Here is a 56,312-nt window from a genome sequence, read left to right on the forward strand (position 1 = left end):
CGACTGACACACCGCTTTCGCGAGCAAGCCCGCTCCCACCGTGGATCGAGTGAGCTTCGAATATCTGTTACACGGAGTTTTTGCCCCTATGAAGCACAACGTCATCCTTGTGGTGCTTGACGGCCTCAACTACGAGGTCGCCCGTCACGCCATGGGGCACCTGCAGGCGTACGTCGGTGCAGGACGTGCGGCACTCTACAAGCTGGAGTGCGAGTTGCCGGCCCTGTCCCGCCCGCTGTACGAATGCATCCTGACCGGCGTTGCGCCCATCGACAGCGGTATCGTCCACAACAACGTTTCGCGCCTGTCCAACCAGCGCAGCATCTATCACTACGCCACCGACGCAGGTCTTGTCACCGCCGCGGCGGCCTATCACTGGGTCAGCGAGCTGTACAACCGTTCGCCCTTCGTCGCGGCACGGGACCGCCACACCGATGACCCGCAACTGCCGATCCAGCATGGGCATTTCTACTGGAACGATCACTACCCCGATTCGCACCTGTTCGCCGACGCCGAAAACCTGCGCCAACGCCATGCGCCGCACTTCCTGCTGATCCACCCGATGAACATCGACGACGCCGGGCACAAGCACGGCCTCGACACCCCGCAGTACCGCAACAGCGCGCGCTCGGCCGACATCATCCTGGCCGACTACCTGCAAGGCTGGCTCGATGCCGGCTATCAGGTGCTGGTCACCGCCGACCACGGCATGAACAACGACCGCTCCCACAACGGCCTGTTGCCGGAAGAACGTGAGGTGCCGTTGTTCGTTCTCGGCGATGCGTTCAGCTTCGACGCCGGCGCAACGCCGAAACAGACCGAGATCTGCGGCACCGTCTGCGAGTTGCTGGGCGCGCCCCACGACAAACCGGTCTGCCGGGAGCTGCTCAAGTGAATGCCATGACCCGCAGTAAATGGCTGGCCGCCTTATGCCTGGTCCCGTTCGCACTGTTCTTCATCGTGTTCGAGATCGCACCGCTGACCTGGGTGATGATCAACAGCCTGCAATCGGAAGAATTCGGCTGGGGCCTGGCCAACTTCAGCAAAATCTTCAGTTCGAAGTTTTACCTGCAGGCGATCCAGTACAGCCTCGAGATCAGCTTCTGGTCCAGCGTGTTCGGGATCGTCATCGCGATACTGGGCGCCTACTCCCTACGCCGGGTCGATTCAAAACTACGCAACTTCGTCAACGCCTTCGCCAACATGACCAGCAACTTCGCCGGCGTGCCACTGGCCTTTGCATTCATCATTTTGCTCGGCTTCAACGGCAGCTTCACCATCATGCTCAAGCAGGCCGGCATCATTCAGGATTTCAACCTGTACTCGAAAACCGGGCTGATCATTCTCTACACCTATTTCCAGATCCCCCTCGGCGTGCTGCTGCTGTACCCGGCCTTCGATGCGCTGCGCGAAGACTGGCGAGAGTCCGCTGCGCTACTCGGCGCCGACGGTTGGCAGTACTGGCGGCACATCGGATTGCCGGTGTTGACGCCGGCACTGCTGGGCACCTTCGTGATCCTGCTGGCCAACGCCCTCGGCGCCTACGCCACGGTGTACGCCCTGACCACCGGCAACTTCAACGTACTGCCGATCCGCATTGCGGCGATGGTGTCCGGTGACATTTCCCTGGACCCGAACCTGGCCAGCGCCCTGGCCGTGGTACTGGTGGCCTTGATGACCCTGGTGACCATCGTGCATCAGTTGCTGTTGAAGAGGAGCTACCATGTCTCGCGCTGAACTGGGGCCCGCCGGTGTCTACCACCGCGTCGTGGTTTACCTGTTGTTTGCCATCCTGCTGTTGCCGCTGGCCGGCACGCTGGTCTACTCGATCGCCAGCAGTTGGTCGGCAACCATTCTGCCCAGCGGTTTCACCCTCAAGTGGTACATCCAGCTGTGGAGCGATCCGCGCTTCCTGCATGCGTTCGGGCAATCGCTGCTGGTTTGCGTGGGTTCACTGATTCTTTCCGTGGTGCTGATCCTGCCGTTGCTGTTCGTGGTGCATTACCACTTCCCGAAACTCGATGCGCTGATGAACATCCTGATCCTGCTGCCCTTCGCCGTGCCACCGGTGGTGTCGTCGGTGGGGCTGCTGCAGCTCTATGGTTCCGGGCCGTTCGCCATGGTCGGTACACCCTGGATCCTGATCGGTTGCTACTTCACCGTGGCGCTGCCGTTCATGTACCGGGCGATCACCAACAACCTGCAAGCGATCAACCTGCGCGACCTGATGGACGCCGCCCAGTTGCTCGGCGCCAGCACCTGGCAAGCCGCCTTCCTGGTGGTGCTGCCAAACCTGCGCAAGGGCCTGATGGTGGCGCTGCTGCTGTCGTTCTCGTTCCTGTTCGGTGAGTTCGTGTTCGCCAACATCCTCGTCGGCACCCGCTACGAAACCCTGCAGGTCTACCTCAACAACATGCGCAACAGCAGCGGTCATTTCACCAGTGCGCTGGTGATTTCCTACTTCTTCTTTGTGCTGGTTCTGACCTGGATTGCCAATATCTTGAACAGGGACAAAAGCGAATGAGCTATGTCAGCGTCCAACATCTTCAGAAAAGCTTCGCCGGCACCACGGTGTTCAGCGACATCAATTGCGAAATCCAGAAAGGTGAGTTCGTCACCCTGCTCGGCCCCTCCGGTTGCGGCAAATCCACCCTGCTGCGCTGCATCGCCGGTCTGACTTCGGTGGATGGCGGCAAAATCCTGCTCGATGGTGCCGATATCGTGCCGGTGAGCCCGCAGAAACGCGGAATCGGCATGGTGTTCCAGAGCTATGCGCTGTTCCCCAACATGACCGTGGAGCAAAACGTCGCCTTCGGTCTGCGCATGCAAAAGGTCAATGCCGATGACAGCCAGAAACGTGTCGCCGACGTACTGAAACTGGTGGAGTTGCAGGACTTCGCCGCACGCTATCCACATCAGCTGTCCGGGGGCCAATGCCAGCGCGTCGCCCTCGCCCGCTCGCTGGTGACCCGGCCACGCCTGTTGCTGCTGGACGAACCGCTGTCGGCGCTGGATGCGCGCATTCGCAAGCACCTGCGCGAACAGATCCGTCAGATCCAGCGCGAACTGGGCCTGACCACGATTTTCGTCACACACGATCAGGAAGAAGCCCTGACCATGTCTGACCGGATTTTCCTGATGAATCAGGGAAAAATCGTACAAAGCGGCGACGCCGAAACCCTCTACACTGCGCCGGTGGATGTGTTCGCTGCCGGTTTCATCGGCAACTACAACCTGCTGGACGCCGACAGCGCCTCGAAGCTGCTGCAGCGGCCAATCAACAAGCGCATCGCCATTCGCCCGGAAGCCATCGAACTGAGCCTCAACGGTGAACTGGACGCGCAGGTACGCAGCCACAGCCTGTTGGGCAACGTCATCCGCTACCGGGTCGAAGCCCGGGGCGTGGAACTGGTGGTGGATGTGCTGAACCGCTCGGCGGCCGACCTGCATCCCGATGGTCAGCGCCTGGCGCTTTCCATCGATCCGACGGCCTTGTGTGAGGTAGCCTGATGCCTTTGCTTATGCTGAAGAGAGAACTGCACTGATGGCCCTGGCAATTTTTGATCTGGACGAAACCCTGATCCACGGCGACTGCGCCACCCTTTGGAGCGAGCAGATGGGCCGCCTGGGCTGGGTCGACCCCGAATCGTTCATGCGACAGAACAACGAGCTGATGGACGCCTACAGCCACGGCAAATTGCGCATGGAAGACTTCATGACCTTCAGCCTGGAGCCGATGATCGGCCGCACGCCACAAGAGGTCGAGCATCTGGTTGGCCCCTGGGTGGAAGACTACATCGAGCCGATCATTTTCAGCGACGCCACCAAGGCGATCGCGGCGCATCGCAAGGCCGGCGACCGAATTCTGGTGATCTCGGCCTCGGGCACTCACCTGGTCGGCCCCATCGCCGAACGCCTGGGGATCGACGAGATTCTGGGCATCGAACTGGAAGTGGCTCAGGGCGTTTACACCGGCAATACCGTGGGCACCCTGACCTACCGCGAAGGCAAGATCACCCGCTTGCTGGAGTGGCTGGATGCGGAAGAGGAAAACCTCGAAGGCGCGAGTTTCTATTCCGACTCACGCAATGACCTGCCGTTGTTGCTGAAGGTGGATTTCCCCCACGTGGTCAATCCGGATCCAGTGTTGCGCGAGCAGGCCGAAAAGGCCGGGTGGCCCATCCACCTCTGGAAATAAAGCAAAAGATCGCAGCCTGTGGCAGCTCCTACAGGGATACGCGCTCCCCTGTAGGAGCTGCCGCAGGCTGCGATCTTTTCAAAGCCATCCGAGATCAGGCCAGGCTCTCGTCAATCACCAACACCACCTTCCCCGCCACGTTATTGCTCGCCAGTTCTGCAAACGCTGCTTCGGCATCCTTGATCGCAAAGGTCCTGGCAAGCTGCGCACTCAAACGCCCCTCGGCGAACAACGGCCACACGTGCAGGCCCAGATCGCTGAACAGATCCGCCTTGAACTGATCATCCCGGCTGCGCAGGGTCGAGCCCAGCAACTGCACGCGCTTGGCCAGCACCTGGGCCAGATCCAGCTTGGCCTCGCGCCCGCCCATCAGTCCAATCAACACCCAGCGACCATCCTGAGCCAGCAACTTCAGGTTCAAGGCCGCGTAACTGCCACCCACCGGGTCGAGAATCACGTCGAACGGCCCCAGATCGCGCAAGCTCTCCAGATCACCGTTACGCACCACGCCGCCCTGGGCACCCAGCGCTTCGCAGTACGCCAGTCGCTCGGCAGAGCCGACGCTGACCCAGCACGGGTTACCGAAGGCCTTGCACAGCTGAATGGCCGCTGAACCAATGCCACTTGCTCCGGCGTGCAGCAGAACTTTCTGTCCCGGCTTGAGCGCAGCCAGTTGAAACAAATTCAGCCAGACTGTTGCATAAACTTCGGGCAATGCAGCCGCTTCGACCAGTGACATTCCGTCGGGAACCGGCAACACATGCCGCCCGTCGACAACCACCTCTTCGGCCATCCCGCCCCCGGCCAGCAAGGCGCAAACCCGATCGCCCACCTGCCACGAGGAGCCCGCGCCAACCTCGCTGATGACCCCCGAGCACTCTAGACCGAGCACCTGGCTGGCCCCTGGCGGTGGCGGATATAGACCGGCCTTCTGCAACAAATCGGCGCGATTTAGGCCCGCTGCCGCCACTCGAATACGAACTTGCCCTACATCGCATGCAGGACTGGGCTCATCAACCCATACCACTTGACCGTCAACGCCTTGCAATGCTTTCACAGTGCCTCCATAGTGAGTCTGGACTGAGCCCGAAGCTATAGCGCCGGGCTTTTTGCATTATGCGACCGGCTCCCAAAGAGCCGGCGACTTCAAAGACGGCCTAATATGCGTTATCAATTGTCCCCGCGTCGAATCAGCATGAAGCATCTGTTCCCCAGCACTGCCCTCGCCTTATTCATCGGTATCGGCTTGCTGCCGATGTCGAGCAATACATTCGCAGCCAATAGCTGGGACAAGCTTCAACCCGATCGTGACGAAGTGATCGCCAGTCTGAACGTCGTGGAATTGCTCAAACGCCACCACTACAGCAAGCCGCCACTCGATGACGCGCGCTCGGTGATCATCTACGACAGCTACCTCAAGCTGCTGGATCCATCGCGCAGCTATTTCATGGCCAGCGACATTGCCGAATTCGACAAGTGGAAGACGCAGTTCGACGACTTCCTCAAGAGCGGCGACCTGAACGCCGGGTTCACCATCTACAAGCGCTACCTGGACCGCGTGAAGGCGCGTCTGGACTTTGCCCTTGCCGAGCTGAACAAGGGCGTCGACAAGATCGACTTCAACACCAAGGAAACCTTGCTGATCGACCGCAAGGACGCCCCTTGGCTCAAATCCACCGCGGAACTCGACGACCTGTGGCGCAAACGCGTCAAGGACGAGGTCCTGCGCCAGAAGATCGCCGGCAAGGATTCCAAACAGATCCAGGAAACCCTGACCAAGCGCTACAAGAACCAGCTGGCGCGCCTGGACCAGACCCGCGCGGAAGACATCTTCCAGGCGTACATCAATACCTTCGCCATGTCCTACGACCCGCATACCAACTATCTGTCGCCGGATAACGCGGAGAACTTCGACATCAACATGAGCCTGTCCCTCGAGGGCATCGGCGCCGTGTTGCAGAGCGATAACGACCAGGTGAAAGTCGTGCGCCTGGTGCCGGCAGGTCCGGCAGACAAGACCAAGCAGGTTGCACCGGCCGACAAGATCATCGGCGTTGCCCAGGGCAACAAGGAAATGGTCGACGTGGTGGGCTGGCGCCTGGACGAAGTGGTCAAGCTGATCCGTGGTCCGAAAGGCACCGTGGTGCGCCTGGAAGTCATCCCGGCCAGCAATGCGCCGAACGACCAGACCACCAAGATCGTGCCGATCACCCGCGAAGCGGTGAAGCTCGAAGACCAGGCCGTGAAGAAGTCGGTCTTGAACCTCAAGCAGGACGGCAAGGACTACAAGCTCGGCGTCATCGAGATCCCGGCGTTCTATCTGGACTTCAAGGCCTTCCGTGCCGGCGACCCGGATTACAAGAGCACCACCCGCGACGTAAAGAAACTGCTGACTGAACTGCAGAAAGACAAAGTCGACGGCGTGGTCATCGACCTGCGCAACAACGGCGGCGGCTCCTTGCAGGAAGCCACCGAGCTGACCAGCCTGTTCATCGACAAAGGCCCGACCGTGCTCGTGCGTAACGCCGATGGCCGTGTAGACGTGCTGGAAGATGAAAACCCGGGCGCGTTCTACAAAGGCCCGATGGCGTTGCTGGTCAACCGCCTGTCCGCCTCGGCTTCGGAGATTTTTGCCGGCGCCATGCAGGACTACCACCGCGCACTGATCATCGGCGGCCAGACCTTCGGCAAAGGTACCGTGCAGACCATCCAGCCACTCAACCATGGCGAGCTGAAACTGACCCTGGCCAAGTTCTACCGGGTTTCCGGACAGAGCACCCAGCATCAGGGCGTCTTGCCGGACATCGATTACCCGTCGATCATCGACACCAAGGAAATCGGCGAAAGCGCCCTGCCCGAAGCCATGCCGTGGGACACCATCAAGGCGGCGATCAAGCCGGCGGTCGACCCATTCAAGCCGTACCTTTCGCAGCTCAAGTCCGAGCACGACATTCGTACCGCCAAGGATGCGGAGTTCGTGTTCATCCGCGACAAGCTGGCCCTGGCGCAGAAACTGATGGCCGAAAAGACCGTCAGCCTCAATGAAGCCGAGCGTCGTGCCCAGCACGCCGACATCGAAGCCAAGCAGCTGACCATGGAAAACATCCGTCGCAAGGCCAAGGGCGAAGAACCGCTCAAAGAGCTGAAGAAAGAAGACGAGGATGCCATCGCGGCCGAGGACGACAAGACCAAACCGGAAGACGATGCCTACCTGAGCGAAACCGGGCGGATTCTGCTGGACTACCTGAAACTCAACACGACAGTGGCAAAGCACTGAGTGTTGATAAACAGCTGATGGCAATTTAATGCTAACGCCCTCCGGGGCGTCATCAAACAGTCATCATTCTGTCGTGAAATACGGGACTGGCGTGCTCCTTGTCGAAAGGGACCACGCCAGTCCTTTTTTTATCGCCAGAGATCGCCATGACCACAACCGAACAGCTGAGTGCATTGAGCTCGATCCTGACTCAAGGCGGTTTGCACAGTTTGTTCCAACCGATCATCAGCCTCTCTGAGCGGCGCATTCTCGGCTACGAAGCCCTCAGTCGCGGGCCGTCCAACAGCCCTCTGCACTCCCCTGTCGCCCTGTTCGCCGTCGCCCGTCAGGCCGGTCGTTTGAGCGAGCTGGAAATTGCCTGCCGCGAAAGCGCTTGCCGACGCTTCAATGAACAACAACTGCCTGGCCTGCTGTTCCTCAACGTATCCCCGGAATCCCTGCTCGAAGCAGCCCATCAACCGGGACGCACCCTGCAATTGCTGCAGGACTTCGGCATTGCGCCGAGTCAGGTGGTCATCGAGCTCACGGAACAGACGCCGACGGATGATTTCCAGCTGCTGCAAACCGCCCTGCATCACTATCGGGCGATGGGATTTTCGATTGCGCTGGATGATCTGGGGGCGGGTTATTCGAGTTTGCGTTTGTGGTCTGAGTTGCGGCCGGATTACGTGAAAATCGACCGGCATTTCATTGATGGCATTCATCAGGATGCGCTCAAGCGCGAGTTCGTCGGCTCGATCCTGCAAATCGCCAAGGCCTCGCGGGCGCAAGTCATTGCCGAAGGCATCGAGTTACCGGAAGAACTCACGGTACTGACCGAGATGGGCGTCGATCTGGTCCAGGGCTATCTGCTCTGCCGTCCCCAGGAACACGCGCCACGGGATGCCCGGGCATTGATGCCCCGCCAGGACAGCACCAGCGTTGTACTGAGCGAAGACGGCAGCGACCTCAGCGCACTGCTCAACGAGCAACCCGCCGTGAACCGGGACACCCCGACCGCCACGGTGCTCGAAGCCTTTCGCCGCCAGGCCAACCTGAACTCGCTGGCGGTCCTGGATGCACAGGGACAGCCTTGCGGTATCGTCCATCGGCATTCGCTCTCCGATGCCCTGCTCAAGCCCTTTGCCACCGATCTGTTCGCCCGCAAACCCATCAGCCGCTTGATGAACGATGACTTCCTGGCCGTCGAGCTGAGTCAGTCGCTGCAACAAGTCAGCCGCCTGATCACCGGCCGTGCCCGCCAGCGCATCGAAGAAGACTTCATCATCACCCTCAATGGCGGCTATCTCGGGCTCGGCCGCGTAATAGACGTACTCAAACTGATCACCGAACTGAAGATCCAGCAAGCCCGCTACGCCAACCCGCTGACCTTGCTCCCGGGCAACGTGCCGATCCAGCAATGCCTGACGCGGTTACTGCAACAGCAACGGGAATCGGTGATCTGCTACGTGGACATCGACAGCTTCAAACCTTTCAACGACATCTACGGCTACGGCCGCGGCGACGAAGTCCTGTTGTGCCTGGCGCAATGCCTGAACGACCGCGTCGACCCGTCCCGCGACTTCGTCGGCCACATCGGCGGTGATGATTTCCTGCTGGTGCTCGGCCCGGAAGACTGGCGCAAACGCTTGAACCAGTTGCTCGACGACTTCCAGAGCCAATGTCGACGCTTCTACCGCAGCGAGCACCTGGAAGCCGGCTGCTTCATCGCACCGAATCGTCAGGGCGTGCGACAAGAGTTTGCGCTGTTGTCGCTGTCGATCGGCGTGGTGCATCTTCATCCACAGGCCTGTGGACAACTCGATGCGAGCCAGCTGGCGGAAATGGCGTCACAAGCCAAGCACCATGCGAAGAATGTGCAGGGCTATAGCGTGCATGTGATTGATAGCCGGGTGGTGCAGGAACGTGAAGGTGCTTGCCTGATGGGGCAGCGGTGATTGGCAGGCCGCCTTCGCGGGCAAGTCGGATCGCCGCACCGCCGCTCCCACAGAAGAGCAGAGCAAAGGCAGATCGAGGTACACAGTCGCTTTTCACCACTCAACAGGCCGAGCGTTAGCTCGCCTGCCGCTCTTGATCTTGATCCACCCGCCCCCTCGGCAGGCTGAGTGGAGGTGTTCATCCGGGGACGGGCGCGCAGCGCCGTTCGACGCAGTCGAACTCATTGCATGTAGGTCGAAGCGAAGCCGACCGGAGGGCAATGCCCCCGGATGAATACCGCAGCGAAGGAACCCCGAGCCTCAGCGAGGGGCCGTACGTTCGGGGCGAGCGTTTTTTGCTTCCTTTTTTAGGCGCTTGTAAAAAAGGGAGTCGCCGTAAGGGCGAAACCATAAGCCGCCGTTACCGAAGAAACGGATATGTACCCAGTCAACAAAAGACAGGTCGCCTTGCAAACCGGCGCAGGACAACTCCCCAAATAGCCATCCCCCCGACAGCCCAGGGTTATCGGTCAGACTCGCGAGACGCCAGCTCTTGCAACTTGATCGGCGCCAACGGATGCCCGGCCTTGGCAGCAATCCCCCAGAACCGCGCCGCTTCAAGCGGATCCGGCGCCTTGCTCGCCGTCCCGGCCAAACAGATCACGCCCACTTGATACGCCGCCTTGCCATCGCCCGCCAATGCCGCCAGGCGCAACAAACGCACGCCCTCCTCACGAGCACCGAGGCCGACACCACGAAACGTCAGGATGTGCCCATAGAAGCTCTGGGCACCGACGTCGCCCAGGTTGGCCATGCGTGCGAACTGGCCTTCGAGCCAGCGCCAGCCCTGCGGCTGGCGAACAAACCACGACCAGTGAAACAACCGGCGCGCGAGCCAGTACCCCGCTCGCGCCTTGAGTTGCAAAAACATTCAGGCCTCGGCCGATTCCGGGTATTCGTACTCGAACACCCGCACCACTTCCGAAGCGTGCCAGGACGCGGCGGCAACGCCGTCCGACGGCCCGGAAAAACGCCCAAGGCGCTCGACACACTCAAAGAATCCGGTGCGCGGCAAACGGCTGGCGCCCTGGCTGATCACCAGCGAACTGCGCAATGGCTGCTCCGCCTTGGCGTCCAGAGCCGCCAGATGCTCAAGGGCCGCCGTCAGGGTCTGCATGGCCGGGGTCGGCAACTGCAAACGCTCCAGCAATGCCCTATACGTCAACAGATGGCGCTGGCGCCGCGCCTGATCCAGTTCGCCCAACAATCCGTCCCAGTGTTGACGACTGATGCGTACACTCACGATTCATCCCTCCACCCTGGCACCGTCAATTCCCAAGCCAGGCTGCGGCGAATCGCGGCGTCGGGCAGACGCTCGCCACTTTCGATCATGGCCAGGTAAGACGGGCTGATGCCTACCGTGCGGGCCAGCGCCTCGATGGCGATGCCCTTCCCCTCGCGCAAACTGCGTAGTTGATCCAGACCCGGAAGAATCGCGTCTGGTGTCGCCGCCTGAGACTTCGTGGCTTGAGGCGACGCTTGCTCCTTGATACCCGCTGCTTTCAATAACGCCTGATATTGAGCCCATGGCAGAACCGCATACTCGGGCTCGCCTTCGCGTGTAATTATCTGAATATCCATCACTACCCCGTAGGACAACAACACTTAGCGAGTCGGCACTTTTCCCTAGAAGTGTAATCCTAACAGCGGCCAAGGTCGCGGGGGGCATCAATCTATGAAGTCGTCAAAATCGACTCAGCGTTTTTTCGGGCCTTGCAGTTGAAGTTGCTCGGGGGTATCGGGCAGGCGCTCAACCACCGCGAGCTTCTCCGGGACCTGCCGTTTGCGCCAGGCGCGGAAGGCATTGAGCTCGTCGTCGAGCACTTTCATCAACCACGCCAGGACTGCGATGTCATCGAACATGCCGAACACCGGAATGAAATCCGGGATCGCATCCACCGGGCTGAGGAAGTACATCAGGCCCGCGACAACCGACACCAGCGCCTTGGGGCTGATGGCGCGATACTCGCCACGCCAGTAGGCCAGGCAGAGTGCCTGCAACAGCTTCAGGTCGTCCTTGATCTTGCCCAGTCGATTGCCCTGGCTTGCGCCTTTACTGGCAACCGCGAACAATAGGGTCGGCAATCGACCGCGTGCCAGCAGACGTCCGGCCAGTGGCAGGAAACGAGCGAAATTCCAGGGTGCTTTCATCATTCCTCCCGTTGAAATGTTATCCACACAAATTGTGGATAACCTTGTGAACAGAGCTGCTTTTCATCGCTGTAAGCCCCGTTTTACAAGGCCTGCGTTCAGATCGGGCGTTTTTTACTCATCAAAAAAAACCCATAATTTCATTGACTTGGCGGCCTTGTGCGTCTACCGCCGACACTACTATGCCTAAGACTCCGGCCTAGAGCGTCTGTTCGTTTTGTTTACCCCTGCCGAACGCCAGATGCAACAACGCCCCGCATGAGCGAGGCGTTGTTGTCGAAGCAGGCGCTGGTTACTTGGCAGCGGCGTCTTCTTTTGCCGGGTCCTTGATGGCCAGCAGTTCCAGGTCGAATACCAGCACCGAGTTGGCCGGAATCGCCGGGCTCGGGCTTTGGGCGCCGTAAGCCAGGTCAGCAGGGATGTACAGCTTGTATTTCTCGCCAACGTGCATCAGTTGCAGGCCTTCGACCCAACCCGGGATCACACCGCTGACCGGCAGATCGATCGGGCTGCCGCGCTCGACAGAACTGTCGAAGACGGTGCCGTTGGTCAGCTTGCCGGTGTAGTGAACGGTCACTACGTCAGTCGGCTTAGGCTGAGGGCCATCGGCTTTCTGCACGACTTCGTACTGCAAGCCCGAAGCGGTGGTGGTCACGCCAGGCTTCTTGCCGTTTTCTTCGAGGAATTTCTTGCCGGCAGCGGCCGACTCTTCGCTCATCTTGGCCATGCGCTCTTCGGCACGCTTTTGCAGTGCGGCGAACGCCTCGACCAGTTCTTCATCCTTGAGCTTCTGCTCTTTCTTGCCGACGGCGTCTTCGATGCCCTGGGCTACAGCTTTGGAATCCAGGTCATCCATGCCTTCCTGAGCCAGGCTCTTGCCCATGTTCAGGCCAATGCCGTAGGAAGCTTTTTGCGCCGGAGTTTTCAGCTCTACGCTGGTCTGCGAATCACAACCCGCAAGTACCAGGCCAACCAGGGCCACCGCCGCCGCCAACCGATGCTGTTTCATGCTATTTCCTTGTTCATGCGCCTAAAGGGCAATCGAGTAAAGCCGCGAGCTTATCAGGCCGCCACGACCAATGGCTACCGGCATGAGAGCCAGAATCAATTGATAAGTTCAGGTGTTTAAACGCTTTTCACAATTCGAGTGATGAAGCTTCTTTCATCTTGCTCCGACAGAGGCTGATTCCTGAACCTGCAATCTGGCGTAATGGCCCCTTGCCGCACCTTGGGCACTCGGGCATAACGGCATGATAATTCGACAAGGATGTTTATCTTGCGCCTCTTCCTACGCTTGCTGGTTCTCATCACAGTACTGCTCGGGCTGGCCCTGGCCGTGGTTCTTTATTACGTCGCCAACCCGAAACTGCCGGCCTGGTCGCCTGCACAACAGGTGCATTACCTGGAGCAATGGAGCGCCGTCGACCGAGAGACTTATTACTTCACACCCCAGGGCACCGAGGTCAAAGGCTTGCGCTACGACTGGTTCACCGCCCTCGAACTGCCCTTCTCGCAGCAACGCTTCGCCGCCCCCGAGTACCTCGCGCGCTTCGGCTTTCTGGTGGACCCCGGCCAGAAACCCACACCGAACAACCCCGGCAACCTCCCCGCAGGCTTTACCCGGCATCAGAATGCCGACAGCCCGGATGTGTTTCTGGATATCACCTGTGCGGCCTGCCACACCGGTGAACTGCGCTTCAAGGGGCAAGCCGTGCGTATCGACGGCGGTTCGGCGCAGCATGTCCTGCCGTCCAGCGTTCCTACGCTCAAAGGGGGCAGTTTCGGACAAGCGCTGGTCGCCAGCCTGGTCTCGACCTACTACAACCCGTGGAAATTCGAACGTTTCGCACGCAACGTACTGGGCCAGGACTACGAGACGCGCCACAAGCAACTGCGCAAAGAATTCAAGACTTCACTCGATACATTCCTCAAAGTGGCCTGGAACGACACCCATCGCGGGCTCTATCCAACCGAGGAAGGCCCGGGGCGCACCGATGCCTTCGGGCGCATTGCCAACGCCAGCTTCGGTGACGCGATTTCCCCCGACAACTACCGCGTGGCCAACGCTCCGGTCGATTATCCACAGTTGTGGGATATGTGGACGTTCGAATGGGTGCAGTGGAACGGCTCGGCGAAACAACCGATGGCCCGCAACATCGGCGAGGCGTTGGGCGTCGGTGCCACGCTGAACTTCTTCGACCAGAACGGCCAGCCGCTGATGGGCGATGCCCGCTATCCCTCCAGTGTCCGTGTGCGCGACCTGCACCTGATCGAAGAAACCCTGCAACGACTCTCGCCGCCGGCCTGGCCGGAAGACCTGCTGGGCGCAATCGACAAGCCGCTGGCCGCCAAGGGACGCACCCTGTTCGCGGAAAACTGCGCGGGCTGTCATGTACCGCGTACCACCCAGGGCGAGGGACGATACGTTCAGCACCTGAAAATGCTCCCGGTGGATGACATCGGCACAGACCCGGGCGCGGCCAACAACATCGCCGACCATCGCTTCGACCTGACAGCGCTGCAATGGAAGCAGGCGGAACTGGAAAAACTCGATGTAGAGCCAAAACCCGACGAACCACTGGACCTGAGCAAGATGTCCGTGGCCACGGGGCTGGCCTATGTCACGGCATTTGTCCGCGACCGCGCCTATCAGGACGCCAGTGTCACCCCCGCCGAGCGTCCGGAAATGGACGGCTTCGGCCTGCCAATCGGCGTACGCGAATTACGTTCGTATAAAGCCCGGCCATTGGCGGGTGTATGGGCGACAGCGCCGTTTCTGCACAACGGCTCTGTACCGAGCATTTATCAATTGCTGTCGCCTCAGGATGAGCGAGCGACCACGTTCTACAAAGGCACTTTCGAATATGACCCGGGACACCTGGGTTACCGCACCGAAGCCTTTACCAATGGTTTTCTGTTCGACACGCGAATCACCGGCAACCACAACAGTGGTCATGAATTTCGTGCCGGCAAACTCGGCAATGGCGTGATCGGCCGCTGGCTGCAGCCGCAGGAGCGTTGGGCACTGCTGGAATATCTGAAAGTGCTGGGCGGCCCGCTGGAAGCGCAATTGCCATGACCACGGACTCAGCCAAAAGGACGCTCTCATGCTGATTACACTCTGGCTGCGCCTGGGCGCCTTTCTCGGCAAGCTGTTGCTGTGGCTGCTGGTTCTCGGCGTGCTTGGCTGGGCATTGGCCACCGCCTGGCTTGCCTGGCAGCAGCGCGGACCGGTCTCGGCGCAGGAGTCGATTGCGGACGATGAAGCCGCGATGACCCGGGACATCATCCAGACCGCCGTGCGCATCGTCGATCAGCACCGCGAAAGCACCCGCTACCTGCGCGATGCTCACGCCAAGGCCCACGGCTGCGTGAAAGCCGAAGTCCAGGTGTTGCCGGAACTGGCCGCCGAATTGCGCCAGGGCGTGTTCAGCGAGCCGGGCAAAACCTGGCAAGCGACGATGCGCCTGTCCAATGGCAACGCCTACCCGCAGTTCGACAGCATCCGCGATGCCCGGGGCATGGCGATCAAGCTGTTCGATGTACCGGGCAAACAACTGTTGAGTGATCAGCCGGGGCGAAGCGAACAGGACTTTGTGATGTTCAGCCATCCGAACTTCTTTGTAAGTAACGTGGCCGAATACCGTCAGAACGTCGCCGCCCAGGCCGAGGGTAAAAAAATGATGGCGTTTTTTCCGGGCTGGGATCCGCGATCGTGGCAGGTTCGCCACCTGTTTATTGCCCTGGCGACCTTGTCCCCTGCTCCATCAAGTCCAACCCGGACGACGTACTTTTCGGTTTCACCCTACAAATTCGGTGAAGCCAATGCCAAGTTCCGGGTCATGCCCGATCCGGGCAATTGCCCGGCCTACAACCTGCCGGAACAAAACCGCAAGTTGCCGAACTTCCTGCGCAATGCGCTGAATCAACAGTTGTCGACCGACCGGGTACCCGCGTGTTTCGTCTTGCAAATCCAGCGGCAGGACGCCAACAAGTACATGCCGATTGAAGACACCAGCATTGAATGGCGTGAAAGTGATGCGCCCTTCGAGACGGTGGCGCGGATCAAGGTACCGGCGCAGGACTTCGACACACCGGCGCTGAACCTGCAATGCGACAACCAGTCATTCAATCCCTGGTTCGGTATCGAGGCACACCGCCCCATCGGCGGAATCAATCGCCTGCGCAAAGCCGTGTATGAAGCTGTCAGCGACTACCGGCACAGCCGCAACGCCGAGCAATAACCGGACAGACACAAAAAAAGCGATCCCGGGATCGCTTTGAGGACCGGCCAAATGCCAGACAGCAAAAAGCCCGCACAAGGCGGGCTTTCTGTGGTGACCTGGCGTTCAGTGTTCCAGGTTACCGAATATGGCGCAGCGGACGGGACTCGAACCCGCGACCCCCGGCGTGACAGGCCGGTATTCTAACCGACTGAACTACCGCTGCGCGAAACGCTTGAAACGAATGGTGGGTGATGACGGGATCGAACCGCCGACATTCTGCTTGTAAGGCAGACGCTCTCCCAGCTGAGCTAATCACCCTTCGCTTCGTTACGGGACGCATTATGCCACAAGTTTTCATAAAGTGTTGATTTAATTGAAGTTTTTTTCAAATAAATCCGAAAACCGGTAAAACGACACATCCCGCGGGTACAACGTACAAACTTGAGGCAGAAAAAAACCCGCTATAGCGGGTTCTTCCGTGGTGACCTGGCGTTCAGTGTTCCAGGTTACCGAATATGGCGCAGCGGACGGGACTCGAACCCGCGACCCCCGGCGTGACAGGCCGGTATTCTAACCGACTGAACTACCGCTGCGCTAAACACATGAAACGAATGGTGGGTGATGACGGGATCGAACCGCCGACATTCTGCTTGTAAGGCAGACGCTCTCCCAGCTGAGCTAATCACCCTTCGCTTCGGTGTGGCGCGCATTCTACGGAGCGACCCAACCTCTGGCAAGCACTTTTTTAAATAATTTTCTCAGGCCTTCCAAAGGCTTAGAGAAAGGTTGGCCTATGGCACGGCGAAGACAATAATGCCCCCCTTTGTATAAAGGAGAGACTCACCCCATGTGGTTCAAAAACCTGCTTATCTATCGCCTGACCCAAGATCTGCCTGTTGATGCCGAGGCGTTGGAAACTGCACTGGCCACCAAACTGGCGCGCCCATGTGCAAGCCAGGAGTTGACCACCTACGGTTTCGTCGCGCCGTTCGGCAAAGGCGAAGATGCGCCACTGGTGCACGTCAGCGGTGACTTCCTGCTGGTGTCCGCGCGCAAGGAAGAACGTATTTTGCCAGGCAGCGTCGTGCGTGACGCGGTCAAGGAAAAGGTCGAAGAGATCGAAGCCGAGCAAATGCGCAAGGTCTATAAGAAGGAACGCGATCAGATCAAGGATGAAATCATCCAGGCCTTCCTGCCCCGCGCCTTTATCCGCCGCTCGTCGACCTTCGCCGCCATCGCGCCGAAACAGGGCCTGATCCTGGTCAACTCGGCCAGCCCGAAACGCGCCGAAGACTTGCTGTCGACCCTGCGTGAAGTGATCGGCACCCTGCCGGTGCGTCCGCTGACCGTGAAAATGTCGCCGACCGCGACCATGACCGAGTGGGTCACCACGCAGAAAGCCGCGGACGATTTCTTTGTACTGGACGAGTGCGAACTGCGCGATACCCACGAAGACGGCGGCATCGTGCGTTGCAAGCGCCAGGACCTGACCAGCGAAGAAATCCAGCTGCACCTGAGCACCGGCAAAGTGGTCACTCAATTGTCCCTGGCCTGGCAGGACAAACTGTCGTTCGTCCTCGACGACAAGATGGTGGTCAAGCGCCTGAAGTTCGAAGACCTGCTGCAAGACCAGGCGGAACAGGACGGTGGCGACGAAGCCCTGGGCCAACTGGACGCCAGCTTCACCCTGATGATGCTGACCTTCGGTGACTTCCTGCCGGCGCTGGTTGAAGCGCTGGGTGGTGAAGAGACTCCGCAGGGGATCTGATCGCCTGAATCAAAAGATCGCAGCCTGCGGCAGCTCCTACATTGGAATGTATTCCTCCAGTAGGAGCTGCCGCAGGCTGCGATCTTTTTTTGCCAGCAGCGTATGCTTAGCTCCCTAACGCTTTCACCTAACAAGGATCAAGCCATGCGCGCACTGGCTGCATTGAGTCGTTTTGTCGGCAACACCTTCGCCTACTGGGTACTGATTTTCGCTGTCGTGGCGTTCCTGCAGCCGGCATGGTTCCTCGGTCTCAAAGGCGCCATCGTGCCGCTGCTGGGGCTGGTGATGTTCGGCATGGGCCTGACCCTCAAGCTCGAAGACTTCGCCGAAGTCGCTCGCCATCCCTGGCGCGTGGCCCTGGGTGTGGTTGCCCATTTCGTGATCATGCCGGGAGTGGCGTGGTTGCTCTGCCAGGCGTTCCACTTGCCGCCGGAAATCGCCGTCGGCGTGATTCTGGTCGGCTGCTGCCCAAGCGGCACCTCGTCGAACGTGATGACCTGGCTGGCCCGTGGCGATCTGGCGCTGTCGGTGGCCATCGCCGCCGTCACCACCCTCCTCGCCCCCTTGCTGACGCCGGCGCTGATCTGGCTGCTGGCCTCGGCCTGGTTGCCGGTGTCGTTCATGGAGTTGTTCTGGTCGATCCTGCAAGTGGTGCTGCTGCCGATCGTGCTGGGCGTGGTTGCCCAACGGGTGCTCGGCGACAAGGTTCGCCACGCCGTGGATGTGTTGCCGCTGGTATCGGTGGTCAGCATCGTGATCATTGTCACGGCCGTGGTGGCCGCCAGCCAGGCGAAGATTGCCGAATCCGGTCTGTTGATCATGGCCGTGGTCATGCTGCACAACAGCTTTGGCTACCTGCTGGGTTACTTCACCGGGCGCCTGTTCAAGCTGCCTCTGGCCCAACGCAAGTCCCTGGCCCTGGAAGTCGGCATGCAGAACTCCGGGTTGGGCGCCGCGTTGGCCAGTGCGCACTTCTCGCCGCTGGCGGCAGTGCCCAGTGCATTGTTCAGTGTCTGGCACAACATTTCCGGGGCATTGCTATCCACATATTTCCGCCGCATGAGTGAAAAACAGGATCGGGAAATGGCGGCGCAACAGGTCAGCGACTGACTGGAAAACTTGATCCCCGGGTTAATGCTGGGCACTATATTGCCCATCGCGAGGACGACCTCGCGGCTCGATCGAGTCATTAATCTGGGGACGACCCCGTCAGACGATGGAGGTCTTCATGTCCTGGATCATTCTGTTTTTCGCCGGCCTGTTCGAAGTGGGCTGGGCCGTCGGCCTCAAGTACACCGACGGTTTCACCCGCCCGCTCCCCACCGTATTGACCGTTGCGGCCATGGCTATCAGCCTTGGCTTGCTCGGCCTTGCCATGAAGGAATTGCCGCTGGGCACAGCCTATGCGATCTGGACCGGTGTCGGCGCCGTTGGCACTGTGATCGCCGGGATCATTCTGTTTGGCGAGTCGATGGCGCTGGTGAGGTTGGCGAGTGTGGCGTTGATCATTAGCGGGTTGGTTGGGCTCAAGGTCAGCGCTTAGGCCACTACCGCTTTCGCGAGCAAGCCCGCTCCCACAGGTTTCGTGTACTCCCACACATATAGAGCACACCTTCAATCCTTGTGGGAGCGGGCTTGCTCGCGAAGAGGCCCGAACTGTCACCGACTATCTGACTGTCCCGCGCAACTCACCCACCATCGCCTGCAACTTCGCCGGCTGCGCCACTTCAACCGCCACCGCCGGCCCTGCTACTAATGTCACCCGCGACCACAGGCGATGAAACAGTCCCTTGCCCGGATCGCGGCTGAAGAAACTCCCCCACAGCCCCTGCAAGGCCAATGGAATCACCGGCACCGGTGTCTCCTCGAGAATCCGCGTCAAGCCGCCCTTGAACTCGTTGATCTCGCCATCGGCGGTCAATTTGCCTTCGGGGAAGATGCACACCAACTCACCGTCCTTCAGATACCGGGCAATGCGCGTGAAGGCTTGTTCATATATCTGGATGTCTTCCTGGCGCCCGGCAATCGGAATCGTCCCCGCGGTACGGAAGATGAAGTTCAGCACCGGCAGGTTGTAGATCTTGTAATACATCACAAAGCGAATCGGCCGACGGACCGCGCCGCCAATCAGCAAGGCATCGACGAACGACACGTGATTGCACACCAGCAGCGCCGCGCCTTCGTCGGGGATCAGGTCCAGATTGCGGTGTTCCACGCGATACATGGAATGGCTGAGCAGCCAGATCATGAAACGCATGGTGAACTCCGGGACAATCCTGAAGATGTAGGCGTTGACCCCGATGTTCAGCAACGACACGACCAGGAACAATTGCGGGATCGACAGCTTGACCACGCTCAGCAAGACGATCGAGACAATCGCTGACACCACCATGAACAGCGCGTTGAGGATGTTGTTGGCGGCAATCACCCGCGCCCGCTCGTTCTCCGCTGTGCGCGACTGGATCAGCGCGTACAGCGGCACAATGTAGAAACCGCCGAAGACGCCCAGGCCGAGGATGTCGAGCAACACCAGCCAGGTGTGGCCGAAACCGAGGATGTCGATCCAGCCATGGCCGGCGGCGCTGTCCGGAATTCCACCGGAATGCCACCACAGCAGCAGACCGAAGACGGTCAGGCCGAACGATCCGAACGGCACCAGACCAATCTCGACTTTGCGCCCGGAGAGCTTCTCGCACAGCATCGACCCCAATGCGATGCCGACCGAGAACACCGTCAGAATCAGCGTCACCACGGTTTCGTCGCCGTGCATCCATTCCTTGGCATAGGCCGGGATCTGCGTCAGATAGATCGCCCCGACAAACCAGAACCATGAGTTGCCGACAATCGAGCGTGACACCGCCGGCGTTTGCCCCAGGCCCAGTTTCAATGTGGCCCAGGACTGGCTGAAAATGTTCCAGTTCAGGCGCATTTGCGGCGTGGCGGCCGCCGCCCGGGGAATGCTGCGGCTGGCCAGGTAGCCGAGCACGGCAATGCCGATGATCGCCGTGGACACCACCGGTGCGTAATACGCCGAAGACATCATGACCCCGGCGCCAATGGTGCCGGCGAGGATCGCCAGGAAGGTGCCCATTTCCACCAGGCCGTTGCCGCCAACCAGTTCATCCTCACGCAGGGCCTGCGGCAGGATCGAGTACTTCACCGGCCCGAACAGCGCCGAATGGGTGCCCATGGCGAACAGCGCCAGCAGCATCAGCGACAGGTGATCGAACAGAAAACCGACCGCGCCGACCGCCATGATGGCGATTTCCCCAAGCTTGATCAGGCGGATCAACGCGTCCTTGGCGAACTTTTCCCCGAATTGCCCGGCCAGGGCCGAGAACAGGAAAAACGGCAGGATAAACAGCAGCGCACACAGGTTGACCCAGACAGAGCGGTCACCCTCGATGGTCAGCTTGTACAAAATCGCCAGGATCAACGACTGTTTGAACACATTGTCGTTGAATGCCCCAAGGGACTGGGTAATGAAGAACGGCAGGAAGCGCCGGGTACGCAACAAGGTGAACTGTGAGGGGTGACTCATCTTCCATGTGTCCCTGATTATGTAGAGAGTGGCCTGGATACTGTAATTGGAGTATCGAAACTCGATCCAGGCCACACCTTACCTAATCTTTGCCGGTTATTTCTTCAAACCGGCAATGCATGGCGAGACAAACAGCTCGCCACGCCAGGCGCCCAGCACCGTGCGCTTGCCGACGATCAGCCACATCACCGCCAGCAACGCCACCAGTACACAGCCAAACACACTGAAAAACGTCAGGTTCAAGGTACTGGCCAGCTTCAACGTCGCCAGAGAATAGACGCCCAACGGGAAGGTGAAGCCCCACCAGCCCAGATTGAAGGGGATGCCGGCGCGCAGGTAGCGCGCAGTGATCAGCAACGCCATCAGCATCCACCACAGGCCGAAGCCCCACAGGGTGATGCCGGCCACCAGGCCCAGTCCCGCAGCAATCTCACCGACGCCCGGCAAACCGTTGGCCGCAAAAATCAGCGGTGCATCGCCGCCCAGTACCAGCATGCCCAACGCGCCGGTGCCGATCGGGCCAAGGGCCAGCCAGCTCGAGGCGGCCATGTTTTCGTGGGGCAGTTTATGCAGGGCCATGCGCAGCAACAGAATGGTCAGGATGCTGAAGGCCACCGGCAAGGAAAATGCCCAGAGCACGTAGCTGGTCACCAGCATCACCAGTTGCGAGTGAGCGTCGGCCAAATGCGGGGCCAACAGGCCACCGCTGGCGGCCGCCACTTCTGCCGCGACCACCGGCAACAACCAGACAGCGGTCATCTGGTCGATGCTGTGCTCCTGACGCGTGAACATCATGTAGGGAATCAGCACGCCGCAGGCCAGCGACATCGCCACATCCAGCCACCACAGTACTTCGGCGAGGTGAATCACACCGTCGCCCCAGCGTGGCAAGCCGAACACCAGGAAACCGTTGATGATGGTCGCCAGGCCCATCGGGATGGTGCCGAAAAACATCGAAACCGTGGAGTGGCCGAAGATCCGTCGTGCTTCGTCGAAAAACAGCAGCCAACGCGCGGCGTACAGCGCCGTGAACAGCAGGAACAACGCAATGTTGAACAGCCACAAGGCTTCGGCAAAGGCGTGCAAGGCGGGCATGGCGACCGGCAATTGCGCCAGTGCCAGCGCCAGCACACCGGTGCCCATGGTGGCCGCGAACCAGTTGGGGGTGAACTGGCGGATCACTTCGCGTGGGTGCTGCAGGTGACTGAACGGTTTGATTCCGGGCTTGATGCTATTGGCGCATGTCATGGCGAACTCCTGTCCTCTCGTGAGGTAGAGCCCATGTTAGATCCGGATCGAATATCTATATAACGGGTAATATCTCTATATGTTATCTATTACATAGATATTCAATCAGGAGCTGGCCTCGCATGCCGTGCCTGAACGCGGGCGCATCAAACCTGCCAAAACGCCAAGGGCCAGAAGAATCAACACGACACCGTAACCGTCGACAGTCGCCACCAATCCGAGGGTTCGGCTCAGGTTCCCGGCCAGCAGCGATGGCAAGCAGAAGGCGAGATAGCTGAGCGCGTAATACGTCGACACCAGCCCGGCACGCTCATGGGGCAAGGCCAGCGGCACCAGGCTACGCAAGGTGCCGAGAAAACCGGAGCCGAAACCACAGCCTGCGACCAGAGTGCCAAGGAAGAACAGCGGCAGGCTGGCACTGTGAACCCCCAGCAAAATCAGCACCACACCCATTGGCATCATGCTGGCGCCCAATAACAATGACTTGCCGGCGGGTCGGTTGCGCATGCTGTAGATCATCAGCGCACCGGTCAACGTCAAGGCGGCAACGGTGGCCCCGCCGATCATGTTCGAGGTCGAGCCTGTGGCCGTGCGCACCAACGAAGGCGCCAGGGAAGCGTAGAAACCGCCGAGGGCCCACAGGGCAGTATTGAGCGGCAGCACCCGCCACAAAGTCGAGCGCGCCTGCAGCGGTACATGCAGAGTCGGTCGCAACGAGGCCCAAACCCCGGCCTGCCGCGAGACGCTTTCCGGCAAGCGCCAGACATACAACGCCTGCATCACAAACAACGCCAGCAGCAGCCAGAACGTCAGGTGCAACGGCGCCGGGGCGAACTCGGCCAACACACCGCAGCCCAATCCGCCAATGGCCATACCGGTCAAGGGTGCAACGCTATTGACCAGCGGCCCCCGTTCGCGGTCGGTATCCAGTAGCGTTGCGCCCAGCACCGCGGTAGCCATGCCGGTGGCAAAACCTTGCAGGACTCGGGCACTGATCAGCCAGGTGACGCTGTCGGCGTGAATAAACAGCAGCATCGCCAGAATATTCAGCACCACCGCCGTGAAAATCACCGGTTTGCGCCCCAGGTAATCGGACAGCGAGCCGACGGTCAGCAACGCCACCAACAGGCTGAGGGCGTACACGCCAAAAATCAGGGTCAGGGTCGCGGCCGAAAACTGCATCTGCTCCTGATACAGGTGATACAGCGGCGTCGGCGCCGTGGAGGCCGCCAGGAAACTGAGCAAGGTAACGGCGAGAAACCACAGGCTGGCACGGTTTGGATGAGAACTGGACATGGGCGCGCTCCACAAAAGCTAACTTTTTGCTTTTGCGGAGTGTGCTACCGGATCTCTCTTAAAGCAAATTCTTTGTGTTAAGGTCCGAGGCATGGCTTTTACAGGAACCCCAGGATGACAGCTCCCACCTTACGCCCGGGCGGACGCAGCGCGCGGGTACAAGAGTCGATTCATTCGGCCGTGCGCCAACTCCTCGAGGAGCAGGACCGCGCCAGCCTGACCGTGCCGCAAATTGCTGCACGCGCAGGCGTTACACCCTCGACCATCTATCGTCGCTGGGGTGATTTGTCGGCGCTGCTGGCCGACGTCGCCCTCGCCCGCATGCAGCCCGACAACGACCCCACCCACACCGGCAGCCTGCGCGGCGATATTCGAGCCTGGGCGGAACAGTACCTGGACGAAATGAGCTCCGAACCTGGCCGCAACATGCTGCGCGACGTACAGGCGGCGCTCAAGCCAAGTTACTGCGCGACGATCATTGGCGGGCAGTTGCAGACGATCCTCGACCGTTTTCCCAACGAGCCCGTGCCGGGTGTCGATCGGCTGATCAACCTGATCGCCGCCCCCATCGTTTTCCGCATTCTGTTTTCCGAGGCCGCGCTGGAGGTTGAAGAGCTGCATCGGTTGATCGAGATTGCGTTGATTCCGTAATACCGCTATTCGCGAGCAAGCCCGCTCCCACAGGTGATCGCGTTTATCCTGATTGAACGCGGCCGTAATGTGGGAGCGGGCTTGCTCGCGAAGAGGCCCACCCAGACACTGCAAAATCCCCTGCGACACCCCGCCACGCCACGACCTTGGTCGACACTGACTAACGCTGGCGGTCGTGCGAGACTGTCTGTCCGGGCGGGATGCCCGGAAGTCTTTTGTCTGGAGTCCCCATGTCGCTGTCCACCGGGCTGATTGCCGCCGTCGCCCTGGCCTATATGGCCATCATGTTCGCCATCGCCTTCTATGGCGACCGACGCAGCGCGCCTTTGCCGCCGCGTGTGCGCGCCTGGGTGTACAGCCTGTCGCTGGCGGTCTATTGCACCAGCTGGACGTTCTTCGGCGCCGTGGGCCAGGCCGCCGAACAGCTCTGGTCGTTCCTGCCGATCTACCTCGGGCCGATCCTGTTGCTGGTCGGTGCGCCGTGGGTCCTGCAGAAAATGGTGATGATCAGCAAACAGGAGAACATCACCTCGATCGCCGACTTTATCGCCGCGCGCTATGGCAAATCCCAGTCGCTGGCGGTGGTGGTGGCGCTGATTTGCCTGGTTGGCGTGTTGCCCTACATCGCACTGCAGCTCAAGGGCATTGTGCTCGGCGTGAACCTGCTGATCGGCGCCGGCGCCGACGCCATGGGCACCCGGGCCCAGGACACCGCGTTGATCGTGTCGCTGGTGCTGGCGCTGTTCACCATCGTCTTCGGTACCCGCAACCTCGACGCCACGGAGCACCACCGCGGCATGGTGCTGGCCATTGCCTTCGAATCACTGGTCAAGCTGTTCGCGTTTCTCGCCGTCGGCGCGTTCGTGACCTACGGCCTGTACGACGGTTTCGACGACCTGTTCGACCAGGCCATGCTGGCGCCGCGCCTCGAACAGTACTGGAAGGAAACCATCAACTGGCCGTCGATGGTGGTGCAGACCGGCGTGGCAATGATGGCGATCATTTGCCTGCCGCGGCAGTTTCACGTGACCGTTGTCGAGAACATCGATCCCCAGGATCTGCGCCTGGCCAAGTGGGTATTCCCGGCCTACCTCGCCCTCGCTGCCTTGTTTGTCGTGCCGATCGCCCTGGCTGGCCAGATGCTGCTGCCCAGCTCGGTATTGCCGGACTCGTTCGTCATCAGCCTGCCCCTGGCGCAGGCGCATCCGGCGCTGGCCCTGCTGGCGTTTATCGGTGGCGCTTCGGCGGCCACCGGTATGGTGATCGTGGCCAGCGTGGCACTGTCGACCATGGTGTCCAACGACATGCTGCTGCCCTGGCTGCTTCGTCGCAACAACGCCGAGCGCCCGTTCGAAGTGTTCCGCCAGTGGATGTTGTCGGTGCGCCGCGTCAGCATTGTGGTCATTCTGTTGCTGGCCTATGTCAGTTACCGCCTGCTGGGCTCGACCGCCAGCCTGGCGACCATCGGCCAGATCGCCTTCGCCGCCGTGACCCAACTGGCCCCGGCCATGCTCGGTGCGCTGTACTGGAAACAGGCCAACCGCCGCGGTGTTTTCGCCGGCCTCGCCGCAGGCACCTTCCTGTGGTTCTACACCCTGATCCTGCCGATCGCCGCCCTCAGCCTCGGCGTTTCCTTGAGCACATTCCCGGGGCTGGCGTGGTTGCACAGCAATCCAATGAACCTGCCGATCACCCCGCTGACCCAGGGCGTGGTGCTTTCGCTGGCCGGCAACTTCACGCTCTTCGCTTGGGTCTCGGTGCTGTCGCGCACCCGGGTTTCCGAGCACTGGCAGGCGGGCCGCTTCATTGGCCAGGAAATCAGTGCCCGCCCCAGCGCGCGCTCAATGCTGGCGGTGCAGATCGACGACCTGCTGCAACTGGCGGCGCGCTTCGTCGGCGAAGAGCGTGCCCGACAGAGCTTCATCCGCTTTGCCTATCGCCAGGGCAAAGGCTTCAACCCGAACCAGAACGCCGACGGTGAATGGATCGCCCACACCGAACGCTTGCTGGCGGGTGTGCTCGGTGCCTCTTCGACCCGCGCGGTGGTCAAGGCCGCCATTGAAGGACGGGAGATGCAACTGGAGGATGTCGTGCGCATCGCCGACGAAGCCTCGGAGGTGCTGCAGTTCAACCGCGCCTTGCTGCAAGGCGCCATCGAAAACATCACCCAGGGCATCAGCGTGGTCGACCAGTCGCTGAAACTGGTGGCCTGGAACCGTCGCTACCTGGAATTGTTCAACTACCCGGACGGCTTGATCAGTGTCGGTCGGCCGATCGCCGACATCATTCGCCACAATGCCGAACGTGGCCTGTGCGGCCCCGGCGAAGCCGAAGTTCACGTCGCGCGTCGCCTGCACTGGATGCGCCAGGGCCGCGCGCATACCTCCGAGCGCCTGTTCCCCAACGGCCGGGTCATCGAGCTGATCGGCAACCCGATGCCGGGTGGCGGCTTCGTCATGAGTTTCACCGACATCACCGCGTTCCGCGAAGCCGAGCAGGCGCTGACCGAAGCCAACGAAGGCCTGGAGCAACGGGTCACCGAACGGACCCACGAACTGTCCCAGCTCAACGTCGCCCTGACCGAAGCCAAGGGCATCGCCGAGGCGGCCAACCAGTCCAAGACCCGTTTCCTCGCGGCCGTCAGCCATGACCTGATGCAACCGCTGAATGCGGCACGCCTGTTCTCCGCCGCCCTCTCCCATCAGGAAGATGGACTCTCCAGCGAAGCGCAGAAACTGGTCGGGCACCTGGACAGCTCGCTGCGCTCGGCCGAGGACCTGATCAGCGACCTGCTGGACATCTCTCGTCTGGAGAACGGCAAGATCAACCCGAACCGCCAGCCGTTCGCGCTCAACGAACTGTTCGATACCCTCGGTACAGAGTTCAAGGTGCTGGCGCAGGAACAAGGCCTGGAGTTCCGCGTTCGGGGCAGCACGCTGCGGGTCGACAGCGACATGAAGCTGCTGCGGCGAATTTTGCAGAACTTCCTGACCAATGCGTTTCGCTACGGCAAAGGGCCGGTACTACTGGGCGTTCGCCGACACAAGGAAGCATTGAGCCTGGAAGTCTGGGACCGCGGGCCGGGTATTCCGGAAGATAAACAACAGGTGATTTTCGAAGAGTTCAAGCGCCTCGACAGCCACCAGACACGGGCCGAAAAAGGCCTCGGCCTGGGGCTGGCCATAGCCGACGGGCTATGTCGCGTGCTTGGTCATACCTTGCGCGTGCGCTCCTGGCCGGGACGCGGCAGCGTGTTCAGCGTCAGCGTACCGCTGGCCCGGGCACAAACCGCAGCGCCGGTCAAAGTCGCCGAGCTCAACGGCAAATTGCTCAATGGCGCGCAGGTGCTGTGCATCGACAACGAGGACAGCATCCTGATCGGCATGAACAGCTTGCTCAGCCGCTGGGGTTGCCAGGTCTGGACCGCACGCAATCGCGAGGAGTGCGCAACGCTGCTCGGTGAAGGCATGCGCCCGCAATTGGCACTGGTGGATTACCACCTCGATCATGGCGAAACCGGAACCGATCTGATGGCCTGGCTGCGCACGCAAATGGGCGAGCCGGTTCCTGGCGTGGTGATCAGCGCCGATGGCCGGCCGGAGACGGTCGACAAGGTCCATGCAGCAGGGCTGGATTACCTGGCCAAACCGGTGAAACCGGCGGCGTTGCGGGCGTTGTTGAGTCGGTATTTGCCGTTATAACCCGGGTTGACTCAAAACCCTGTGGCGAGGGGGCTTGCCCCCGCTGGGCTGCGCAGCAGCCCCAAGACCATTCAATGAGTCTCATCAGGTTAAGCGCGCTGCCTGATGGACGACTGCTGCGCAGCCGGACGGGAGCAAGCTCCCTCGCCACAGGATCCGCGGTCGCCCGGGGCTACTCCGGCAACTCGACCAACCCATCGACATCGGTCATCGCCCGCTCCAGCAAATCCGCCGGCAGGCTCTTGCTCGCCCGTGCACCCAGCAGCTTGAGTTGCTCACTGCGACTGACCAGGTTGCCACGCCCCTCTGTCAGCTTGTTGCGTGCCGAACTGTAGGCCTTGTCCAGTTGCTGCAGGCGATTGCCGACCTCGTCCAGATCCTGAATGAACAGCACGAACTTGTCGTACAGCCACCCGGCCCGCTCGGCGATTTCCCGGGCGTTCTGGCTCTGGCGTTCCTGTTTCCACAGGCTGTCGATGACACGCAGGGTCGCCAGTAACGTCGTGGGGCTGACGATCACGATGTTGCGATCGAATGCCTCTTGAAACAGCGTCGGCTCGGCCTGCAACGCGGCAGAAAACGCCGCCTCGATCGGCACGAAGAGCAACACGAAATCCAGGCTGTGCAAGCCATCGAGGCGCTTGTAATCCTTGCCGGCCAGGCCTTTGACGTGATTGCGCAATGAAAGAACATGCTGCTTGATGGCGATCTGGCCGATGGCCTCGTCCTCAGCCGCCACATATTGCTGATAGGCCGTCAGGCTGACCTTGGAGTCGACCACCACCTGCTTGTCACCCGGCAGATAGATGATCACGTCCGGCTGGAAGCGTTCGCCGTCCGGCCCCTTGAGATTGACCTGAGTCTGGTACTCGCGGCCCTTCTCCAACCCTGCATGCTCAAGCACGCGCTCAAGAATCAGTTCGCCCCAATTGCCCTGGGTCTTCTGCCCTTTCAAGGCCCGGGTCAGGTTGGTGGCTTCGTCGCTCAAGCGCAAATTCAGCTGTTGCAGGCGCTCCAGCTCCTTGGCCAGGGAGAAACGCTCACGGGCCTCGTTCTGATAGCTTTCCTCGACGCGCTTTTCGAAGGACTGGATGCGCTCCTTGAGCGGATCGAGCAACTGCCCCAGGCGCTGTTGGCTGGTTTCGGCAAAACGCTGCTCGCGCTCATCGAAAATCTTCCCCGCCAGCTCGGCAAACTGCGCGCGCAATTCGTCCCGCGAACCTTGCAGGTCGTTCAGGCGTTGCTGGTGACTGTCTTGTTGCTCACGCAATTCGGCATTGAGCGACGCCGCCTGGGCATCCAGACGGCGCAGTTCGGCGTCTTTGCCGGCGCGTTCGATATTCCACGCATGGGCGGCGTCCCGGGCGTCGTCGCGCTCGATCTGCAGCAGTTCGACTTCACGACGCAGTGCAGCCAGATCAGCCTGCTTGGCGGAATTGGCCTGGGTCAGATCAGCGATTTCATCGCGGCTGGACTCCAGTTGTGCACTCAAGCCGTCCTGCGCCAGTTGCGCCATGGCCAGGCGCTCCTGCAGCAGTGCAACGTCTGCTTGCGTGGTGCTGGCCCGACGCTGAAGTTGCCAGGCCAATACCAGCAACGGCAACCCTGCCGCTGCCAGCCCCAGCAATACGCTGGTCAAGTCCATTGCCATAGCCACTCCTGCCATTCGGGTAAAGCCTGAAGGTTAACCAAGGCGTCTGGTCTTGGACAGCTCAGTCTTCGATCAGCCCCAGTTCCTGTTGAGCGCGGCGATCGCCTGCCCGAGCGGCCTGACGCAACAGGTCCTGACCGATACGGCGGTCCCGGGCATTCCCGCATTCGCGGCACATCAACTGGCCAAGGCGACTTTGCGCAGCCACCACGCCCTCACGGGCCGGTTGCTTGAGCAGACGTCCGGCGATGTGTTTGACGTTAGGGTTTTCGCCCAGGTGCGGGCTGTCCAACAGCCACTCTGCCACGCGCATGGAAAAGCGCTTGGTAGGGGCAACAGTGGTTGGTGTGGAGGTAGAGGAAACAGGAGCTGAGCGAAACTTCATAAAGCACTGTGGGGCAGATCGGAAGGCGCGCAACTTTACTCTCTTTTTCCTACAGGTAAAGCCGAAAATGTCCCGGCACGCCCGTCCTAGAGCAAGCGCTCGGGACAATCCACAGAAGCTGTGGATAACTCAGTGGACAACCGTCCTTGAACCCGCTCAAAGCCCTGTGGAATGGGCTTCGCAGTCAAACTGACGATTTTTTCACCAGTAAAAAAAAGCGATGTTTTTCATTGACTTAAATTTTGGTTACAGGCAGCCATTACGCTTGAACCTGAGATGACAGCGGGGTGACAGACTCTGCAACTAATGTGCACAAGTGCCTTTGCGACGGTTATATCAATGCACTTTTTCGGCGCGTTTTTTTGTCATGGCTGGGGATAAGCCCTGGCAAACCCGGTATTTAGACGGCTGCGTTGCTACCAACGTCGATGACCGATGGTCGGATTTTGTTCTGCTACAGGGCACATCAACCGCAGGCGGCGCAGATTCATACGATGATCTGCAAGGCAAAACAGCCCGATCGAGCACCCGCTTGGAAATTCTTTTTGCTAACACACTTCCCTTGTCCAGTTCAATCCGTTAGTATCCGCGGCGTTAGTACCAAGCTGAAAGTCAATTCTGGTCGAACAAATCCCCCCGGTCAGCCTTCCCGACGGAAGCCTCCACCGAACAAGCGGGATCGACCACCTCGATGGTTTCCAGGTAAATCTTGCGCCGACACGACCTTTGAATCGAAAGCAAAGGGTGTTGCTCCGCCTGCCTACTCTGCTCGAACCAACCTGCAAATTGATCAGGATCTTCACCCCGGGCCCAGAACCTTTGCCCTCGATGTGTTGCCTGCCCTCCTAAGTACCTACCTGCCAGCCCAAGCGCGCCAACTTATCAGCGCTTCAAACTGGCTGCTTTGTTCCAGTCGGGTTCTTCGTTCGATCAATGGTGATCGACGTTACTGGAACGTTTTAACGTTGCACGGTTCTTATCCGTGTCATTTGTAGGAACACCCAATAATGTCTACTCAAATCCACACTCAGGATGCCATTCGCACCCTAACCAACGCTTTTGCACCAATGAACTGCCTGATCATGGCCGCTCGCAAAGGCTGCTTCAGCTTCACCCTGGTCAACGAACACGGCATCGCTCGTCACAGCGAACGCCTGTACCCCGATCAATACTCCAGCGCCGAACCGCTGCAGGCCGTGATCGAGCGTACCCGTCAGGCCCTGGTTGCCTGAAACGCCAGAAAGGCTGAAAAACCCGAAAGCCCTGCCCGAAAAGCAGGGCTTTTTATTGCCCGATGTTTCCCCACCCTCGAGCCACGACTAAGCACGATCCGATATAAGGGTTATAACTGGTCGCTGGAAATATTTTAAAAACAGTCCTTTACAGCGCGAATATGACACTACACTTCAACTCAAGCGGCTTGACCCGCTTGCGGCGAGCCTGAACCGATTCACAGCTGCCAAGCCCCTTCAGGTATCGCCGTCCAATTCAGGTTTCGAGGGTTTTATGGGTATCGCTGCCAGCGAACTGTGCCGCTATGTGATTCGTCCGACATTGATCTACCTCGGACGCCATAGCGCTACTGCCGAATCCCTGCTGCTGGGCATTGCCGCCAGCCAGTCGGCCCTTGGTTCCGCCCTGCATGACCGCCGTGGGCATGGCCTGTACCGCATCGCCGAGCCCCGCCACCAGGCACTTTGGGACCATTACCTGGCCCTTGATCCGGAGCGTGCAAGTCTGGTCCGCGGCCTGGCCAGCCAGCATGCGTTTCTGAGCGGCCCGCACCTCGAGTTGACCGTCAACCTGCGTTACGCCACAGCCATCGCCTGGCTGCTGGTGGAGGAACAGAATACCCCCCTCCCCTCCCCTGATGATTTGTTGGGCATGGCCAGGATCTGGCGCCAGACATTTCATCCCCAGGGGCGTCTGCGTGATTTCACCAGCGCCTGGCAAACCTGTGTTTCACCCCTGAATCAGGTAGCCTGCTGACACCTCTGGATCCAAACATCGCGCAACAAGTCGTGATTTTGGTCTGATTGTCCTACAAAACCGCTCTAAATCAAGGCATACAGCCTATGGCGCCGGGACGAAAATGTTGGTAATTTTCGCCCCGGTGATCACCAGGAGTTCTAATAATGAAAAAAGTAATGCTCAAAACCACCCTTAGTCTCGCCGTTACCCTGGCATCCACCCAGCTCTTTGCAAGTGGCTTTGCCCTGAACGAACAAAGCATCAGCGGGATGGGGACAGGTTTTGCCGGGCGATCTTCTGCTGCCGACGACGCATCCACCATTGCTGGCAACCCTGCCGGCATGTCCCGCATCAAGCGCGAACAAGTGACCGGCGGTGTTGCATTCATCGACGCGCACACTGACATCAGTGACGCCAGCTCCAGTCCGAACGGCGGCACCAACAAAGGTGACATGGTCCCTTTCATGGGCGTGCCGATGGGTTACTACGTCAAACCCATCGACGACCACTGGGCATTCGGTATCGGCGTGTACGCACCATTCGGCCTGGTAACCGACTACGAGAACAACTTTGCCGGCCGTTACTTCGGCAGCAAGAGCGAAGTTAAAATCGTCACCCTGCAACCGACTGTCAGCTACGCCTTCAACGACAAGGTCTCCATCGGTTTCGGCCCGACCATCAACCGCATCGACGGCACCCTGGAATCGAACCTGTCGATCATCCAGGGTCCGGCAGATGGCAAGGTCAAGATCGAAGGTGACGACACTGCGCTGGGCTACAACATCGGCGTTCTGGTTCAAGCCACCGACAGCACGCGTGTCGGCCTGACCTACCACTCGAAAGTGAAGTACAAGCTCGAAGGCAACACCAAGGTCAACTACGGCTTGCTGGGCCTGATCGGCCAGAACCCGAATCAGAAGTACGACGCTTCGCTGGACCTGACCACACCTGAATCGGTGGACTTCTCGGTGACTCACCAGCTCGACGACAAGTGGACTCTGTACGCAGGCAGCACCTGGACCCGCTGGAGCCGCCTGAAAGAAATCACCGTTGAAAACACAGGTGTTCCAGCCGCTCTGAATGGCCAGTTCGGTACCATCACCGAAGAACAGAACTGGCACGACACCTGGGCTCACGCCATCGGCGCGTCCTACCAGCTGAACAAGCAGTGGGTACTGCGTACCGGTCTGTCCGTTGACCAGGCACCGACCAACAACGTTGACCGTTCCCCTCGCATCCCGACGGGCGATCGCAAGATTTTCAGCGTGGGCGCCGGCTGGAGCCCGACCGACGACCTGACCATCGACCTGGCGTATTCGTACCTGCGCGAAGAGTCGGTCAAGATCGACAACAAAACCGACGATTTCCGTAATCAGAAATACAACGCCAAGTATGAAAACTACGCGAACGGTTTCGGTCTCGGTGCAACCTACCGTTTCTGATGATTCCCAGCGAGCCTGAACCGCTCGCCACCGGATTCAAAAAAGCCCCGCTCTCTTCACAGAGGCGGGGCTTTTTTGGTTCTTCACGGAATCCCGCGGAACACAGATTTCGAAAAGCCTGTAGGAGCTGCCAAAGGCTGCGATCTTTTGATCTTGATCTTCAGCAATCTCCAGATCGCAAAAGCAAGATCAAAAGATCGCAGCCTTCGGCAGCTCCTACAAGGGAACGTGTGCACCACCAAACAACGAGGCCGAACGTCAGGGGGCAGAAGCAAGCGGTGGCGAAGCCAGGGCTTTTTCTACCGCGGCGATGAACTCGGGATCATCCGGCTTGGTCAGGCTGGAGAAATTGGCGATCACCTTGCCCTGGCGATCCACCACATACTTGTAGAAATTCCACTTAGGCGCACTGGTTTGACGGGCGAGGACTTTGAACAAGTGCGTCGCATCGTCGCCACGAACCTTTTGCGGTTCAGTCATGGTGAAAGTCACGCCGTAGTTGGCATAGCAGACTTTCGCCGTCTCGGCGCTGTCTTTGGACTCCTGCTTGAAGTCGTTTGACGGCACGCCGAGTATTTCCAGCCCTTGCCCCTTGTAGTGTTGATTGAGTGCCTCAAGGCCCTCGAACTGCGGTGCGAAGCCGCAGAAACTGGCGGTGTTGACCACAACCAGCGGTTTATCGGCGTAACGCTGGCACAGGTCGATGGACTCCTTGGCCCGCAACTTCGGCAGCGAGCCCTGCAGCACCTCCGGACAATCAGCGGCCCAAGCCAGCCCGGACAACGTCATCAGCAACGCGGGAACAGCACACCAGCGCTTGAGCATCTCGAGCATCCTTGATAATTCGTCAAAAGCGACGTTACTCGCCCTCGCCGCTCACTAGCAAGCACCCATGCCCAACTGCATCAGCGCCAGCCCACCCTGATGCCAGCCCCACCACGACAACGCCAGCAACAAGGCGCAGACGGCGGCTACAGCGATCCGTGGCCAAAGGCTGTTCATGTCGCACTCATTTGTGTTTGCAGGCGCGCCACCGGCCGTTCACGCACCGGCCAGTTGAGGGCGGCGGCCAACAGGCTCAAGAGAATTGCCACTTGCCAGATCAAGTCATAACTCCCGGTTCGGTCATACACCACCCCGCCCAGCCAGCCGCCCAGGAATGAACCGAGCTGATGAAACAGGAAAACAATCCCACCGAGCATGGACAGGTTTCGCACGCCGAACAAGGTCGCCACCGTACCGTTGGTCAACGGTACCGTCGACAGCCACAGGAAACCCATGGCCATGCCGAACAGGTAGGCCGTGGTGGTGGTCACCGGCGCCCACAGGAACAACGCAATGACCACCGCCCGCAGCAAATACAAACCGGTGAGCAAACGCGGCTTGGACATACGCCCGCCGAGCCACCCGGCGGTATAGGTGCCGAAAATGTTGAACAGGCCGATCAGCGCCAGCACCGTGGTGCCGACCGTAGCCGGTAGATGCTGGTCCACCAGGTAGGCCGGCAAGTGCACGCCGATGAACACCACCTGGAATCCGCAGACAAAAAAGCCGAACGCCAGCAACCAGAATCCGGAGTGCGAGCAGGCTTCACGCAGTGCTTCGCCAAGGGTTTGTTCGTGGCCCAGGACAGGCAACGGTTTGTCCTTGAGCATGCTCACCAGCGGTACGATCAGCGCCACCAGCAAGCCCAGCGCGAGCAACGCCGCAGACCAGCCAAGCCATCCGATCAAACCGAGCGTACCAGGCAACATCGCGAACTGGCCGAACGAGCCTGCAGCACTGGCGATCCCCATGCCCATGCTGCGCTTTTCCGGCGGTACTGCGCGGCCGACCACCCCCAGAATCACCGAGAACGACGTGCCGGACAGCCCGATGCCGATCAACAGGCCGGCGCTCAGGGACAGGGTCACTGCCGAATCGGAGAGCCCCATGCAAATCAGCCCCGCTGCGTACAGGACGCCACCGATCAGCACCACTTTCGCCGCGCCGAAGCGGTCGGCCAGCGCACCGGTGAATGGCTGGGCGAGGCCCCAGATCAGGTTCTGCAAGGCGATGGCGAAGGCAAATACTTCACGCCCCCAGCCAAACTCGGCACTCATCGGCGCCAGAAACAGCCCGAAGCCATGTCGAACCCCCAGAGACAACGCAAGGATCAGCGCACTCCCCAACAGAACCCAACCGCACGTACGCCACATCGATGTCATTGTTGTTCTCCGGTAGCGGGTATATACCCGCTTATGATCGGAAAAACCGGCGTCACGCCAGTTCGTCCAGCAGCTTCAATAAGGTTTCGCGCTTCTCGGCCCCCAGGCGATCGATCAAGCGCTGCTGCGCGGCTTCCCAGGCCGGCAAGGCAGCCTTGAGGCGCTCTGCCCCGGCCTCGGTCAGCAGGACAATGCGGTTGCGCATGTCCTCGCCCTCGACCAGTGTCACCAGGCCGTCACCCTCCAGCACCCGCAAATTGCGCCCCAAGGTGCTGCGATCCAGGCCCATGGCCTCGGCCAGGGTTGAAATGCTCGGCTGATCCAGACGCTGCAGATTGCACAGCAAAGAATACTGCGCAACGTTGATCCCGAAGCCGTCGAGAGCGCCGTCGTAATGCCTGCTGACGCCACGGGCGGCGCGACGCAGGTTGATGCATAAACATTGGGAATCGAGCATGGTGCGTGTATATACCCGCGAGTCGGTTAAATCAAGTGGCATGGGGTTTGTTCAGTGGTCAGGCGGTGTCTCGCGATGAGGCCGGAACATTCAATACAACCTCATCAGAACAGCGCCAAGCCTACCAGCACTGCAACTTCCAGCAACTCCAGCATTGCCCCTGCCGTATCGCCCGTCGTTCCACCGAGCCGCCGCAGCATCACCTGCCGCAACCAGACAAACCCGAGAACCGCCAACACCACCGCCACCACACCACTCAAACCGGCAATCAACACACAAACCAGTGCACTGCCAGCCAACACCCGCCTGCCCGCCACACGCGGAAGATGATCCGCCAAGGCCTGCCCCAGACCACCGGTACGCACATAGGGTGTGGTCAGGAACAAGCCGAGCAACGCGCTGCGACCGATCAACGGCACGATGATCAATGCCAGCGAATTCGGTTGCCCGATCAGCGCCAGCAGCGCAGTGAACTTGAGCAACAACACCAGCACCAGCGTCACCACGGCGATCGGCCCGCTGCGCGGGTCTTTCATGATGGTCAGCGTACGCTCACGGTCGCCAAAGCCGCCGAGCCAGGCATCCGCGCTGTCCGCCAGGCCATCGAGATGCAACCCGCCGCTGAGCAGCACCCAAACACTCAGCAATAACGCCGCGTGCAGCAACGCCGGCGTGCCCTGCAACAGCCAGTTCACTGCCCACAGAATCACGCCAAAGAGCAATCCCACCAGCGGATAAAACAGCAGTGACCGCCCCAGTTCCCGAGGCTCAGGCATGCCGGGCAGGCGAATCGGCAGGCTGCTGAGAAATTGCAGAGCGATCCAGAATGGCAACATGGTCAGAGCACTTCCCTCAACAAACCAGCGGACTCCATCGTCAGCGAAAACACTGCGCCATGCCCGACCTCAACGTTGAGCAGTTGCTCTCGGGGCAGCCCGCGAGCTTGTGCCAGCAACAGGCGCATCACCCCGCCGTGGCTGATCAGCAGAATGCGCTCACCGGCACAGGTCGCGTGCAAACGCTGCAGCGTTGCCAGCACCCGTGTCGAAAAGTCTGCAACCGGCTCGCCCTGAGGTGGCGTGAACGAGTAAGGATCGGCCCAGAACAAGCCCAGCGCTTGCGCGTCGGTTTCCATCAACGCCACCGCGCTTTGCCCTTCCCAGGCACCGAAATGCAACTCTTGCAGGTCTTTATCCAATTGCACCGGCACACCCAGTTGTGCACCGAGTTCCTCGGCAAACCGCGCACAACGCTGCAATGGCGAACTGACCAACCGATCCCATGGACCCTGCCCGACCACCGCGGCGCGCATCTGCGCCCAGCCCGTGTCGGTCAACGCATCATCGATGCTGCCGCGCAGGCCACCGCCGAATTCGGTTTCACCGTGACGCAACAGATCCACGCGCAGGGTCATGCCGGACGATCTGCCACGGCGGCTTCGGCGAAGGTCGCCATTTGCCCGTGCAGGTCGCACGCCAGACGCAGCAGCGGCACAGCCAATGCCGCGCCACTGCCTTCGCCAAGCCGCAGGCCAAGATCGAGCAAGGGCTGCGCATCCAGGGTTTCCAGCACATGACGATGCCCCGGCTCAGCACCGCGATGACCGAACAACAGCCACTGACGGCATTCAGGATTCAAGCGCACCGCGACCAGCGCAGCGACACTGCAGATGAAGCCGTCCACCAGCACCGCGACGCCTTCTTGAGCACAGGCGAGATAGGCACCGACCAGCGCGGCAATCTCGAAGCCCCCAAGGTTGAACAGGGTCTGCAAGGCATCGCCACGCTGTGCGCCATGCAATGCCAGGGCGCGCTCGATCACCCGGGCCTTGTGCCTGACACCTTCGGCGTTGAGCCCGGTGCCAGGCCCGGTCAAATGGCCCACCGGGCAATCGAGCAAGGTACAGGCCAGGGCGCTGGCGGCGGTGGTGTTGCCAATGCCCATTTCGCCACCGATGAACAACTGCGCACCGCTGGCAATCGCCCGCTGCACGCTGTCACGGCCGGCCTGCAAAGCAAGTTGCCCCTGGGCTTCGGTCATGGCCGGCCCCTGTACGAAATTGGCCGTGCCCGGGCCGACGTTCAGGTGACGCACACCCGGCAGGTTCAACGATGGCGTCACCGTGCCAAGGTCCACCACCTCAAGGGAAGCGCCCAGTTGCCGCGCCAATACGCTGATCGCCGCACCACCGCTGACGAAGTTGAGCAGCATCTGCCCGGTGACTTCCTGGGGATAGGCCGACACGCCCTCGGCGACGACGCCATGGTCGCCGGCAAATATCGCGATCCACACCTGTTCCAGACTCGGCTTGACCCGCCCCTGCAATCCCGCCAGTTGCACCGCCACCGACTCCAGCTGGCCGAGGGAGCCGGCCGGCTTGGTCAGTTGCTGTTGCCGCGCCAGGGCCTGTTCGAGCGCTTGGGTATCGACCGGCCTGCACGGGTTCAGCCACCAGGATTGAGTCATAACGCAGTTCCTTTCAGAGTCAGGGGCAGGCCGGCGACGGTCAGGACGACACGCTGACAGCGCTCAGCCAGAGCTTGATGCAGCCAACCGGCTTCATCGACATAGCGGCGAGTCAATTCGCCCAGCGGCACGACACCCATTCCGGTCTCGTTGCTGACAAAAATGATTTCACCCGGCAACGATGCCAGGCAGTCCAGCAGGGCATCACGCTCGGCGGCCAGGCGCCCGGCATCGTCGAGCATCAGCAGGTTGGTCAGCCACAGGGTCAGGCAATCCACCAGCAGGCAGTGGTCGGCACGGGCAGATTCGCGCAGCACCCGGGCCAGTTCCAGGGGTTCTTCAATCAGTGCCCATTCGGCAGGACGACGGGCACGGTGATGGGCGACCCGCTCGCTCATTTCGCCATCCAGTGGCTGGCTGGTGGCGATGTAGGTGACGGCCAGAGCGCTGTCGATGGCGAGTTTTTCAGCCAGGCGACTCTTGCCGGAGCGGGCGCCGCCGAGGATCAGTTGGAGCATGGTTACATCCTTTCAAATGGGCGGTGTGGCCACTTCAGTCTTCGCGAGCAGGCTCGCTCCCACATTTAAATGCGGTCAACTGCGGGAGCGAGCCTGCTCGCGATAGCGGTTTCAAAACCGCCTCAAATCCCACAGAGCTGCCGCAACAGCCCGGTATCCAGATGCTTCTCCACCAAATCCGCCAGCCGCTCGATATCGCGCTCGCGCAAGACGTGGTAATCCACGTCCTGCACCTCCTGCAAACCGGCCCAGCGTAGCAGCGCACTGCACACCGCCGGCGATTCGAACAGCCCGAAAGAGCCAAGCAGTGTGAGCAGACCAGTACTTCCAAGGTGTTACGGTGGTTTTTTGGCCAAGGGATTTTCCCTTACCCATCGACCACCCAACCCAATCGGGCAACCCCACACTGTCGAGTGGTTGGCAGGGGTGTCCCGGCGCAGGTGCTCCGGATTTTACGCAGTTTTTCCCATCTCCGCTGGACTCCAGATAGTGCCTGTCGCATTGGCCGCTGCATTCACTGCTGCAAGTCAGGTCTCCTGTGACAAATGGCTATAACCCTGGGTCGCCTTCAACCGAGCGGGTCCAAGCACCTTGAATACCTCATGGATTGAGCATCCTGAGTTCACTATGTTGCTCGCCATATTATCCATCGAGTGCAGTCAGGTAACGGTTGATGCTCGATTCAATTTCTTCCATTCGCCGATTCAGTTTGGCGCTGGTGAAATTTCGGTCGCGGTTGTTAACTGCTTTGAACTTGCTGCCATCGATGGCGACCAGATTTTCTCCGAACAGTCCCACCTGCTGACACAGCGCAACGAACTGGTGACAGACGCCTCTGATAGCATTGTTATTGTCTTTTCGTAAGTTGGCGATGATCTTGAAATCCAGCGTCAAGCACCCGGTCAACCACATCAGCTCGACGTCGCATTGAGGTTCTCGCTCCAAACGTCGGCTCGACTGGATGCGGCTGAGATAGCCGTAGATGTAGATCTTTAGCAAGATTGCGGGGGGAGGCAAGCAGGCCGATCAGATGCGGCCTATAGAGTTGTACACAAGCGTATCACCGACCGAATTATGGCCCAAATATTGCTTAAGTCATCCTGATCCGTCAAATAGTCAACATGAACTTCGGCAATCATCAAGTCGTATTTAACACTTAAAAGCCTGCAGCCGCATTAACACAACTTATATAACGAGACCCCCATAATGCACATGTTTATCGATATAGTTGGAGCGTGTAATTTAAGCTGCCCCTCATGCCCAATGGGGAACTCTGAAAACAATAATTTCAAAAAATCCATGCAGGTCGAGACGTTCAGAAAAATAGTAGAAAAAGCTAAGCTGGAGGGTGTCGATTCGATCCATCTTTACAACTGGACTGAGCCCTTAATTCATCCGCGCATTGGTGAGTTTATCCAACTAATAAACGCCGCGGGCATTGCCAGCGGCGTTAGCACTAACTTGAACATTGCCAAGAATATAGAACAAGCCCTAAGGGCTGAGCCTTCGTTTTTCCGTATTTCGCTGTCTGGCTTCCATCAAAACACCTACGCACTGGGACACGTGGGAGGCGACATCGAAGTTGTCAAGCAAAACATGATCAAGCTGCATGACATCAAACAACAATACAATCTTAATACATTAATCGAAGTCTACTACCATCGCTATTTAGACAACCTGGAAGAAGAAAGCTTGATGCGCGAGTTCAGTGAGCGCTTGGGCTTCAGTTTCACTACAGGTTATTCTGTGATGATGCCACTGGAAAAAACCCTTGCCATCATCGAACGTGATCCGTCCGTCACCGAAGCAGATCGTGAAACCCTTAATAGACTCGCACTACCGCCCTACGACGATCTGATCAACTTGGTCAAGCACTACCCGAAACAAGCGTGCACGCTGAAAGACCAAATGCTGGTACTCGACTGTAACGGCAACACTGTACTTTGCTGCTCTATCTTCAACCAATCCGAGTACCAAGTCGGAAAGTATCTAGAGCTACCCCTAGAGCAGCTGACAAGCCTTAAATCCACTCAAAAAAATTGCGTCGACATGTGCAATCGTTGCGCAAAAAATGGTTTGCACACGTACGCCATGTCTCCCAACCAAGGGCCTATGGAGCGCCACGCTGTCAGTCGCATCATTGATTTTCAACGTCGCAGCATTCTAGGGCTCCCGATTGATAATGAAGCACTTGGGAAGCAGGACGGCGAAGTCAGCGCAGAAAACTTTGATGAGCACCAATATCTGCAGTCGAACCATGATGTGAAGGCCGCAGTCTCCAACGGCACCTTCTCCAGTGGTTATCAGCACTACCTGTTCTATGGTCGTTATGAAGGCAGGACAGGGGCAGGCTCACCATTGGCACGCAAGGATTCAAACATGATTACAGACCAGTGCTGAAAACTGTTTCGCGTGATCAAACATCTGTGGGGGGACAGCGACTGATCTTCAGTGTGTTGCCGCCCACCGAAAACTGGCAGCTACGGGTCCAGGCTGTGTGAAAACGCCTGCGATTGTCTAACCTTCAGATCGCCGAGATCGTGGCGGGGACGATCATGAAGCGATACATTGAAGGCGAGGCTCGGACGCAAGTCACGTTGCTGCCGGAGTGTCTGGACGACTACGTAGCCGAAGAAAATCCAGTGCGCATAGTCGATGTTTTGGTCGATGAACTCGACCTAGGCGCACTTGGCTTTGAGGACGTCGATCCCGCCACAACGGGTCGTCCGACCTACTACCCAGCGGTGTTGCTGAAGATCAATATCTACAGCTACCTCAATCGAATTCAGTCCAGCCGCCGGCTGGAACGCGAGGCCGCGAGCATCGCCGAGTTGATATGGCTCACGGGGCGGCTGGCCCCAGACTTCAAACCATTGCCGACTTTCGCAAAGACAATGGCAAAACCATTCGCTGCGTATGCCGCCAGTTCGTAGTTCTTTGCCGCAACCTCACAGAGAGCAAAGTGAAGGCACGTATGCAGCAGATCGAGCAGAATATTGATCGATATCTGGCGACAATGGATTCGGCGGATCGGGCAGCACCCGAAGTCGTCGAAGCCAAAGCAGAGCGGCTGAAAGAAAAGATAGAAACACTAAAAAAGCAGATACAGAAACTCAAGGACATCGAGATTAGTTGACCACTACTCTGCCGAGAATTGGTTGGAGCATGGTGCCACCCTATAAACGTGCGATGGCGGCCTCTAACCCACCTCAGAACCCACAGAGCTGCCGCAACAGCCCGGTATCCAGATGCTTCTCCACCAGATCCGCCAGCCGCTCGATATCTCGCTCGCGCAAGGCGTGGTAATCCACGTCCTGCACCTCCTGCAAACCGGCCCAGCGCAACAGCGCACTGCACGCCGCAGGCGATTCGAACAGCCCGTGCAGATAGGTGCCAAGAATCTGCCCGTCCGCACTTTGCGCACCGTCGCAGCGGCCGTCCTCCAGGTGCACGGCGGCATTTTCCAGGGCCGGTCCGGTGGTCACGCCAGCATGGATTTCATAGCCTGATACCGGCGCATCTTCCAGCGCCAGGCGACCGCACACATTGCGCAGCTGTTTCTCTTGTTCGAGCCGGGTCTGGAACGCCAGCAACCCCAAACCGGCACTGGAACCCGGCGCGCCCTCGAGGCCCAGCGGGTCATGCACCTGCCCACCGAGCATCTGCAGGCCGCCACAGATCCCCAGCAGTTTTCCGCCGTAACGCAGATGCCGGGCAATCGCGGTTTCCCAGCCGTTGGCCCGTAGGTACGCGAGGTCGCCGCGGACACTTTTCGAACCAGGAAGAATGATCAGGTCGGCGGGCGGAATTGCCTGGCCGGGCCCGATGAATTGCAGGTCCACTTGCGGATGCAGGCGCAGCGGATCGAAATCGGTGTGATTGCTGATGCGCGGCAGCACCGGCACCACCACCTTCAGCACCTGTTCGGCTTTGTCGGTCTGGCGTTGATCGATGCCGTCCTCGGCCTCCAGATGCAGGTCCATCACGTACGGCAGCACGCCGACCACCGGTTTGCCGGTGCGTTCTTCAAGCCAGTCGAGACCGGGTTGCAGCAATGCGATGTCACCGCGAAAACGATTGATGATGAAGCCTTTGACCCGCGCCTGTTCGCTCGGTGACAGCAGTTCGAGGGTACCCACCAGATGGGCGAACACCCCGCCGCGATTGATATCGGCGATCAGCAACACCGGGCAATCCACCGCTTCGGCGAAGCCCATGTTGGCGATGTCGCCCGCGCGCAAATTGATTTCCGCCGGCGAGCCTGCGCCTTCGACCATCACCAGCGGATAGGCTGCGCTCAAGCGCTCGTGGGAGGCCAGCACCGCTTGCATGGCGATGCTTTTGTAGTCGTGATAGGCGACGGCGTTCATGGTCGTGACGGCGCGACCATGGATGATCACCTGGGCACCGGTGTCACTGTTGGGCTTGAGCAATACCGGATTCATGTCGGTATGCGGTTCGAGGTGCGCGGCCTGGGCCTGAACCGCCTGGGCACGGCCAATCTCGCCGCCGTCGGCGGTCACCGCACTGTTGAGTGCCATGTTCTGCGGCTTGAACGGCACTACCCTGACGCCCTGACGCGTGGCCCAACGGCACAACGCAGTCACCAGCGTGCTTTTACCGGCATCCGACGTGGTGCCCTGCACCATCAGCGTGGTCATTGGTTTTCCTTGGCGAAATCTTCGAATGCCTGCGCCAGGCGCACCCAGGCGGCTTCATCACCGGGCAGGCCGAATCGCAGGCTGCTGTTGTGCGTGAACAACCGCAGGAGAATGCCGCGCCGGGCCATGAACTCGTGCAGTGCTTCGGCGCGTTCGGTGATCAGCCATTGGAACAGCGCACAGCCGCCCTGGGGCTCGAAGCCGTGTTGCTGCAGCAACGACGCCAGGCGCTTGCTGGCCTCTTCGGTGCGCAGCCGTTGCCGCATTTGCCCCTCGGTATCGCGCAGGCAGGCCTGCCCCACTACCCGGGTTGCCCCGCTCACGGCCCAGGGCCCCACTTGTTCTGCCAGCAACTTGAGCAACTTGCGCTCGGCCAGCACAAACCCCAGGCGCACACCGGCCAGGCCGAAAAACTTGCCGAAGGAGCGCAAGACGATCAGCCCGACCTGATGGGCAAACGGCGCCAGGCTCAGTTGCGGCGTGTTGTCCATGAACGCTTCGTCCACCACCAGCCAGCCACCGCGCTGGGCCAGTCGTGTGTGCCAGTCGAGCAGCCGACTGGGGGTGAGGCTCAGGCCCGTGGGGTTATTCGGATTGACCACCACCAGCACGTCGAAACTGTCGATAAAGAAGTCGACTTCCTGCTCCAGCACTTCCCGCACGATGTAGCCGTTACGACGCCACGCTTCGGCGTGCTCGGCGTAGCACGGCGACAACACACCCACCTTGCCCGCCCGACGCAATCGCGGCAGCAGCTGGATCGCCATTTGCGAACCGGCCACCGGCAATGCCTGCAAGGTGCCGTAGTAATCACAGGCGGCCTGTTCCAGACCATCGTCCGCCTCCGGCAAACGGGCCCAGGCCCGCAGCGGAATATCCGGCACCGGGAACGGCCAGGGCGCAAGGCCCGTCGACAGGTCCAGCCAGTCGGCTTCATCTATGCCGTATTCGAGCGCTGCCTTGCGCAATCGTCCACCGTGCTCAAGCATAAAATTCAGCCCCCAGGCAGAGAATCAGCAGCCATAACCATACCCCGCGCTGGACCAGTTGCCAGCCTTGGTCGATGGAGTCGGCGTCCGCAGGCACACCTTCGCCCAATTGCGGACGCTGGTGCAGTTCGCCGTGATAAATCGCCGCCCCGCCCAATTCGACGCCGAGGGCACCCGCCCCTGCCGCCATCACCGGGCCGGCGTTCGGACTGTCCCAGGTCAGGCCCTGGGTGCGCCAGCATTTCAACGCCAGTCGGGTTTTGCCCAGCAGCGCATAAGTCAGTGCCACCAGACGCGCTGGAATGAAATTGAGCACGTCGTCGATCTTTGCCGCCGCCCAGCCGAACCGTTCGAAGCGCTCATTGCGATAGCCCCACATCGCATCCAGCGTATTGCTCAGGCGATAGAGCACCACCCCCGGCGCACCGGCCACGGCAAACCAGAACAACGCGGCGAACACCGCGTCACTGCCGTTTTCCAGCACCGACTCGGTGGCGGCACGGGCGACTTCGGTTTTATCCAGGTCACTGGTTTTACGGCTAACCAGATAACTCACACGTTTGCGTGCTTCATCCAGATCATCGCCGCGCAAGGCCTTGGCCACCGGCGTGACGTGTTCACCGAGACTGCGCATGCCGAGGGCGCAATAGAGCGCGAGAATCTCGACGATCCAGCCGACGTAAGGCGCCCAGGAGAATGCCGTGACCAACAGCACCAGCGGCAGCACGGCGATCACCCACGCGGTGACGCCATGGCTGCGCCAACCGCGACCGCCGCCGTTGAAACGTTGCTCGATGCGATCGGCAAAACGGCCGAACGCCACCAGCGGATGCCAGCGTTTGGGTTCACCCAGCAGCGCATCCAGCGCAACCGCGGCGACACTCAACAACGCCACACTCATTGACTCACTCCCCAATAGTTCTCGTACAGCAATTCATGCAGCGGACGCGCCTGCGCCCAGCCTTCGAGCACCAGCATCGGCGCCGGGTAGAACGCCTTTACCGGCCCCAGGCACAACACCGCCAGCGGTTTGGCTCCCGGCGGCAACCTCAGCAGGTCCGCCAGTGCCTGGGGTTCGAACAGCGACACCCAGCCCATCCCCAGCCCTTCGGCGCGGGACGCGAGCCACAGGTTCTGGATGGCACAGGACAGCGAGGCCATGTCCATTTCCGGCAAGGTGCGGCGGCCGAAGATATGCTGCTCGCGGCCGTCCATCAGTGCGGCGACCAATACCTCGGCGCAATCGTTGATGCCTTCCACCTTGAGCTTCATGAACTCGTCGCTGCGCTCGCCGAGGGCTTCGGCGGTGCGCACACGCTCCTCTTCCACGAGCCCCTGGATTTGCCCGCGCAAGGCGCGATCACTGATGCGGATGAAGCGCCAGGGTTGCATCAGGCCGACGCTGGGTGCCTGGTGCGCAGCCTCGAGCAGGCGCTGGAGCAACTCGGGCTCGACGCTGCCACCACTGAAGTGGCGCATGTCGCGGCGCTCGCCGATGGCGCGGTAGACCGCTGCGCGTTCGGCTTCGGTGAATGCGTTGTCGGTCATGGCCTGCTCGCGAAGGCGTTCCCACGGTCCGGCGCAAACAGCGCGGCAATTGCCGAGGGATTGGACGGAAAATAAAAGTGCACGTAAGAGGCAGTCATCCGCCCCTCACGATAAACCGCCTCCGCTCCGCGCCCGCCGTTAGGGCTTACGCCTCGAGCAATCGGCGCCAGTTCCGTGCTGGTCAGCGAATGGTGATAGGTGTGCCCGCGCAGCGAACCTTCCGGCAGCTCCACCGCTTGCAACGCCAGCGCCGCCAGACGCTTTTGCATGACCGCATCACCGGCCAGCAAGCCCGCCAGTTCGGCGCGAGTGCCCTCGACATCGGTCAGGGAGTCGAGCAGATACAGCATGCCGCCACACTCGGCGAGCAAGGGTTTGCCCGCCCGGTGGTGGGCGCGGATCGCCTCAAGCATCGCCGTATTTTGCGCCAGCGCGACATGGTGCAATTCCGGGTAACCGCCCGGCAGATACAGGCTGTCCGCCTCCGGCAATTGGCGGTCGCGGATCGGCGAGAAGAATGACAGTTCGGCGCCCATCGCCCGCAGTAAATCCAGGCTCGCACCGTAGGTGAATGCAAAGGCCTCATCACGGGCCACAGCAATGCGCACACCGGCCAGTAGCGGCTCGGCAGCAATGGCATCCGGTGCGGCGAACTCGACTGCCGGTGGCAGCGCGACCTCGCAACTGTTGGCCAGGGCATCGGCTGCCGCATCGAGGCGCAGGTCGAGATCGTTCAGTTCACTGGCTTGAACCAGCCCCAGGTGTCGGCTCGGCAGTTCAATCCCGGTTTCCCGGGACAGCGCGCCGTACCAGCGCAACCCTTCAGTCAGGCTGCCCTCGAGCAGTTGCGCGTGGCGCAGCGTGCCGACGCGGTTGGCCAGCACGCCGGCGAACGGCAAGTCCGGCTGATAACGCGCCAGCCCCAGGGCCAGTGCGCCGAAGGTCTGGGCCATGGCGGTGCCGTCGATCACACCCAGCACCGGCACACCGAAATGCCGCGCCAGATCGGCGCTCGACGGCGTACCGTCGAACAACCCCATGACGCCTTCGATCAGGATCAGGTCGGCTTCAGCGGCGGCTTCCCACAGCAACCGGCGACTCTCCTGCTCGCCGACCATCCACATGTCCAGTTGATACACCGGCGCACCGCTGGCACGTTCGAGGATCATCGGATCGAGAAAGTCGGGGCCGCACTTGAACACGCGGACCTTGCGCCCCTGATTGCGATGCAATCGGGCCAGCGCCGCGGTGACGGTGGTCTTGCCCTGGCCGGAGGCCGGCGCGGCAATCAGTACCGCCGGGCAATGACGAGGCTGGTTCACAGCTCGACGCCTTTCTGCGCTTTGATCCCGGCCTGAAAGGCGTGCTTGATCATGCCCATTTCGGTGACCGTGTCGGCCATCTCGATCATTTCCGGCTTGGCGGCACGCCCGGTGACCACCACGTGTTGCATCGGCGGCCGGGCCTGCAAGTCGCTGAGCACCTGATCGAGATCGAGGTAGCCGTGCTTGAGGGCGATGTTCAGCTCATCCAGTACCACCAGGCCGATGGACGGATCGCGCAGCAATTCCCGGGACACCGCCCACGCCGCTTCGGCGGCAGCGATGTCGCGCTGACGGTCCTGGGTTTCCCAGGTAAACCCTTCGCCCATCACATGAAAACGCACCTGCTCGGGAAAGCGCCGGAAGAACAGCTCTTCGCCGGTACTGTTGCGGCCCTTGATGAACTGCACCACACCGCATTGCATGCCGTGCCCCATGGCACGGGCGAGCATGCCGAAGGCCGAACTGCTCTTGCCCTTACCGTTGCCGGTCAGCACCAGCAACAGACCACACTCGTTCGGGGAGTTGGCGATGCGCTCGTCGATCACGGCTTTTTTGCGCTGCATGCGCGCGAAGTGGCGTTCGTCACGATCGGGGGTATCAGTCATGGGGGAGCTCTCCGTTGAGGCAGGAATAACGGCGGGCAGGCACAGCAATAGAAGGCAACAAGCCTGGCATCGCCCACCGTGATGCCGCTGGATGAATCAGGCCGGTCTCCGGGCTCATGAGTGGCTTGAAGCCAGACTGCGCGCCTTCCCGCATCGAATCGACACAGTGGCATCAGACACAGTTTTCACTCATTTACCGTTGCGGGGGCAGCGCCGGAATTGCGGGTCTTCGACCAACAGAAGAACTCGCTCACCGGCTTCCCTGTTTCACTCTGTCGACCCAAGTCACAGAGCACCTGAAACAAGCCGCGAAGGTTAGAGGGTTGGGGGTGGAGCGTCAATTAAAGCCGGGAGGCCAGCTGCCGAATAACTGTCGTCAATCAAAAAACTGACGTCAATCTTGTGCCTCGCTCTCAGCAGTGATATCAAAGAGCCACAACCTCACAACACAATAACAAGGGTGAGCCCATGCAAGGCATGATCATCAGCAATCCAAAGCTGGAATTCCTGCGCCCTGTGCTCGAGCGCTGGTTCGAATGCATCGACCGCTATAACGCCGTCCGCGGTGATGGCGACACCCCCTACTGGCACGACGAAAAAGCCAATCTCGGGCTGCTGTCGGCCGCCGCCTGGATGGCCGAGATGGTCACACTGCAACAGACACCCACCCGCAAGCAGACCGAAGAAGGCGAACGCAACGGCCGAGCCGACCTGTTCCTCGCCTCGCCCGAAACCCGCGCCTACATCCAGACCAGCCAGCGCTGGCCACGGGTCAACAGCCTCAATCTGAGCCAGGCGCTGCTCGACATCGCCAGCGATGCGAAACGCCTGAGCCACGCCAGCGACCTGAAACTCGGCTGCCTGTTCGTCGCCCCGCAAAAAGCCCAGCAAGGCGCAACACCGGAAGAACTCCAGGACATGGTCGACGACCTGCAAAAGGAACACACCTGCGCGGTCGCCTGGTATTTCCCGTATGCCTACCGCAAGTTGCGCAATGAAGCCGGCAACTATCACCCCGGCATTGCGGTGCTGTTCAAGGAAGCACGCGGCTAGGGGTTGAACCATTGGACGACGACGCGTCTCTATGATTAGAACAAGGCATTCATAGGGAACACCCGTATGCGCACGCCCCCGCTCGTTCTCGTTATCGCGATCTGCGGAGGGCTCGCCGGTTGTAGTGAGACCGCCGGCCTGCAAGTCCCCGACGGCACCGGCCCCTCTCCGCAACTGCCGCCCCCCAACAAAACCCTGCTCCCGACTGTGAACATCGCCCCGGCCATCGGCTGGCCACAGGGCGCGAAACCCGTCGCCGCCGCAGGCACTCAAGTGGCCGCTTTTGCCGAAGACCTGGATCACCCCCGCTGGCTTTATGTGCTGCCCAACGGCGACGTGCTGGTGGCGGAAACCAACGCGCCCCCCAAACCCGAAGACGGCAAAGGCATTCGCGGCTGGGTCATGAAACAAGTCATGGGACGCGCCGGAGCTCGCGTGCCCAGCGCGAACCGCATCACCTTGCTGCGCGACAAGGACCACGATGGCGTCGCGGAAACCCGCACGGTGTTTCTGCAAAACCTCAACTCGCCCTTCGGCATGACGCTGGTCGGCAATGACCTGTATGTGGCCGACACGGACAGCCTGCTGCGATTCCATTATGAAAACGGCGATACGTCGATCAAGTCGCCGCCGGTCAAAGTGGTCGACCTGCCGGGCGGCCCGCTGAACCACCACTGGACCAAAAACGTCATCGCCAGCAAGGACGGCCGCAAGCTCTACGTCACCGTGGGCTCCAACAGCAACGTCGCGGAAAACGGCATGGACAAGGAAGAAGGTCGCGCAGCGATCTGGGAAGTGGACCGTGCCACCGGCCAGCACCGGATCTTCGCCGCCGGCCTGCGCAACCCCAACGGCATGGCCTGGGAACCGCGCAGTGGCGCGCTGTGGACTGCGGTCAACGAGCGGGATGAAATCGGCAGCGACCTGGTCCCGGACTACATCACCTCGGTCAAGGACGGCGCGTTCTATGGCTGGCCGTACAGTTACTACGGCCAGCATGTCGATATTCGCGTCGAGCCGCAAAACCCCGACCTGGTGGCCAAGGCCATCGCTCCGGACTATGCCGTCGGCCCACACACGGCATCACTGGGCCTGACCTTCGCTGAAAACAGCAAGCTGCCGCCGCCCTTCACCCAAGGGGCCTTCATCGGGCAGCACGGCTCCTGGAACCGTAACCCCCACAGTGGCTACAAAGTGATTTTCGTGCCGTTCAGCGCAGGTAAACCTGCGGGACAACCGATTGAAGTGCTCAGCGGCTTTCTCAACGAAAAGGAAGAAGCCATGGGCCGCCCGGTGGGCGTGGTGATCGATCGGCAGGGCGATCTGCTGGTGGCCGATGATGTGGGGAACAAGGTGTGGCGGGTGTCGGCAGTGAAATAAATTCCAACTGCCAACATATTCCCCTGTGGGAGCGGGCTTGCTCGCGAATGCAGGCTGCCAGTCGACTGATGTTTTGACTGATACACCGCCTTCGCGAGCAAGCCCGCTCCCACAGGGTTCAGCGCTTGCGACAGAGTGTGAGCCCATCACCCAACGGCAACAGCGACAGATCCACCCGCACATCATCCTTCAACGCCTGGTTGAGCGCCTGGATCGCCCGGGTGTCCGCGCTCTCGGGGCTGGTCTCAAGCACGCGCCCGCTCCACAGGGTGTTGTCGAACACCGCCAGCCCACCGACCCGCAGCAAACGCAGGGCATGCTCCAGATAACTGGGATAGTTGGCCTTGTCGGCATCGATGAACACCAGGTCGAACTGCTCGCCCTGACCTTGCCGCTCAAGCTCGGCGAGGGTTTCCAGTGCAGGTGCCAAGCGCAGGTCGATCCGCCCGGCGAGTCCCGCTTCCTGCCAGTAGCGCCGTGCGATGGCGTTGTAGTCGCCGGGGATATCACAGCACATCAGCGAACCGTCAGCCGGTAATGCAGCCGCCATGCACAGTGCGCTGTATCCGGTGAAAGTACCGACTTCGAGCAAGCGTCTGGCGCCGGTCAGCTTCACCAGCAAGGCAAGAAACTGTCCCTGCTCCGGCGCCACCTGCCAGCGCGCCATCGGCAGCGCCTGGGTCTCATCGCGCAAGCGCTTGAGCAGTGGCGTTTCGCGCAGGGAAACATCGAGCAGGTATTGATAAAGGGCGTCGTCGAGATTCAGCGTGCGAGCAGTCATGAGCAGCAGCTCCAGACGTTACGGGTTGCGCGCCAGATGTTCAGGCTGCAGCACACGCTTGGCGCTCAGGTAGGCCTTCTGCCAATAGGCCTTGGACAAACTGTCGAGCTTAACGGTGCCGCCGGTGGCCGGCGCATGGACGAAACGCCCTTCTCCCACGTAGATCCCGGCATGACTGACCTGGGAACCGCCATTGGTGGCGAAGAAAAGCAGGTCGCCGGTTTGCAGGCCTTCCTTGCCGACATTCGCCGCTTGCATGGAGATCATCTCGCGCGTGGTGCGCGGCAAGGCAATACCGGCGACATCGCGATACACATAGGCGATCAGGCCGCTGCAATCAAATCCGGAATCCGGCGTGTTGCCACCCCAGCGATAAGGCGTGCCCACCAGGCCGAGCGCGCGAAACAGCACGTCTTCCGCTTCGGGCGAAAAAGCTTGTGGGGAACCAAATACGATGGGCGCGCGAACCACCGGTGCAGGAGGCGGTGTGCGGCTGGCGCAGGCACTGAGCAGGGCTGCGAAGAACATGATTGCGAGGCGGGCCGACGTCGTCATAAGCAGAGCATCCTGATCTGGCTGCGGCTTTTTCTGCCGGGAGTGCAGAAAAGAAAACCGCCTGCGCGGGACGCAGGCGGTTTGCCATCATTAATACATCAGGATTCTAGCTGCTATGGGGCAAACTTCAAGTAAGACTTTAAGTTCACCCTACAAACTGTGCACTTATTTGCGGGCAGTGACGATTGGAGACGCGTTAGGTGCCATCGCCAGGGCGCGCTTGGCCTCGATGAAGGTCTTGCTCCAGTAGCTGTCGCCCAGACTATCGATGCGTACACCACCGCTGCGGCGGCTGCTGGAGTGGATGAACTGGTTGTCACCCAGATAAATCCCGGCGTGACTGACGCGACCACGACGACCGTTGGTTGCGAAGAACAGCAGATCGCCCGGCTCAAGCTTGCTGCGCGAGACCAGCGGAGCGTCCACGTTGATCATTTCGCGGGTGGAGCGTGGCAGGTTCATGCCCGCTTCTTCGCGGAACAGGTAACCGATGAAACCACTGCAATCGAAGCCGGCTTCAGAAGTGCCGCCGAAACGGTAACGGGTACCGATCAGGGACATGCCGCGTTCGAGAATGCTGTCGGCCAGGACCGGAAGCTGGTAGGACTTGCCGCCAGCGAAGTCTGCGAGTTCTTTTTCGGTGGCCAGCTCTTCCTGAAAGAGAGCGGAAGACTGGGCAGTGGCCGAGTTTTGAACCTGCTGTTGCGGCGCTTGCTGGACCACTGGAGTGTGGGCAGCGCAACCGAACAACAGGGTGACGAGTGCGAGAGGCACGAGGGGTGCGAAGCGATTTAGCATGGGCACGACCGTGGCTGAAGTTGTAAAGAAGTCGAGACTATGCCCGCTATCGACCTCATTTGCAAATTCAATCAATCTTTTTGTGACTTATTGGTTTCTCGTTTACATCTAAGCGCTTAAGCCCATTTTAAACATGCACGCGGCCTGCAACCTTGCAGGAAAGCGGAATTTCTGGCGCCTGAAATATGCCGAAACGGCTAAAAGCCCCGGTTTGCGCGGGCTTACCAGCCGAGGGTTTCTTTCAAAAACGGGATTGTCAGCTTGCGCTGAGCCTGGAGGGAGGCCTGATCGAGACGCTCAAGCAGCTCGAACAGTGCACTCATGCTGCGGGTACCGCGAGTCAGGATGAAATGCCCGACCTCATCGGTCAGGTGCAGCCCGCGACGGGAGGCTCGCAATTGCAGGGCACGCAATTTGTCCTCGTCGGATAGTGGGCGCATCTGGAAGATCAAGGCCAGGGTCAGGCGCGACTTGAGGTCTGCCAGCTTCACCGGCAACTCGCGCGGGGATGTCGACGCGGCAATCAGCAGGCGCCGGCCACTGTCGCGCAGGCGATTGAACAGATGGAACAGCGCTTCTTCCCAGTCCGCCTTGCCGGCAACCGCCTGCAAGTCATCGAGACAGACCAGTTCGTACTGCTCAAGGTTATCGAGAATCTCGATTCCGCGATCGAGCAACTCGGCCAGCGGCAGATACACCGCAGGCTCTCCCAATTGCTCGAAGCGCAGGCAGGCAGCCTGCAACAGGTGCGTACGCCCTACCCCATCCTTGCCCCAAAGGTAGATCAGGCTTTCGGTCCAGCCGGCGTCGGCTTCGCATAGCCGCTCGACATAGCCGAGTGCAGCGGCATTGGCGCCTGGGTAGTAGTTGATAAAGGTGGCGTCGTCACGCAGACGCACACCTAGGGGCAACTGAATCGGTTTCATGCTGACTGAACAGTTCCAAAGGAACCGTTAGTGGCCTCTGTGTAAAGTTTGCGAAGTTTATACCCGTGAAGCGGGCCGCACAATGCGATAGACCACAAGCAAAATCAAAGGTTTGCGTTAACGCACCGGTTTTATGACAGTTTCTTTGGCGGTGCATGTGACAGTCGCGCTGTGTAATCAGGCGGACCCGGGGCAGCCCGCCATCGCCCATCGACACCTTTTACAGCTTCGGTTCGTCAACGCCCCCGTAGATATCGGAATCCTTATACAAATCTTGCACATGGCGCACCAGCACCATGATCACCGCGGCGACCGGCAATGCCAACAGCACACCGGTAAAGCCAAACAGTTCACCCCCGGCCAGGATCGAAAAAATCACCGCCACCGGGTGCAGGCCAATCCGGTCACCGACCAGCAACGGCGTCAGCACCATACCCTCCAGCGCCTGGCCGACCATGAACACCGCGACAATGCCGAGCATCGGGTAAAGATCACCACCGAACTGAAACAGCCCTGCAATCAGCGCCGCACCGATGCCGATGATAAATCCCATGTACGGCACGATCGCTGCCAGACCCGCAATCATGCCAATCAGCAAGCCCAGCTCCAGCCCGACCAGCATCAGGCCTGCCGCGTAGATCACCCCCAGGGCCACCATGACCAGCAACTGGCCACGAATGAACGCACCGAGTACTTCATGGCATTCACCCGCCAGCGACACCGCGCGCTCCTCACGATCACGGGGCAGCAGGTTGCGGACCCTGGCCATCATCAGGTCCCAATCGCGCAACAGATAGAAGCTCACCACCGGGATCAGCACCAGATTCGCCAACCAGCCAATCAACGCCAACCCCGAGGCCGTCGCATGACTCAGTACCACACCGACAACATCAGAAGTCTGACTCATGTGCTCGCCGATGGCGGCCTTGAGCCGGTCGAACTTCCAGAAGCCCTCCGACAGGCCGAATTTCGATTGCGCCCAGGGCAATGCCGTGTGCTGCAGCCAGTCGAGCATCTGCGGGGCCAGCTCATACAAACGAAACAGCTGCCGGGCGAGCAGCGGCACCAGGACCAACAGCAGCGCGGTGAGGATCAATGTAAACAGGGCAAACACCGCCACTACACCCCAGGTTCGAGACAGCCCCGCCTTCTCCAGTCGATCCACCAGCGGGTCGAACAGATAGGCCAACAGCAGGGCCACCAGGAACGGCGTCAGGATCGGATGCAACAACCAGACAAAAACACAAAGCAGGACCACCCCACCGAGCCAGAACCAACGCCGCGTATCGGCCATGAACCACTCCATTGCTTCTTATATAAAGAGAGAAAAACTACCAGCGAAACCGCAGTTGCGGTGTCGGGGCTGGCGCAGGTGCCGGGGCTGGCACCGCACCACCGGCGGCTGGCTGAACCGGCGCTGCCGGAGTCGGTGCCTGAGCCGCCGGCGCTTCCTGCAACCGTGCCAGCGACAGTTGCGCACGCAACTGCTCGGCGCTGCCATTGACCCGGTAGACGATCCGGTCGCCATCGACGCTTTGCACGCGCCCGCCAAATGGCTCCAGCAAGCGTCCAAGGGACGCGTAGTGCTCAAGATTCATGCCTTGCACTTCCAGCAATTGCGCGCTCGAAGCACCCGGCTTGGCGACAAACCGCGGCGCCAGGCGCTCATTGACCGCCAGCATCACCGCATCGGCCACGGCGGCCTGATCGGCGCCCTGCACGCTGCCTGCCTCTTTTTTATCCCCCAGCCACAATTGCCACTTGGCTTGCCACTGCCCGCCCTCCTCTTTGGCGTGTACCGCGAGCAGGGCGTCGGCGTTGTAGCGTTCCGATGCCGCAAGCAAAGGGCCGGAATCTGCGCCTTCCAGATTCGGAGCGGTCGCGACGATCTGTTCGTTCAGGTCCGCCAATGGCAAGCGCAATGGCAGGCCCCGGTGCTGGGCGGCCCGACGCAGCGGTGCCGCGCTGGCCTGGCCGTCACCCACCAGGCTTGAACCCTCGGTGGAATCGTTGAGCCACCAGCCGAGGATCGACGGCCGATTGGCCCCCCACATGGCCAGGCCTGCGCGGCGCAAGGCCTGCTCGGTGGTACCCGGGTCGAAATCGACTTTCAGGACTTCCGGCGGACCAGCTTCAAAGCCATATTGACTGATGATCTGTTGCGGATCTTTGCGAATGGCCGCCAGCCCCGGATTTTCAGCGGCCTTGGGGTCGCCGGTCAGGCGCAACACCAAAGTGTCCAATGCCCGTTGAGTCGCCTGGTCACGTTCCTCGGGCGACTGGCCATTCACCGGCTCGCGCACCTGATAAAGGCCTTTGACGGTTTCGGCATGACTGACCAGGCTGACCACTGACAAACAACTGACAAGCAAGAATTTACAAAAACGCATGGAAGATTCCTGACGACAAGAGCGGCTGGAACAGACCGCATGAAGACGATCGAGAAAGGCTGTGACCATTGCCCGACGCAAAACATTCACACGTCCCGGGTAAGTTTTCGCACTGTCATAACGATAGACGGTTAATCGCGACACCTTATACAGCCATGCAGGATGCCACCG

General features: G+C 60.3%; 51 protein-coding genes, 4 tRNA genes, 3 pseudogenes and 1 riboswitch. Of the genes and pseudogenes, 21 read left to right on the plus strand and 37 right to left on the minus strand.

Annotation, left to right across the window (positions count from 1 at the left end):
- Positions 1 to 88 precede the first annotated feature (88 nt).
- From KW846_RS05320 to KW846_RS05340, 5 genes are read left to right on the plus strand one after another with little or no spacing between them, the layout of a single operon-like run.
- The gene (locus tag KW846_RS05320; RefSeq protein WP_218481540.1) at positions 89 to 895 is read left to right on the plus strand and encodes an alkaline phosphatase family protein; all 807 of its coding nucleotides are present in this window, start codon (positions 89 to 91) and stop codon (positions 893 to 895) included.
- 5 nt (positions 896 to 900) lie between these two features.
- Positions 901 to 1,737, plus strand: a complete 837-nt coding sequence (locus tag KW846_RS05325; RefSeq protein ID WP_218481541.1) for an ABC transporter permease subunit — start codon at positions 901 to 903, stop codon at positions 1,735 to 1,737.
- Positions 1,724 to 2,524 carry an ABC transporter permease gene (locus KW846_RS05330; protein ID WP_015096134.1) on the plus strand — a complete coding sequence of 267 codons (801 nt, stop codon included), beginning with the start codon at positions 1,724 to 1,726 and terminating at the stop codon, positions 2,522 to 2,524. The genes KW846_RS05325 and KW846_RS05330 overlap by 14 nt, the downstream gene beginning before the upstream one ends.
- On the plus strand, positions 2,521 to 3,510 hold the full coding sequence (locus tag KW846_RS05335; protein WP_218475200.1) for an ABC transporter ATP-binding protein: 990 nt from the start codon (positions 2,521 to 2,523) through the stop codon (positions 3,508 to 3,510). The genes KW846_RS05330 and KW846_RS05335 overlap by 4 nt, the downstream gene beginning before the upstream one ends.
- 34 nt (positions 3,511 to 3,544) lie before the next feature.
- Positions 3,545 to 4,198 carry an HAD family phosphatase gene (locus KW846_RS05340; RefSeq protein ID WP_218481542.1) on the plus strand — a complete coding sequence of 218 codons (654 nt, stop codon included), beginning with the start codon at positions 3,545 to 3,547 and terminating at the stop codon, positions 4,196 to 4,198.
- A 94-nt stretch (positions 4,199 to 4,292) separates the two neighbouring features.
- Here KW846_RS05340 and KW846_RS05345 read toward each other — a convergent pair whose 3' ends face one another.
- Positions 4,293 to 5,255, minus strand: a complete 963-nt coding sequence (locus KW846_RS05345; RefSeq protein ID WP_218481543.1) for a zinc-binding dehydrogenase — start codon at positions 5,253 to 5,255, stop codon at positions 4,293 to 4,295.
- A gap of 138 nt (positions 5,256 to 5,393) precedes the next feature.
- Here KW846_RS05345 and KW846_RS05350 point away from each other — a divergent pair, with 138 nt between their 5' ends.
- Both KW846_RS05350 and KW846_RS05355 read left to right on the plus strand, forming a co-directional pair.
- The gene (locus tag KW846_RS05350; RefSeq protein WP_218481544.1) at positions 5,394 to 7,475 is read left to right on the plus strand and encodes a carboxy terminal-processing peptidase; all 2,082 of its coding nucleotides are present in this window, start codon (positions 5,394 to 5,396) and stop codon (positions 7,473 to 7,475) included.
- 146 nt (positions 7,476 to 7,621) lie between these two features.
- Positions 7,622 to 9,412 (plus strand): bifunctional diguanylate cyclase/phosphodiesterase, encoded by a 1,791-nt coding sequence (locus KW846_RS05355; protein ID WP_218481545.1) that lies wholly within the window; start codon positions 7,622 to 7,624, stop codon positions 9,410 to 9,412.
- A 502-nt stretch (positions 9,413 to 9,914) separates the two neighbouring features.
- On the opposite strand, the gene KW846_RS05360 is transcribed toward KW846_RS05355, so the two are convergent.
- From KW846_RS05360 to KW846_RS05380, 5 genes are all read right to left on the minus strand, one after another.
- Complete coding sequence (locus tag KW846_RS05360) at positions 9,915 to 10,322, minus strand: sel1 repeat family protein (RefSeq protein ID WP_218481546.1); 408 nt, start codon at positions 10,320 to 10,322, stop codon at positions 9,915 to 9,917.
- Positions 10,323 to 10,694, minus strand: a complete 372-nt coding sequence (locus KW846_RS05365; protein WP_003223109.1) for a hypothetical protein — start codon at positions 10,692 to 10,694, stop codon at positions 10,323 to 10,325. It abuts the gene before it with no gap.
- On the minus strand, positions 10,691 to 11,032 hold the full coding sequence (locus KW846_RS05370) for a helix-turn-helix transcriptional regulator (RefSeq protein ID WP_116582350.1): 342 nt from the start codon (positions 11,030 to 11,032) through the stop codon (positions 10,691 to 10,693). Before KW846_RS05370 ends, KW846_RS05365 begins: the two co-directional genes overlap by 4 nt.
- A gap of 114 nt (positions 11,033 to 11,146) precedes the next feature.
- Positions 11,147 to 11,602 carry a YkvA family protein gene (locus tag KW846_RS05375; RefSeq protein WP_218475212.1) on the minus strand — a complete coding sequence of 152 codons (456 nt, stop codon included), beginning with the start codon at positions 11,600 to 11,602 and terminating at the stop codon, positions 11,147 to 11,149.
- A 292-nt stretch (positions 11,603 to 11,894) separates the two neighbouring features.
- Positions 11,895 to 12,611 (minus strand): FKBP-type peptidyl-prolyl cis-trans isomerase, encoded by a 717-nt coding sequence (locus KW846_RS05380; protein WP_007974985.1) that lies wholly within the window; start codon positions 12,609 to 12,611, stop codon positions 11,895 to 11,897.
- Positions 12,612 to 12,878: 267 nt separating this feature from the next.
- Between KW846_RS05380 and KW846_RS05385 the strand changes: the two genes are divergently transcribed.
- Together KW846_RS05385 and KW846_RS05390 are read left to right on the plus strand one after the other, a co-directional pair.
- Positions 12,879 to 14,681, plus strand: a complete 1,803-nt coding sequence (locus KW846_RS05385; protein WP_218481547.1) for a di-heme-cytochrome C peroxidase — start codon at positions 12,879 to 12,881, stop codon at positions 14,679 to 14,681.
- Between the two features lie 28 nt (positions 14,682 to 14,709).
- Positions 14,710 to 15,846 carry a catalase family protein gene (locus KW846_RS05390; RefSeq protein ID WP_218481548.1) on the plus strand — a complete coding sequence of 379 codons (1,137 nt, stop codon included), beginning with the start codon at positions 14,710 to 14,712 and terminating at the stop codon, positions 15,844 to 15,846.
- A gap of 128 nt (positions 15,847 to 15,974) precedes the next feature.
- On the opposite strand, the gene KW846_RS05395 is transcribed toward KW846_RS05390, so the two are convergent.
- The 4 genes from KW846_RS05395 to KW846_RS05410 form a co-directional block, all read right to left on the minus strand.
- Positions 15,975 to 16,051, minus strand: a tRNA-Asp gene (locus tag KW846_RS05395).
- A 19-nt stretch (positions 16,052 to 16,070) separates the two neighbouring features.
- Positions 16,071 to 16,146 (minus strand) — tRNA-Val (locus KW846_RS05400).
- 198 nt (positions 16,147 to 16,344) lie between these two features.
- Positions 16,345 to 16,421: transfer RNA gene (locus KW846_RS05405), tRNA-Asp, on the minus strand.
- 19 nt (positions 16,422 to 16,440) lie between these two features.
- A tRNA-Val gene (locus tag KW846_RS05410) sits at positions 16,441 to 16,516 on the minus strand.
- Between the two features lie 159 nt (positions 16,517 to 16,675).
- Here KW846_RS05410 and rdgC point away from each other — a divergent pair.
- The 3 genes from rdgC (at position 16,676) to sugE (ending at position 19,139) form a co-directional block, all read left to right on the plus strand.
- Entirely contained in the window at positions 16,676 to 17,596 is a 921-nt protein-coding gene (gene rdgC / locus KW846_RS05415) for a recombination-associated protein RdgC (RefSeq protein ID WP_007969735.1), read from the plus strand.
- A gap of 144 nt (positions 17,597 to 17,740) precedes the next feature.
- Positions 17,741 to 18,706, plus strand: coding sequence for a bile acid:sodium symporter family protein (locus KW846_RS05420; protein WP_007977600.1), 966 nt, complete (start codon positions 17,741 to 17,743; stop codon positions 18,704 to 18,706).
- A gap of 118 nt (positions 18,707 to 18,824) precedes the next feature.
- Positions 18,825 to 19,139, plus strand: coding sequence for a quaternary ammonium compound efflux SMR transporter SugE (sugE, locus tag KW846_RS05425; RefSeq protein ID WP_007977599.1), 315 nt, complete (start codon positions 18,825 to 18,827; stop codon positions 19,137 to 19,139).
- A gap of 123 nt (positions 19,140 to 19,262) precedes the next feature.
- Here sugE and KW846_RS05430 read toward each other — a convergent pair whose 3' ends face one another.
- The 3 genes from KW846_RS05430 to KW846_RS05440 all read right to left on the minus strand — a co-directional run bounded on the left by KW846_RS05430 (position 19,263) and on the right by KW846_RS05440 (position 23,681).
- A complete protein-coding gene (locus KW846_RS05430; protein ID WP_218481549.1) occupies positions 19,263 to 21,137 on the minus strand; it encodes an MFS transporter in 1,875 nt (624 codons plus the stop codon).
- A gap of 96 nt (positions 21,138 to 21,233) precedes the next feature.
- The gene (locus KW846_RS05435; RefSeq protein WP_007977597.1) at positions 21,234 to 22,385 is read right to left on the minus strand and encodes a TDT family transporter; all 1,152 of its coding nucleotides are present in this window, start codon (positions 22,383 to 22,385) and stop codon (positions 21,234 to 21,236) included.
- A gap of 105 nt (positions 22,386 to 22,490) precedes the next feature.
- Positions 22,491 to 23,681, minus strand: a complete 1,191-nt coding sequence (locus KW846_RS05440; protein WP_218481550.1) for an MFS transporter — start codon at positions 23,679 to 23,681, stop codon at positions 22,491 to 22,493.
- Between the two features lie 114 nt (positions 23,682 to 23,795).
- Here KW846_RS05440 and KW846_RS05445 point away from each other — a divergent pair, with 114 nt between their 5' ends.
- Both KW846_RS05445 and KW846_RS05450 read left to right on the plus strand, forming a co-directional pair.
- Complete coding sequence (locus tag KW846_RS05445) at positions 23,796 to 24,332, plus strand: TetR/AcrR family transcriptional regulator (protein ID WP_116582343.1); 537 nt, start codon at positions 23,796 to 23,798, stop codon at positions 24,330 to 24,332.
- Positions 24,333 to 24,562: 230 nt separating this feature from the next.
- Positions 24,563 to 28,033 carry a PAS domain-containing hybrid sensor histidine kinase/response regulator gene (locus KW846_RS05450; protein WP_218481551.1) on the plus strand — a complete coding sequence of 1,157 codons (3,471 nt, stop codon included), beginning with the start codon at positions 24,563 to 24,565 and terminating at the stop codon, positions 28,031 to 28,033.
- Between the two features lie 172 nt (positions 28,034 to 28,205).
- Here the strand turns inward: KW846_RS05450 and rmuC are convergent, their stop codons facing one another.
- Both rmuC and KW846_RS05460 read right to left on the minus strand, forming a co-directional pair.
- Entirely contained in the window at positions 28,206 to 29,570 is a 1,365-nt protein-coding gene (rmuC, locus tag KW846_RS05455) for a DNA recombination protein RmuC (RefSeq protein WP_218481677.1), read from the minus strand.
- A 175-nt stretch (positions 29,571 to 29,745) separates the two neighbouring features.
- Positions 29,746 to 30,069 carry a sel1 repeat family protein gene (locus KW846_RS05460; protein ID WP_218481552.1) on the minus strand — a complete coding sequence of 108 codons (324 nt, stop codon included), beginning with the start codon at positions 30,067 to 30,069 and terminating at the stop codon, positions 29,746 to 29,748.
- 1,007 nt (positions 30,070 to 31,076) lie between these two features.
- Between KW846_RS05460 and KW846_RS05465 the strand changes: the two genes are divergently transcribed.
- The 3 genes from KW846_RS05465 (at position 31,077) to KW846_RS05475 (ending at position 33,482) form a co-directional block, all read left to right on the plus strand.
- Positions 31,077 to 31,301, plus strand: a complete 225-nt coding sequence (locus tag KW846_RS05465; RefSeq protein WP_007898912.1) for a hypothetical protein — start codon at positions 31,077 to 31,079, stop codon at positions 31,299 to 31,301.
- 274 nt (positions 31,302 to 31,575) lie between these two features.
- Entirely contained in the window at positions 31,576 to 32,058 is a 483-nt protein-coding gene (locus tag KW846_RS05470; RefSeq protein WP_007977587.1) for a hypothetical protein, read from the plus strand.
- 146 nt (positions 32,059 to 32,204) lie between these two features.
- Positions 32,205 to 33,482, plus strand: a complete 1,278-nt coding sequence (locus tag KW846_RS05475) for an OmpP1/FadL family transporter (protein WP_218481553.1) — start codon at positions 32,205 to 32,207, stop codon at positions 33,480 to 33,482.
- Positions 33,483 to 33,740: 258 nt separating this feature from the next.
- Here the strand turns inward: KW846_RS05475 and KW846_RS05480 are convergent, their stop codons facing one another.
- The 10 genes and pseudogenes from KW846_RS05480 to KW846_RS05520 all read right to left on the minus strand — a co-directional run.
- Entirely contained in the window at positions 33,741 to 34,307 is a 567-nt protein-coding gene (locus KW846_RS05480; RefSeq protein ID WP_218481554.1) for a glutathione peroxidase, read from the minus strand.
- Between the two features lie 54 nt (positions 34,308 to 34,361).
- Positions 34,362 to 34,484, minus strand: coding sequence for a hypothetical protein (locus tag KW846_RS29955; protein ID WP_007977581.1), 123 nt, complete (start codon positions 34,482 to 34,484; stop codon positions 34,362 to 34,364).
- Positions 34,481 to 35,689: an MFS transporter gene (locus KW846_RS05485; RefSeq protein WP_015096156.1), complete on the minus strand. Its 1,209-nt coding sequence runs from the start codon at positions 35,687 to 35,689 to the stop codon at positions 34,481 to 34,483. Before KW846_RS05485 ends, KW846_RS29955 begins: the two co-directional genes overlap by 4 nt.
- Positions 35,690 to 35,741: 52 nt before the next feature.
- The gene (locus KW846_RS05490; RefSeq protein ID WP_046037619.1) at positions 35,742 to 36,146 is read right to left on the minus strand and encodes a MarR family winged helix-turn-helix transcriptional regulator; all 405 of its coding nucleotides are present in this window, start codon (positions 36,144 to 36,146) and stop codon (positions 35,742 to 35,744) included.
- Between the two features lie 104 nt (positions 36,147 to 36,250).
- The gene (locus KW846_RS05495) at positions 36,251 to 36,982 is read right to left on the minus strand and encodes an adenosylcobinamide-GDP ribazoletransferase (protein WP_218481555.1); all 732 of its coding nucleotides are present in this window, start codon (positions 36,980 to 36,982) and stop codon (positions 36,251 to 36,253) included.
- A gap of 2 nt (positions 36,983 to 36,984) precedes the next feature.
- Positions 36,985 to 37,560 (minus strand): alpha-ribazole phosphatase family protein, encoded by a 576-nt coding sequence (gene cobC, locus KW846_RS05500; protein ID WP_218481556.1) that lies wholly within the window; start codon positions 37,558 to 37,560, stop codon positions 36,985 to 36,987.
- A complete protein-coding gene (gene cobT, locus KW846_RS05505; RefSeq protein ID WP_218481557.1) occupies positions 37,557 to 38,612 on the minus strand; it encodes a nicotinate-nucleotide--dimethylbenzimidazole phosphoribosyltransferase in 1,056 nt (351 codons plus the stop codon). Before cobT ends, cobC begins: the two co-directional genes overlap by 4 nt.
- Entirely contained in the window at positions 38,609 to 39,130 is a 522-nt protein-coding gene (cobU, locus tag KW846_RS05510; RefSeq protein WP_116582333.1) for a bifunctional adenosylcobinamide kinase/adenosylcobinamide-phosphate guanylyltransferase, read from the minus strand. Before cobU ends, cobT begins: the two co-directional genes overlap by 4 nt.
- Before the next feature lie 122 nt (positions 39,131 to 39,252).
- Positions 39,253 to 39,423, minus strand: a pseudogene (locus KW846_RS05515) (cobyric acid synthase CobQ); the annotation flags it as partial.
- Positions 39,424 to 39,778: 355 nt separating this feature from the next.
- A pseudogene (locus tag KW846_RS05520) lies at positions 39,779 to 40,138 on the minus strand (transposase); the annotation flags it as partial.
- 198 nt (positions 40,139 to 40,336) lie between these two features.
- Between KW846_RS05520 and KW846_RS05525 the strand changes: the two are divergent.
- Positions 40,337 to 41,530 carry a radical SAM protein gene (locus KW846_RS05525; protein ID WP_218481558.1) on the plus strand — a complete coding sequence of 398 codons (1,194 nt, stop codon included), beginning with the start codon at positions 40,337 to 40,339 and terminating at the stop codon, positions 41,528 to 41,530.
- A 155-nt stretch (positions 41,531 to 41,685) separates the two neighbouring features.
- A pseudogene (locus KW846_RS05530) lies at positions 41,686 to 42,257 on the plus strand (transposase); the annotation flags it as partial.
- Positions 42,258 to 42,339: 82 nt separating this feature from the next.
- On the opposite strand, the gene KW846_RS05535 reads toward KW846_RS05530, so the two are convergent.
- Genes KW846_RS05535 through cobO form a run of 6 tightly spaced genes read right to left on the minus strand, consistent with a single transcriptional unit; the run spans position 42,340 to position 48,258 of the window.
- The gene (locus KW846_RS05535; RefSeq protein ID WP_218481559.1) at positions 42,340 to 43,791 is read right to left on the minus strand and encodes a cobyric acid synthase; all 1,452 of its coding nucleotides are present in this window, start codon (positions 43,789 to 43,791) and stop codon (positions 42,340 to 42,342) included.
- Positions 43,788 to 44,780, minus strand: coding sequence for a threonine-phosphate decarboxylase CobD (gene cobD / locus KW846_RS05540; protein WP_218481560.1), 993 nt, complete (start codon positions 44,778 to 44,780; stop codon positions 43,788 to 43,790). The genes KW846_RS05535 and cobD overlap by 4 nt, the downstream gene beginning before the upstream one ends.
- Positions 44,773 to 45,681, minus strand: a complete 909-nt coding sequence (gene cbiB, locus KW846_RS05545) for an adenosylcobinamide-phosphate synthase CbiB (protein WP_218481561.1) — start codon at positions 45,679 to 45,681, stop codon at positions 44,773 to 44,775. Before cbiB ends, cobD begins: the two co-directional genes overlap by 8 nt.
- Positions 45,678 to 46,328, minus strand: coding sequence for a 5,6-dimethylbenzimidazole synthase (gene bluB / locus KW846_RS05550; protein WP_218481562.1), 651 nt, complete (start codon positions 46,326 to 46,328; stop codon positions 45,678 to 45,680). The genes cbiB and bluB overlap by 4 nt, the downstream gene beginning before the upstream one ends.
- Complete coding sequence (locus KW846_RS05555) at positions 46,325 to 47,650, minus strand: cobyrinate a,c-diamide synthase (protein ID WP_218481563.1); 1,326 nt, start codon at positions 47,648 to 47,650, stop codon at positions 46,325 to 46,327. The genes bluB and KW846_RS05555 overlap by 4 nt, the downstream gene beginning before the upstream one ends.
- Positions 47,647 to 48,258, minus strand: a complete 612-nt coding sequence (cobO, locus tag KW846_RS05560) for a cob(I)yrinic acid a,c-diamide adenosyltransferase (RefSeq protein ID WP_218481564.1) — start codon at positions 48,256 to 48,258, stop codon at positions 47,647 to 47,649. Before cobO ends, KW846_RS05555 begins: the two co-directional genes overlap by 4 nt.
- Positions 48,259 to 48,339: 81 nt before the next feature.
- Positions 48,340 to 48,573: riboswitch (cobalamin riboswitch) on the minus strand.
- A gap of 153 nt (positions 48,574 to 48,726) precedes the next feature.
- On the opposite strand from cobO, the gene KW846_RS05565 reads away from it, so the two are divergent.
- Positions 48,727 to 49,311, plus strand: a complete 585-nt coding sequence (locus tag KW846_RS05565; RefSeq protein WP_218481565.1) for a hypothetical protein — start codon at positions 48,727 to 48,729, stop codon at positions 49,309 to 49,311.
- A gap of 66 nt (positions 49,312 to 49,377) precedes the next feature.
- A complete protein-coding gene (locus KW846_RS05570) occupies positions 49,378 to 50,691 on the plus strand; it encodes a sorbosone dehydrogenase family protein (RefSeq protein WP_218481566.1) in 1,314 nt (437 codons plus the stop codon).
- A 118-nt stretch (positions 50,692 to 50,809) separates the two neighbouring features.
- Here KW846_RS05570 and KW846_RS05575 read toward each other — a convergent pair whose 3' ends face one another.
- The 6 genes from KW846_RS05575 to KW846_RS05600 form a co-directional block, all read right to left on the minus strand.
- Positions 50,810 to 51,472, minus strand: coding sequence for a class I SAM-dependent methyltransferase (locus KW846_RS05575; RefSeq protein WP_218481567.1), 663 nt, complete (start codon positions 51,470 to 51,472; stop codon positions 50,810 to 50,812).
- Positions 51,473 to 51,490: 18 nt separating this feature from the next.
- Positions 51,491 to 52,027: a C40 family peptidase gene (locus KW846_RS05580; protein ID WP_104449855.1), complete on the minus strand. Its 537-nt coding sequence runs from the start codon at positions 52,025 to 52,027 to the stop codon at positions 51,491 to 51,493.
- Positions 52,028 to 52,192: 165 nt separating this feature from the next.
- A complete protein-coding gene (locus KW846_RS05585) occupies positions 52,193 to 52,825 on the minus strand; it encodes a C40 family peptidase (RefSeq protein WP_218481568.1) in 633 nt (210 codons plus the stop codon).
- Between the two features lie 221 nt (positions 52,826 to 53,046).
- Complete coding sequence (hda, locus tag KW846_RS05590; protein ID WP_007898944.1) at positions 53,047 to 53,751, minus strand: DnaA regulatory inactivator Hda; 705 nt, start codon at positions 53,749 to 53,751, stop codon at positions 53,047 to 53,049.
- A 220-nt stretch (positions 53,752 to 53,971) separates the two neighbouring features.
- Positions 53,972 to 55,045: an AI-2E family transporter gene (locus KW846_RS05595; RefSeq protein ID WP_218481569.1), complete on the minus strand. Its 1,074-nt coding sequence runs from the start codon at positions 55,043 to 55,045 to the stop codon at positions 53,972 to 53,974.
- Between the two features lie 37 nt (positions 55,046 to 55,082).
- Entirely contained in the window at positions 55,083 to 56,141 is a 1,059-nt protein-coding gene (locus tag KW846_RS05600) for a DUF2066 domain-containing protein (protein WP_218481570.1), read from the minus strand.
- Between the last annotated feature and the right edge of the window lie 171 nt (positions 56,142 to 56,312).

The organism is Pseudomonas sp. PDM32, assembly GCF_019219225.1.
GTDB lineage: Bacteria > Pseudomonadota > Gammaproteobacteria > Pseudomonadales > Pseudomonadaceae > Aquipseudomonas > Aquipseudomonas laurylsulfatiphila.

What these genes read in the sequence shown, in the direction of transcription:
- KW846_RS05320 (WP_218481540.1), top strand. Translation starts at nt 89, where the DNA reads ATGAAGCACAACGTCATCCTTGTGGTGCTTGACGGCCTCAACTACGAG.
- KW846_RS05325 (WP_218481541.1), top strand. Translation starts at nt 901, where the DNA reads ATGACCCGCAGTAAATGGCTGGCCGCCTTATGCCTGGTCCCGTTCGCA.
- KW846_RS05330 (WP_015096134.1), top strand. Translation starts at nt 1,724, where the DNA reads ATGTCTCGCGCTGAACTGGGGCCCGCCGGTGTCTACCACCGCGTCGTG.
- KW846_RS05335 (WP_218475200.1), top strand. Translation starts at nt 2,521, where the DNA reads ATGAGCTATGTCAGCGTCCAACATCTTCAGAAAAGCTTCGCCGGCACC.
- KW846_RS05340 (WP_218481542.1), top strand. Translation starts at nt 3,545, where the DNA reads ATGGCCCTGGCAATTTTTGATCTGGACGAAACCCTGATCCACGGCGAC.
- KW846_RS05350 (WP_218481544.1), top strand. Translation starts at nt 5,394, where the DNA reads ATGAAGCATCTGTTCCCCAGCACTGCCCTCGCCTTATTCATCGGTATC.
- KW846_RS05355 (WP_218481545.1), top strand. Translation starts at nt 7,622, where the DNA reads ATGACCACAACCGAACAGCTGAGTGCATTGAGCTCGATCCTGACTCAA.
- KW846_RS05360 (WP_218481546.1), bottom strand. Translation starts at nt 10,322, where the DNA reads ATGTTTTTGCAACTCAAGGCGCGAGCGGGGTACTGGCTCGCGCGCCGG.
- KW846_RS05370 (WP_116582350.1), bottom strand. Translation starts at nt 11,032, where the DNA reads ATGGATATTCAGATAATTACACGCGAAGGCGAGCCCGAGTATGCGGTT.
- KW846_RS05375 (WP_218475212.1), bottom strand. Translation starts at nt 11,602, where the DNA reads ATGAAAGCACCCTGGAATTTCGCTCGTTTCCTGCCACTGGCCGGACGT.
- KW846_RS05380 (WP_007974985.1), bottom strand. Translation starts at nt 12,611, where the DNA reads ATGAAACAGCATCGGTTGGCGGCGGCGGTGGCCCTGGTTGGCCTGGTA.
- KW846_RS05390 (WP_218481548.1), top strand. Translation starts at nt 14,710, where the DNA reads ATGCTGATTACACTCTGGCTGCGCCTGGGCGCCTTTCTCGGCAAGCTG.
- rdgC (WP_007969735.1), top strand. Translation starts at nt 16,676, where the DNA reads ATGTGGTTCAAAAACCTGCTTATCTATCGCCTGACCCAAGATCTGCCT.
- KW846_RS05420 (WP_007977600.1), top strand. Translation starts at nt 17,741, where the DNA reads ATGCGCGCACTGGCTGCATTGAGTCGTTTTGTCGGCAACACCTTCGCC.
- sugE (WP_007977599.1), top strand. Translation starts at nt 18,825, where the DNA reads ATGTCCTGGATCATTCTGTTTTTCGCCGGCCTGTTCGAAGTGGGCTGG.
- KW846_RS05430 (WP_218481549.1), bottom strand. Translation starts at nt 21,137, where the DNA reads ATGAGTCACCCCTCACAGTTCACCTTGTTGCGTACCCGGCGCTTCCTG.
- KW846_RS05435 (WP_007977597.1), bottom strand. Translation starts at nt 22,385, where the DNA reads ATGACATGCGCCAATAGCATCAAGCCCGGAATCAAACCGTTCAGTCAC.
- KW846_RS05440 (WP_218481550.1), bottom strand. Translation starts at nt 23,681, where the DNA reads ATGTCCAGTTCTCATCCAAACCGTGCCAGCCTGTGGTTTCTCGCCGTT.
- KW846_RS05445 (WP_116582343.1), top strand. Translation starts at nt 23,796, where the DNA reads ATGACAGCTCCCACCTTACGCCCGGGCGGACGCAGCGCGCGGGTACAA.
- KW846_RS05450 (WP_218481551.1), top strand. Translation starts at nt 24,563, where the DNA reads ATGTCGCTGTCCACCGGGCTGATTGCCGCCGTCGCCCTGGCCTATATG.
- KW846_RS05460 (WP_218481552.1), bottom strand. Translation starts at nt 30,069, where the DNA reads ATGAAGTTTCGCTCAGCTCCTGTTTCCTCTACCTCCACACCAACCACT.
- KW846_RS05465 (WP_007898912.1), top strand. Translation starts at nt 31,077, where the DNA reads ATGTCTACTCAAATCCACACTCAGGATGCCATTCGCACCCTAACCAAC.
- KW846_RS05470 (WP_007977587.1), top strand. Translation starts at nt 31,576, where the DNA reads ATGGGTATCGCTGCCAGCGAACTGTGCCGCTATGTGATTCGTCCGACA.
- KW846_RS05475 (WP_218481553.1), top strand. Translation starts at nt 32,205, where the DNA reads ATGAAAAAAGTAATGCTCAAAACCACCCTTAGTCTCGCCGTTACCCTG.
- KW846_RS05480 (WP_218481554.1), bottom strand. Translation starts at nt 34,307, where the DNA reads ATGCTCAAGCGCTGGTGTGCTGTTCCCGCGTTGCTGATGACGTTGTCC.
- KW846_RS29955 (WP_007977581.1), bottom strand. Translation starts at nt 34,484, where the DNA reads ATGAACAGCCTTTGGCCACGGATCGCTGTAGCCGCCGTCTGCGCCTTG.
- KW846_RS05485 (WP_015096156.1), bottom strand. Translation starts at nt 35,689, where the DNA reads ATGACATCGATGTGGCGTACGTGCGGTTGGGTTCTGTTGGGGAGTGCG.
- KW846_RS05490 (WP_046037619.1), bottom strand. Translation starts at nt 36,146, where the DNA reads ATGCTCGATTCCCAATGTTTATGCATCAACCTGCGTCGCGCCGCCCGT.
- KW846_RS05495 (WP_218481555.1), bottom strand. Translation starts at nt 36,982, where the DNA reads ATGTTGCCATTCTGGATCGCTCTGCAATTTCTCAGCAGCCTGCCGATT.
- cobC (WP_218481556.1), bottom strand. Translation starts at nt 37,560, where the DNA reads ATGACCCTGCGCGTGGATCTGTTGCGTCACGGTGAAACCGAATTCGGC.
- cobT (WP_218481557.1), bottom strand. Translation starts at nt 38,612, where the DNA reads ATGACTCAATCCTGGTGGCTGAACCCGTGCAGGCCGGTCGATACCCAA.
- cobU (WP_116582333.1), bottom strand. Translation starts at nt 39,130, where the DNA reads ATGCTCCAACTGATCCTCGGCGGCGCCCGCTCCGGCAAGAGTCGCCTG.
- KW846_RS05525 (WP_218481558.1), top strand. Translation starts at nt 40,337, where the DNA reads ATGCACATGTTTATCGATATAGTTGGAGCGTGTAATTTAAGCTGCCCC.
- KW846_RS05535 (WP_218481559.1), bottom strand. Translation starts at nt 43,791, where the DNA reads ATGACCACGCTGATGGTGCAGGGCACCACGTCGGATGCCGGTAAAAGC.
- cobD (WP_218481560.1), bottom strand. Translation starts at nt 44,780, where the DNA reads ATGCTTGAGCACGGTGGACGATTGCGCAAGGCAGCGCTCGAATACGGC.
- cbiB (WP_218481561.1), bottom strand. Translation starts at nt 45,681, where the DNA reads ATGAGTGTGGCGTTGTTGAGTGTCGCCGCGGTTGCGCTGGATGCGCTG.
- bluB (WP_218481562.1), bottom strand. Translation starts at nt 46,328, where the DNA reads ATGACCGACAACGCATTCACCGAAGCCGAACGCGCAGCGGTCTACCGC.
- cobO (WP_218481564.1), bottom strand. Translation starts at nt 48,258, where the DNA reads ATGACTGATACCCCCGATCGTGACGAACGCCACTTCGCGCGCATGCAG.
- KW846_RS05565 (WP_218481565.1), top strand. Translation starts at nt 48,727, where the DNA reads ATGCAAGGCATGATCATCAGCAATCCAAAGCTGGAATTCCTGCGCCCT.
- KW846_RS05570 (WP_218481566.1), top strand. Translation starts at nt 49,378, where the DNA reads ATGCGCACGCCCCCGCTCGTTCTCGTTATCGCGATCTGCGGAGGGCTC.
- KW846_RS05575 (WP_218481567.1), bottom strand. Translation starts at nt 51,472, where the DNA reads ATGACTGCTCGCACGCTGAATCTCGACGACGCCCTTTATCAATACCTG.
- KW846_RS05580 (WP_104449855.1), bottom strand. Translation starts at nt 52,027, where the DNA reads ATGACGACGTCGGCCCGCCTCGCAATCATGTTCTTCGCAGCCCTGCTC.
- KW846_RS05585 (WP_218481568.1), bottom strand. Translation starts at nt 52,825, where the DNA reads ATGCTAAATCGCTTCGCACCCCTCGTGCCTCTCGCACTCGTCACCCTG.
- hda (WP_007898944.1), bottom strand. Translation starts at nt 53,751, where the DNA reads ATGAAACCGATTCAGTTGCCCCTAGGTGTGCGTCTGCGTGACGACGCC.
- KW846_RS05595 (WP_218481569.1), bottom strand. Translation starts at nt 55,045, where the DNA reads ATGGCCGATACGCGGCGTTGGTTCTGGCTCGGTGGGGTGGTCCTGCTT.
- KW846_RS05600 (WP_218481570.1), bottom strand. Translation starts at nt 56,141, where the DNA reads ATGCGTTTTTGTAAATTCTTGCTTGTCAGTTGTTTGTCAGTGGTCAGC.